Genomic DNA, 44,084 nt, shown 5'->3' on the forward strand with positions numbered 1-44,084 from the left:
TCCGCGACGCGACGCCTGGCTTCGCGGCGGCGACACCGTCTACCTCGTCGGCCCGTACCGCGAGCTGCTGGCCACGCTGCGCAAGGGCCAGCCGCCGCAGCAACCGGAGGTCGAGGAGGAGCGCCGCCTGGCCTAGAGCTGGGCCGCCACGTCCGCGGCGCGGCGCAGCTGGTCGAGGTCCGAACTCGTCGGGATGAGCTGCACCTCGTCGGCGCCGATGCCCTCGAACTTGCGCAGCACCGCCAGCAGCTCGTCCTCGCTGCCGGCCCAGCCGGTCATCGGCGCCATCGCGTCGACGTATTCGGCCGGAATCCAGTTCATGTAGCGCAGCAGGTGCCGATGCACCTGGGCGCGGGCCTGCTCGGGCGCGCCGAACGCGAACCAGAACGACGTCACCAGGTGCGGCGTGGGCCTGCCAGCCCCAGCCCAGGCCTCCCGCGCCACGTCGAACAGCTCGTTCTGCTTGGCGACGTTGAGGTCCAACGTGGTGCCGGCCAGCCCGTCGGCCCAGGCCGCGGCGCTGCGGACGGTCTTCGGCCCGATGCTGCCGACAAACAGCGGCGGCCCACCGGCCTGAACCGGGACCGGCCCCACCGGCAGCACCGACTCGGTGATCTTTTCGCCGGCCCACACCCGCTTCATCACCGCCACCCGTTCGGCCATGCCGCGCATCGTCTGCGTCGCCGGGTCGGCGCCCACGGCGTGATAGTCCTCGTGCCGGCCGCCCACGCCGATGCCCACCGTCAGCCGGCCGCCGCTGAGCATGTCGCCGGTGGCCAGGCCCTTGGCCAGCATGACCGGGTCGTGCAGCTGCGGCACGATCACCGTGGTCATCAGCCGCACCCGGGTGGTCCACGCGGCCAGCGCGCCGAGCAGCGTCAGGTTGTCCGGGTTTTCGAACGCGATGCGCTCGCCCCAGCACAGCGACGAGAACGGGCCCTCGTCGATGGCCCTGGCCCAATTCTCGAGCACCGTCGCGTCCAGGTCCGGCTCCATCACCGGCATGGTCATCGCTATCTGCACAGACGCGATTCTGGCACCATGAAGCAGATGGGTATCACCAGTACCTCCATCGCGCATGTGCGGCTGACCGTCACGGACATCGAGCGGTCACGCCGGTTTTACGAGAGCGTGTTCGGTTGGCCGGTGCTGCTGGAGGTCCCCGAGAACGCCGACGAAGCCATCCGAAACCTGTACGGCTTCCTGTTCGGCGGCGTGATCTACGACCTCGGCGGCACGCTGCTCGGCCTGCGGCCGGTGGCCACGGACCGCTTCAACGAGGACCGCTGCGGACTCGACCACATCGCGTTCCGGCTCGGCAGCAGGGCCGAATTGGACGCCGCGGCAGAGCATCTCGACGAGGTCGGGGTCGTGCACGAGCCCGTCAAGGACATCGGCCCGTCGTACATCCTGGAGTTCCGCGACCCCGACAACATCGCCCTGGAGCTGACGGCGCCCAAGTAGCGATCCGGGGGGTAGACAGGAACTATGCCCATCAGTTTCAACCACACCATCGTCGCCTCGCGGAACAAACGGGAGTCGGCGGAATTCCTCGCCGAACTGTTCGGCCTGCCCAGCCCCAAGCCGTTCGGCCCCTTCATGGCCGTCGCGCTCGAGCACGGCGCCACCCTCGATTACGCCGACGCCCCCGAGGGCGAAGAGATCCGGCGCCAGCACTACGCATTCCTGGTGTCCGAGGACGACTTCGACGCGATCTACGGCAAGATCACGTCGCGCGGGCTGGAGCACTGGGCCGACCCGGGCGCCCGGCGCCCGGGCGAGATCAACACCAGGGACGGCGGCCGCGGCGTGTACTTCTTGGATCCCTCGGGCCATGCCATGGAGATCCTCACGCGCCCCTATGGCTCGGGCCGCTAATCGCCGCTGCGCGGCGATCCGTGCCGCACGTGTTCCTGGTCGCGATAGTCGTCGGCGAGCTGCGCGACGTGCTTGGGCAGGGCTCCGGCCGCGACGTCGGCCACGGTGGTCTGTTCCAGCACCGAGCGCATGCTGGCCCGCAGCGCCCGCCACACGTCGGACAGCGGCGCGGTGGGCCCGGAATAGGGCAGATCGCCGAGCCCGATGTCGCGGACGCTGGCCAGCGGGCCGTCGATGCAGCGCAGCACGTCGGCGATGCTGATCTCGTTTCCGGGGCGGGCCAATTCGTAGCCGCCCTCGCGGCCGCGGTGGCTGCGCACCAGGCGATCGGTGCGCAGGTTGGTGAGGATGTCGACGAGAAACTGCGGCGGGATGCCCTGGGCTTGGGCCAATTCGTCGGTCGTCACCAGCGTGCCGCCGTCGACCGTGGCGAGCTGGACCATCGCCCGCACCGCGTACTCCGCCTTGGCCGACATCCGCATGGTGAGGATTGTGCCACTGGCCTACGGATTGGTTACGGGCGCAACTCCAGCAGGTCGATGACCCTCTGCGCGTGCTCGTCGACGCCGCGATCCGGCGTCAGCCGCAGGTCGGGATTCTCGGGCTGCTGATACGGGCTGTCGATGCCGGTGAAGTTCTCGATCTCACCGGCGCGGACTTTCGCATATAGCCCCTTGGGATCACGCTTCTCGCACTCGTCGAGCGGCGTGTCGCAGAAGACCTCGAAAAATTCCAGGCCGGCGTCGGCGTGGACCCTGCGCGCCAGTTCGCGGTGCTCGGCCAGCGGGCTGATCGCCGGCACCAGCACCACCTGGCCGCTGTCGGCCAGCAGCGCCGCCACATGCGCCAGCCGGCGCAGGTTCTCGGCGCGGTCGGCCATGGAGAAGCCCAGGTCCGCGTTCAGGCCGTGCCGCAGGTTGTCGCCGTCGAGAACGTAAGCGGGAACACCGCTTTCGAGCAGCGTCCGCTCGACCAGCATCGCCACGGACGACTTCCCCGACCCCGACAGGCCGGTGAACCAGACGGTCTTGCCGCGGGTGCGGGCGCCCTCGCCGACGAGCGACTTGTGCCGCACGGTGTTGGGGCTGGACGTCTGCACCGAGACGTCGCGCAACACCATCCCCGCCGCCACCGTGCCGTTGGTGTTCGGGTCGATGAGGATGAACGAGCCGGTGCTGGAGTTGCGGGTGTACTCGTCGAGCAGCAGCGGAACCTGGGTACGCAGCGAAATGCGGCCAAGTTCGTTGAGCTGCAACGCCGTTGCGGCCTTGTCGCGATGCAGGGTGTTGACGTCGAGCCGGTACTCCAGCGCGGTCACGCGCGCGCGGGTGGTCCGGGTGGTGTGCTTGATGAGGTAGTCGCGGCCGGGCTCCAGCGCCGAGTTGTCGGCCATCCAGCACACGGTCGCGTCGAAATCCTGCGTGACGCGGGGCTGGTTGTGGGTGCGGGCGATCATGTCGCCCCGCGAGATGTCGATGTCGTCGGCCAGGCTCACCGAGACGGCCATCGGCGGAAACGCTTCCTCCACAGGACCGTTGGGGCCCTCGATCGCAGTGATCCGGGTGGTCTTGCCGATCGGCAGCACCACCACCTCGTCGCCGGGGCGCATCACCCCGCTGGCCACGGTCCCGGCGTAGCTGCGGTGGTCGCGATGCTCGTGGGTTTGCGGCCGGATGACGTATTGCACCGGGAAGCGCACGTCGACCAGGTTGCGGTCACCGGCGATGTAGACCTCTTCGAGGTGCGACAGCAGCGCCGGACCCTCGTACCATGGCGAGTTGTCCCCCTTGGTCACCACGTTGTCGCCGTTGAGCGCGGAGATCGGGATGGTGGCCACGTCCTGCACGTCGAGCCGGGCCGCGAAGGCGTGGAACTCGTCGCGGATCCACTCGAATCTCTCTCTGTCCCAGTCGATCAGGTCCATCTTGTTGACCGCCAGCACGATGTGCTGGATGCCGAGCAGCGACGCCAGGAAGGCGTGCCGGCGGGACTGCTCCAGCAGGCCGTGGCGGGCGTCGACGAGCACGATCACGAGCTGAGCGGTCGACGCGCCGGTGACCATGTTGCGGGTGTACTGGATGTGCCCCGGCGTGTCGGCGATGATGAATTTCCGCTTCGGAGTAGCGAAATAGCGGTAGGCGACGTCGATGGTGATGCCCTGCTCGCGCTCGGCCCGCAGGCCGTCGGTCACCAGCGCCAGGTCGGTGTAGTCGTGACCGCGCTCCTCCGACGCCCGTTCCACCGACGCCCATTGGTCCTCCATCACGGCCTTGGAGTCGTAGAGCAGACGCCCGATCAGGGTGGACTTGCCGTCGTCGACGGAGCCGGCGGTTGCGAGCCTCAATAACGTTGTCATCAGAAGTAACCCTGCCGTTTGCGGTCTTCCATTCCAGCTTCCGAAATGCGGTCGTCGGCCCGGGTCGCGCCGCGCTCGGTCAACCGCGCCACCGCCGTCTCGGCGATGACCTCGCTCACGGTGGCGGCCTCCGACTCCACGCACCCGGTGCACGTGACGTCGCCGACCGTGCGGAACCGCACCGTGGCCTCGAACACCGGCTCGTCGGCGCGCGGCTGCATGTGCCGGTCCACCGCCAGCAGCATGCCGTCACGCTGAAACACCTTGCGCCGGTGTGCGAAATAGATCGACGGCAGCTTGATCTTCTCGGCGCCGATATACGACCAGATGTCGAACTCGGTCCAGTTGGACAGCGGGAAGACACGGATGTGCTCGCCCTTGTGGTGCCGGCCGTTGTACAGGTTCCACAGCTCGGGCCGCTGGGCCTTGGGGTCCCACTGCCCGAATTCGTCGCGGAAGCTGAACACCCGCTCCTTGGCGCGCGCCTTCTCCTCGTCGCGGCGCGCCCCGCCGAACGCGGCGTCGAACTTGTTCTCCCGGATGGCGCGCAGCAGCGTCACGGTCTGGATCGGGTTGCGCGACGGGATCGTCTCGACCACCCGCCCGGCGTCGATGTCCTCCTGCACCGACGCCACCACCAGCCGCACCCCCGACTCGGCGACCAGCTCGTCGCGGGCGGCGATCACCTCGTCGAAGTTGTGGCCCGTGTCGACGTGCATCACCGGGAACGGCAGCCGCCCGGGCCGGAACGCCTTGAGCGCCAGATGCAGCATCACGATGGAGTCCTTGCCGCCCGAGAACAACAGCACCGGGCGCTCGAACTCCGCGGCCACCTCCCGAATGATGTGGATCGCCTCGGCCTCGAGCGAGCGCAGATGGCTCAGCTCGTACTGGCCCGCGGCGGGGGCCGCGTTGGCAACGCTGGTCATGGTCACCTCGTCGTATCGGTTGCAGATCTATTTGTTGATAAAGGTGGTCGAATTGACCATCTTTATGGTCATTGTCCTATATAGAACCAGCCGGCCCGGCCAGTGTCAATGACCTGCCGGGTATTTGCGGTGGCTCGCCGGTGCGAAAGCATGGACGCATGGCAACTGAAACGCAGAGCGGCCGCGATGTCATCTCGCAATTCCTCCCCCAATCGCCATTCGTCGCGAAGCTGGGGATCGTCGCCGATCAGCTCGGCAACGACGAGGTCAGGCTGCGGCTGCCGTGGGATCCCTCCAACGTCACCGTCGGCGACATGGTGCACGGCGGCGCCATCGCCACGCTCGCCGACCTGACCGTCATGGCCGCGGCGTGGTGCGGCGTGGACGCTCCCCCGTCACTGCGCGGCGTGACGGTGTCGATGGCGCTGGATTACATGGCGCCGGCCCGGGCCACCGACCTGATCGGGGTGGGCCGGGTGCTGCGGCGCGGCCGGTCGCTGGTCAACTGCGAGGCCGAGATCGTGGACCCGTCCGGCACGCTGGTCGCCAAGGCGCTGGCCACGTACAAGGTGGGTTAATACTTCGCCGAGCGTGCACTCAGGGCGAAAATCCGGCGAATTTTTCGCCGTGGCTGCACGCTCGGCGAAAGCGGGTCGCGAAAGGGGCGAGCGCTAGAGGGTGACTTCCTGGAGCTTGCCCGTCGCGACGTCGAAGACGAAGCCGCGCAGCGAGACCTGCTTGGTCACGAACGGGCTGTTCTCGATGCGGCGCAGCGATTGCCGGACGTCCTCGGCGGCGTCCGGGAACGCCTCGGCCGCCCATGGCGGCTTGACCCCGGTCTCGTCCTGGATGCCGCGCTTGAAGTCGTCGTCGGTGAAGGTGAGCATGCCGCAGTCGCTGTGGTGGATCAGGATGATCTCCCGGGTCCCCAGCAGCCGCTGGCTGATGGCCAGCGAGCGGATGACGTCGTCGGTGACGACGCCGCCCGCGTTGCGAATGACGTGGGCCTCCCCCTCGTTGAGGCCGAGCAGGCGATAGACGTCGAGCCGCGCGTCCATGCACGCGACGACCGCGACGTGCTTGCTCGGCGGCATCGGCAGCGGGCCCTTGAAGGTGCTCGCGTATTTGGCGTTGTTGGCCAGGTAGTCATCGGTAACCGTCACGCAAGCCTCCTCTGGGTGTGGCGGCCTGAAAGTAACAACGAGTCACCCGTAATTCACGCATGAAAATCGGCCGGATCACAAGGACGAGCACGGCTGGTTAACCTGTCCCAATGCGGAACGGGCGGCTCGGTCGGGCATGATTCGCTTCCTCGCGCGCCGGTTGCTCAACTACATCGTGCTGCTGGCGCTGGCGTCGTTTCTGACCTACTGCCTGACCTCGGTGGCCTTCTCGCCGCTGGACAGCCTGCTGCAGCGCAACCCGCGCCCGCCGCAGGCCGTCATCGACGCCAAGGCCCACGCGCTCGGCCTGGACAAGCCGATACCGATCCGGTACGCGAACTGGGCCTCGCACGTCGCCCGCGGCGACTTCGGCACCACCATCACCGGACAGCCCGTCGCCGCCACGCTGTGGCGCCGGGTCGGGGTCAGCCTGCGGCTGCTGGTCGTCGGCTCCGTGGTGGGCACCGTGCTGGGCATCGTCGCCGGGGCGTGGGGCGCGATCCGCCAGTACCGGCTGAGCGACCGCGTCGTCACCCTGCTGGCGCTGCTCGTGCTGAGCACCCCCTCGTTCGTCATCGCCAACCTGCTGATCCTGGGTGCGCTGCGGACCAACTGGGCCGTCGGCGTGCATCTCTTCGACTACACCGGCGAGACCTCTCCGGGGGTGCCGGGCGGGTTCTGGCCGCAGCTGGTGGACCGGCTGCGGCACCTGATCCTGCCGACGCTGACGCTGGCGCTGATGGGCGCCGCGGGATACAGCCGCTATCAGCGCAACGCGATGCTCGACGTCCTCGGGCAGGACTTCATTCGCACCGCCCGCGCCAAGGGGCTGACCCGGCGGCGCGCGCTGTTCAAGCACGGGCTGCGCACCGCGCTGATACCGCTGGCCACACTGTTCGCCTACGGGGTGGCCGGGCTGGTCGTCGGGGCCGTGTTCGTCGAGAAGATCTTCGGCTGGCACGGCATGGGCGAATGGCTGGTGCAGGGCATTACGGCCCAGGACACCAACATCATCGCGGCGATCACGCTGTTCTCCGGCACGGTGGTGTTGCTGGCCGGCCTGCTGTCCGACGTCTTCTACGCGGCGCTCGATCCGAGGGTGCGCGTCTCATGACCTCTGAAGTGTCTGCGGCGCAGGGGGTTTCGCGCCCGGAGGGGTTCGCCTCACGCCGGACGTTGGTGCTGCGGCGGTTCGGGCGCAACCGGCTCGCGGTGGCGTCGCTGACGCTGCTGGTGCTGCTGTTCGTCGGCTGCTACGCGCTGCCCTCGCTGCTGCCCTACTCTTACGACGACCTCGATTTCAACGCGCTGCTGCAGCCGCCGAACACCCGGCACTGGCTCGGCACCAACGCGATGGGCCAGGACCTGTTGGCGCAGATCCTGCGGGGCATGCAGAAGTCGATGCTGATCGGCGTCTGCGTGGCGTTCATCTCCACCGGCATCGCCGCGACCGTCGGGTCGGTCGCCGGCTATTTCGGCGGATGGCGAGACCGGGCGCTGATGTGGGTGGTCGACCTGCTGCTGGTCGTGCCCAGCTTCATCCTGATCGCGATCCTCACGCCGCGGGTGAAGAAGTCGTCCAGCGTCCTGCTGCTGGTGCTGCTGCTGGCCGCGTTCGGCTGGATGATCAGCTCGCGCATGGTCCGCGGCATGACCATGAGCCTGCGTGAGCGCGAATTCATCCGCGCCGCACGGTATATGGGGGTCTCCAGCCGCCGGATCATCGTCGGCCACGTGGTGCCCAACGTGGCGTCCATCCTGATCATCGACGCCGCGCTAAACGTCGCGTCGGCCATCCTGGCCGAGACCGGCCTGAGCTTCCTCGGTTTCGGGATCCAGCCGCCCGACGTGTCGCTGGGCACGCTGATCGCCAACGGCACCCAGTCCGCGACCACCTTCCCGTGGGTGTTCCTGTTCCCGGCCGGGGTCCTGGTGCTGATCCTGGTGTGCGCCAACCTGACCGGCGACGGGCTGCGCGACGCGCTCGACCCGGGCAGCGGGATGGGTCGGGGATGAGCCACCTGCTGGAGGTTTCCGACCTGGCCGTCACGTTCCCGACCGAAGGCCAGCCGGTGACCGCGGTGCGCGGCATCAGCTACCGCATCGAGCCGGGCGAAGTCGTGGCCATGGTCGGCGAATCGGGTTCGGGCAAGTCCGTGTCGGCGATGGCGGTGGTGGGGCTGCTGCCGGAGTACGCGCGCGTGCGCGGTTCGGTCCGGTTGCAGGGCACCGAGCTGCTGGGACTCGGCGACGACGCGATGTCACGGTTGCGCGGCAAGACGGTCGGCATGGTGTTCCAGGATCCGATGTCCGCGCTGACGCCGGTGTACACCGTCGGCGACCAGATCGCCGAGGCGATCGAGGTGCACCAGCCGCGCGTCGGCCGTGGCGCCGCCCGCCGGCGCGCGGTCGAACTGCTTGAGCTGGTTGGCATCTCGCAGCCCGAGCGGCGCGCCCGGGCGTTTCCGCACGAGCTGTCCGGCGGCGAGCGGCAGCGCGTCGTCATCGCGATCGCGATCGCCAACGATCCGGACCTGTTGATCTGCGACGAGCCCACCACCGCGCTGGACGTCACCGTGCAGGCGCAGATCCTCGAGGTGCTCAAGACCGCCCGCGACGTCACGGGCGCGGGGGTGCTCATCATCACCCACGACCTAGGCGTCGTCGCCGAGTTCGCCGACCGGGCGCTGGTGATGTACGCCGGCCGGGTGGTGGAATCGGCCGGCGTGAGCGACCTCTACCGCGCCCGCCAGATGCCTTACACGGTTGGGCTGTTGGGTTCGGTCCCCCGACTGGACGCCGCGCAGGGCACCCGGCTGGTGCCCATCCCCGGCGCGCCGCCGTCCCTCGCCGGGCTCGATCCGGGATGCCCGTTCGCGCCGCGCTGCCCGCTGGCCATCGACGAATGCCGCGCCGCCGAACCGGAATTGATCGAGGTCTCTGTCGATCATCGGGCCGCCTGCATCCGCACCGATCAGGTCGGCGATCGCAGCGCCGCGGACATCTACGGGGTCAACACCTCGGCGCGCATCGAGGCGGCTCCCGGTGACTCCTCGGTCGTGGTTCGGGTGCGCGATCTGGTCAAGACCTACCGGCTGACCAAGGGCGTGGTGTTCCGCCGCGCCGTCGGTGAGGTCCGCGCCGTCGACGGCATCAGCTTCGAGCTGCGACAGGGCCGGACGCTGGGCATCGTCGGCGAGTCGGGTTCGGGCAAGTCGACGACCCTGCACGAGATACTGGAACTGGTTGCGCCGCAGTCCGGTTCGATCGAAGTGCTGGGCAACGATGTCGCCTCGTTGAACCCGGCGCGGCGGCGCGAGCTGCGCCGTGACATCCAGGTCGTGTTCCAGGATCCGGTGGCGTCGCTGGATCCGCGGCTGCCCGTCTTCGAGCTGCTCGCCGAGCCGTTGCGGGCCAACGGCTTCGACAAGACCGCCACGTTCGCGCGGGTCGCCGAGCTGCTCGAGATCGTCGGCCTGCGCCGCGCGGACGCGACCCGCTACCCGGCCGAGTTCTCCGGCGGGCAGAAGCAGCGCATCGGCATCGCGCGGGCGCTGGCGCTGCAGCCGAAGATCCTTGCCCTCGACGAGCCGGTGTCCGCCCTCGACGTCTCCATCCAGGCCGGGATCATCAACCTGCTGCTCGACCTGCAGGAGCGGTTCGGGCTGTCGTATCTGTTCGTCTCCCATGACCTTTCGGTGGTCAAACACCTGGCGCACGACGTGGCGGTGATGTACGCCGGCGCCATCGTGGAGCAGGGCGACAGCGAGCAGCTGTTCGCCAATCCGCAGCACGATTACACGCGGCGGCTGCTGGGCGCGGTGCCGCAACCGGATCCGGGGAAATATGTCTAGGGTAGCGGTGCTGCTGCTGGTCGCCGGGTTGGTGCTGACCGGATGCTCGCCGGCCATCGACCTCACACCCACGACGGGCAACAAGGCCTCGATCGGCACCACCAGCGACCTCAACCCGCGCGACCCCGCGACACTGCAGGACGGCGGCAACCTGCGGCTCTCGCTCAGCGACTTTCCGCCGAACTTCAACATCCTCAGCATCGACGGCAACTCGGCCGAGGTCGCCTCGATGATGAAGGCGACGTTGCCGCGGGCGTTCGTCATCGGGCCGGACGGTTCGACCACCGTCGACACCGACTACTTCACCAGCGTCGAGCTCACCGGGACCAACCCGCAGGTGGTCACCTACACCATCAACCCCAAGGCGGTGTGGTCCGACGGTACGCCGATCACCTGGCAGGACATCGCCAGCCAGATCCACGCCCTGTCCGGCGTCGACAAGGCCTTCGAGATCGCGGGATTCAGCGGCGCCGACCGCGTCGCGTCGGTGACGCGGGGGGTCGACGACCGGCAGGCCATCATGACGTTCGCCAAGCCGTACGCCGAGTGGCGCGGCATGTTCGCCGGCAACGGCATGCTGCTGCCGGCGAGCATGACCGCCACGCCGGAGGTGTTCAACAAGGGCCAGCTGGAGGGGCCGGGCCCGACGGCGGGTCCGTTCATCGTGTCCTCGCTGGACCGCACCACGCAGCGAATCGTGTTGACCCGCAACCCGAAATGGTGGGGGGCGCGGCCGCGGCTGGACAGCATCACCTACCTGGTGCTCGACGACGCGGCCCGGATACCGGCGCTGCAGAACAACACGATCGACGCGGCCGGGATCGGCACCGTCGACCAGCTGACGATCGCGCAACGGACCAAGGGCATTTCGATACGGCGCGCCCCCGCGCCGAGCTGGTCACACTTCACCTTCAACGGCGCCCACGGGGCGATCCTGGAAGACAAGGCATTACGGGTCGCCGTGGCCAAGGGCATCGACCGGCAGACCATCGCCAAGGTCGTCCAGTACGGCCTCACCAGCAACCCGGTGGCGCTGGGCAACCACATCTACGTCGCCGGGCAGCAGGGCTACCAGGACAACAGCTCTGTCGTGCCGTACGACCCGGCCGCGGCGAGCCGGGAGCTCGATGCCCTGGGGTGGAAGCTCAACGGACAGTTCCGGGAACGTGACGGCCGCCAGCTGGTCATCCGCGACCTGTTCTACGACGCGCAGGGCAGCAAGGTGTTCGCGCAGATCGCCCAGCACAGCCTCGCGCAGATCGGCGTCAAGCTCGAGCTCGTCGCGCGTTCCGGCAGCGGCTTTTTCACCAACTACGTCAACGTCGGGGCGTTCGACATGGCGCAGTTCGGCTGGCTCGGCGACGCGTTCCCGCTCTCGTCGCTGACGCAGATCTACCAGTCCGACGGGGCGAGCAACTTCGGCAAGATCGGCAGCCCGGAGATCGACGCCGCGATCGAGCGCACGCTGGAAGAGCTCGATCCCGCCAAGGCGCAGGCGCTCGCCAACGACCTCGACAAGCTCATCTGGGCGGAGGGATTCAGCCTGCCGCTCACGCAGTCCCCCGGTGACGTCGCGGTGCGCAGCACGCTGGCGAATTTCGGCGCGGCCGGCCTCGGCGACCTGAACTACACCGCGATCGGGTTCATCCGGACCTGAGCCGCCGCCGCGACATCGTCGGGACCCGCAGCGCCGGAAGCGCTCCCTCGGCGATGGCGGCGAGCTCGATCGCCTTCCACAGCAAGCGAACCGACGGCCGCGGCGGGAGCTCGTCCAGCGCCGGCGCCTGGGCGGCCAGGCCCTCGAATTCACGGCGGCACACTGCGCCGGCGATGGCCAGGGCCGCGGGCTCGCGAAAGTCCAGCGCGCTGTGGGCCATGGTGGGAAGCTTGAGCAGCTGTGCGTTGGGAATCAGGGATGCGACCCGCTGGGCGACCGGGGGCGGCGTGATGAGATCGCGGCCGCCGGAGATCACCGCGGTGGGCCAGCCGAAGCTCGGCATTTCGGCGGGTAGGTCGTAGGGTTCGTCCTCGAAAGTCGCCGTCTGGGTTCGGTTTTCCCGCTCGGCGACGGCGGGGTCGAGCGGCAGGCCGTCGGGCTCGGCGGCGTAGTCGAGTTCGCGGAACGCGATGCGGCTCACCAGGTCTTCCTCGTAGCGGTACGGCAGGTTGGAGAGGGTCGCGAATCGGGATAACGCCCACCACAACACCTTTCGGTCGTCGAGCAGCAGGTCGAGTTGCCGGTCGAGGAGGGCGGCCCCGCCGTGGCCGTAGACCGTGGCGACCACCTGGGTGGCCGCCGCCGTCATGACGCCGGCGTCGACGAGTTTGCGGACTTTCGGTGCGAGCGGGGCGGTTTCGGGGCTGTCCCCTCGGAGCAGCAGCCGGCGGATCGCGCGGCGCACGATCACGATGTCGTGCCGCGACAGCAGCGGCGAATCGAGGACCATCGCCCGCACCCGGCCGGGGTGGCGCACGCCGACCCCGGCGGCGATGTAGGTGCCGTACGACGTTCCGTAGATGACGGCCGTCTCTACGCGGGCATCGTCGAGCACGGCGGCCACGTCGTCGACGACCTGATTGACGGTGAGGGCGTCGGGCGGCAGGTCGGCGCCGGAGTCGTCGTGGCGCGACATCCCAACGCCGCGATGCTCGATCATGATGACGTCGAGGCCCGCAGCGGCGACCCGGCGCCGCAGCCCCCGGTACATCTGGACCGACGCGACGCCCGGTCCTCCCGGGATGATCACCAGCGGGTGGTCGGACTTGCGGCCGCCGCGCACGTAGTAGAGATCGAACTCTTCGGCGCTAGCCGGCGACACCGGCCGGCGCACCGCCCGCACACCGGGCGATGCCGCCAGCTTTTCCTGCTGCCGACGCCGTTTCGAGTTCATGGTCATAGCGCTCCACAAGACAGATACCGTCGAGCGCTACATGCTAAACGTTGAGGTCGATCCGGTGCGCGTCCGGGACACCGTCGTAACGGTCGGGGCTGCACGTCAGCACGATCACCTGGCCGTGCGCGCCGACGGTGTCGAACACCTGCCCCATCTTGGCCAGGCGGTCGGGATCGGTGAAACCCAGCGCGTCGTCGACCACCACGGGGACGCTGTCCTCCTTGGCGACCAGGGCGGCGCCGGCCAGCCTCGCCAGGATGCCGAGCTGCTCCTTGGCGCCGCCGGACAGCGATTCGTAGGGCACCGTGACGCCGTTCAGCGTGCGGCTGCGGATGCACAGGTCGCTGTCGATGTCGACCTCGAAGCTGGGGCCGAACACCGGGCGGCCGAGGCGCTGCAGTTCGGTGCGATAGGGCTCGACGTAGCGCTGCCGGGTGGTGTCGCGGTGGCGTGTCATCACCGAGCGCAACAGCTGGGCTGCCCGTGCCCGGCTGCCGATCCGGGCGTGTTGGCTGGCGGCGTGCTCGCGTTCGGTCTGCGCGGCGTCCAGTTTGCCCTGGCGGCCCTCGCTGCCGAAAACCGAGAGTTCGATGCCGATTTCGCGCATCGCGCGGGCGGCGTCTTCGTATTGGTCGCGCAGCGCGTCCGCTTCCTGGGTGGCGGCGGACAGCTCGGCGGTGACCCCGTCCGGCGCGGCGGCCGCGAGCTCGTCGGCGAGCTCGGTGACGCGCCGCTCGGCGGCTCGGGTTGCGTCGCACGCGGCCTGCGCGGCCGACGCGAGGTCCTCGTCGCTCACCTCCGCGCGCTCCCGGGCCAGCCGGTCGGTGGCGGTGGCCAGCTCGGCGCGGTGACTGTCCAGCTGGTTCTGGGAAACCGTTGCGCGGGTTGACGACTCGGCGAGCGCCGCATCTGCTGTTGATGCGGCGCGGCGGCGTTGTTCGCATTCGGCGGCCGCGGCTTGCCGGGCGGCCTCGGCGGCGTCCAGTTCGGCGCGGGCGGCCTTGGGGTCCTTGGGGTCCGTTGCCAGGCCGGGGTCGGCCGGGTGATCGGCGCGCAGCTGCGCCAGCCGCGACCGCATGTCGTCGACGTCTTCGTCGCCGCACAGCCCGGACACGGTGGCGTCCAATTGGTCGCGGCCGCCCTGCAGTTCGCGGCGGCGCTGGTCGGCGGACCGCGCCGACGCGAGGTCCGGCACATCGGCGTCTTTCAGCGCTTTCGTGAATTCTTCTTGCGCCGCGGCGTATTTGGCTTGGATGTCGAGCGTCGTCGCGCCGGGGGTGACCCGCGCGGTCAGCACGCCGGGCAGCTCGACGGTGGTGGGGCCGGTCGCGGTGATCGACCAGCTCTGGCCGGCGGGCAGTTCTAGACGTTGGTCGCCGATGGCGAGCTCGATGTCGGCGACGGCGGTGAATTCCACCGCGGCCGACGTCAACGCCAGCTGCCCGCCGATGAGGTCGACGGCGGCGGCGGCGTTTTCGATTCGCCGCAGCGACTCCTCGGTGATCTTGACCGCCGCGAGCTCCGCGCAGACGCGGTCGCGGTCGCGCTGGAGGGCGGCGATCTTGGCCAACCGGGCGCCGAGCCGGTCGGCCTCCTCTCGGGCGGCGAGCTGGTCGAGGGCGCGCCGCGCGGATTCGGCGCGGTGTTGCAGGTCGGCCAGGAGTTGGACGGCTCCCTCGACGGCTTCGCGGGCGGCCTGCGCGTCGGCCGCCGCCGTTTCGCGCGCTTGGGCGGCCTGCTGCGCGTCGGCCTCGGCGGCGGCGACGCTCGCGGTGCGGGTTTCGATTGCGGTGAGCAGGCGCGCGCGCCCGTCGTGGGCGGCGGTGGCCGCGGCGCTGGTGGCGGCCGCGGCGTCGGCGATCAGCCCGGCCTCGCGGGCTTGGTTGGTCAGTTCGGCGATCCGCTCGGCGGCGCGCTGCGCGGCGGCGAGGCGGGGGCCGACGGCGGCGCGCCGCTGGGACAGGTCGGCCACCCGCTCGGTCAGGTCCGCGTGGCGACGCACGCGGTCGTCGACCTCGGCCACCGCCGCCGTCCATTCGGCGACGGCGGCCTCGGCGTCGTCGAGGTGTTTGATCGCGGTGGCCCACTCGCCGGTGGGCCGTCCGGTCGGGGTGAAGTAGCGGCCGTATTCGGCGTCGATCCGCTCGATGAGCAGCGGCTCGTGGCCGGACAGCGCCGCGGCGTCACCCGCGGCCACGTCGAGCGCTCGCGACAGCGCGTCGCAGCCGGACAGGTCCACCGCGGCTGTCGACGTGGCCTGCAACACCCGTTGGGCGTGCCAGAGGTCGTTGTCGACCGTCTCGGCCAGCATCGCCCGGACCCGTTCGTGGGCTTCGTCGCCGGTGAGCTGTTCGCGGCGCGGCGTCAGCACCGTCAGCTCCGTCTCGCACTTCTTGTGGAACCGCTTGCGGTAGACGAAACGATAAGGCCCGCAGCTGATTTCGGCGCTCACCTCGGAGCCGACGTCGCTGTGGGTCGGCTTGACCTGCTTGACTTCCTTTTTCGTGGAGCGGTCCCGGGATTCCAGCAGCAGGTCGAGCGCCTCGATCATCGAGGATTTGCCGATCTCGTTGGCGCCGTGGACCACCACGACGCCGTGGTCGGGGAACTCGATGTCGCGGTGGGCGATGCCGCGGTAGTTGGTGAGGACGAGGCGGTGCAGCTTCACGCGGCGCCCCGATCGGCGAGGCGCAGCAACAGGGCCAGCGCCGCCTGCGCGTCGGCGGTCTGCTCGGAGTCGGCGTCGCGCGCCGTGACCACCAGCTCGTCGACGGCCGAGGCGGCGAACCCGCCGATGCCGAGGTCGGTGAACTCGCCGTCGGCGGGGACCACCGCCAGGTCGGTGTGGCTGTCCCAGGTGCGCAGGTGGGCGAACAGCCGCGCGTACCGGTCCAGGCACGCGTCGAGGGCGGCGCGGTCGGTGACCGTCAACGATCCGGTGAGCGCTAACCGCACGACGGTCCGGTCCTTGTCGGTCATGAGGTCGAGGTTCATGTCGAGGTCGGCGATGTCGCGGCTGGTGTCGACCTGGCGGTGCAGGGTGACGAAGCGCCAGCGCCCGACGTGCCGGGGCGCGACAGTGACGTTTTTGCTCTCGTCGACGTCGACGACGAGCACGTGACCGGGGTCCGATTCGACGTCGTCGAAGTTGGTGACCTCCGGCGAGCCGGAGTACCAGACCCGGCCGCTGTCGCCGACCTTGGTGAGCGAGTGCTTGTCCCCCAGCGCCACGTAGTGGACGACGCCTCGCTGGAGCGCGTTCTCAAGTGTTGCGAGCCGGATCAGCGAGGGCTTGTCGCGGTCGGGGTCCAGGACGTCGACGCCGCCGTGCGCGACGAGGATGCGGGTCGTTGGGCTAGGCGTGAGGCCGTCGAGGACCTCGGCGACCAGGTCGGTGGTCGGGGCCTTGGAGCGCCATGGGGCGGCGACGATCTCGAGCCCGGGCCTGATCTCGTGGACGCCGGCCCGATCGAGGACGGTGACGTTGTCGGGGCGTTCGGCGGTGAACAGCGCGCCGGTGTACACCGACGACGCGTCGAGCGGGTCGTGATTGCCGGGGAGCAGGTAGACGGGAATCCCTATGGCGCGCATGGCTTCCAGGGATTGTCCGATCACCCGCGGGTCGAGTTGGTTGTGCTCGAAGACGTCGCCGGCGACGACGACGAACTCGGCGCCAACCTCCGACGCCAGCGCGCCCAGCCCGGCCACCGCGTCGCGGCGCGCGGCCGAATACCGCGGCTGGGCGTCGCCGGCGAGGAAGTGCCGGGTCATGCCCAGTTGCCAGTCGGCGGTGTGCAGGAATCGCATCCGGCGGACCCCCTTTCGAGTCGTGGCTATCAGGGCACCGCGAAGTCTAGGACCGCCGACCGACAAGACGCGGGACCTCGTTCGGCAGGTCTGCCGGTATTGGGACGGCGGGGGTGTCGACGGCGTCGGACGCCGCAACGATTCGTTGAGTGTTGCACCATGGATGCGTTTTCAAAAAACTTGCGCCACTTTGGTTTCAGGCGTCCCAGGGCGGCCGTTTTTGTCGGTGGGCGTGGTTAGTTTCGGGGCATGGCTGACGGTGGTATCGATCGCGAGGGGCGCGCGGCGGCTCTCGATGCCGTGGACGCCGCGTTCGACCGGCTCGGCGAGTTCGACTGTGAAGCCTTGCCGACCCCCGAACACCTTGCCTTGTTGGAACGCTTCGAACGCTGGCGCCGACGCATCCCGGCCTTCGAACACCCGGTGATCAATGCCGTGGCCCGCCAGGCCACCGCCGAGGAGTTGGGCGGCAAGCTCTCCCATGCGATCGCCGAGGCCACGCTGATCACCCGCGCCGAGGCCTCGCGGCGCATCAAGGAGGCCGCCGATCTGGGTCCGCGCCACGGCCTGACCGGTGAGCGGTTGGCGCCGGTGTTGGCCGCGACGGCCGCGGCCCAACGCGACGGCACCCTGGGGACCGGCCAGGTCGCGGTGATCCGCAAGTTCTGGCACGAGCTGCCCGGCTGGATCGACCAGGCCACCCGCGAGCAGGTCGAAGCGAAGTTGGCCCACGAGGGCACCCGGTTTCGTCCCGAACAACTGGGCGCGCTGGCCGACACGGTCGCCGACTGCCTCAACCCCGACGGCAACTACACCGACGCCGACCGGGCGCGGCGGCGCGGGCTGACCTTGGGCAACCAACAATCCGACGGGATGTCAGAGCTACGCGCGCGGATCACCCCCGAACTGCGCGCCACCCTCGAAGCCGTCTTGGCCAAGCTGGCCGCCCCCGGCATGTGCAACCCGAACGACGACACGCCGTGCGTGGACGCAACACCCGCCCAAGAGGCCATCGACAACGACTCCCGCTCGGCCTCCCAACGCAACCACGACGCAATGCTGGCCGCGCTGCGCGCGCTGCTCGCGTCGGGCAAACTGGGCCAGCACAACGGGCTGCCCGCCTCGATCATCCTCACCACCACCCTGGCCGAACTCGAAGCGGCGGCCGGCCGCGCCCTGACCGGCGGCGGAAGCATCTTGCCGATGAGCGACGTCATCCGCCTGGCCCGCCATGCCCGGCATTATTTGGCGATCTTCGACAAAGGCAAAACCCTGGCGCTGTATAGCACCAAACGGCTGGCCTCCCCCGCCCAACGAATCGTCCTGTACGCCAAAGACCGCGGCTGCACCGCACCCGGATGCACCGTGCCCGGCTACTACAGCGAAGTCCACCACGTCACCGACTACGCCCAATGCCACACCACCGACATCAACGACCTCACCTTCGCCTGCGGCGCCCAGCACCGCATGCTCAACCCCGACGGCTGGAGCACCCGCAAAAACACCAAAGGCGAAACCGAATGGATACCGCCGCCGCATTTGGATAGGGGTCAACCCAGAACCAACAACTACTGGCACCCCGAAAAGCTCCTTCGCCGCGAGGAAGGAGGCGAAGACGACGACGACGCGGCGTAGCGATCTTGGTTCCGTGTTGACTAGCGTGAGCCCGTGAGCGAACGGCACACGCTGCTGCTGATGCGGCACGCGAAATCCGACTACCCGGATGGCGTCCCCGATCATGACCGGCCGTTGGCGCCGCGCGGCATCAGGGAGGCCGGGCTGGCCGGGGACTGGTTGCGCGCCAACGTCCCCGCCGTCGACGCCGTGCTGTGCTCAACCGCGACGCGGGCGCGGCAGACGCTGGACAGGACCGGGATCGGCGCCCCGGTTCGCTACAGCGAGCGCCTGTACGGCGCCACCCCGGGGACGATGATCGAGGAGATCAACGGGACGGCCGACGACGTCGGCACGCTGCTGGTCATCGGGCACGAGCCGACGATGTCGGGGCTGGCGCTCGTCCTGGCCGCCGACGCCCCGGCTGACCAAGGCACGGACATCGCTGCGCTGGAACGCATTTCGGCGAAGTTCCCCACGTCGGCGATCGCGGTGCTCGCGGTGCCCGGCGGGTGGCAGGGACTCGAGCCGGGCCGGGCCGCGCTGACCGGGTTCGAAATTCCCCGCTAGCTCACGAGTTGGTGGACAGCGTCAGCTCCATCAGCTTGAGCGCCTGCCCGCAGGCATCGATGCCGGGCACCTGGGGGTTGACCCACCAGCCGACGACGCCCGCCGCATTGCTCGCCACGCCGCACGCGCCGTTCGGATCGTCGGGGCGCATCACGATGGACTCGATGCCCGCGATCGAGCGGTTCTCGACCTTGTACTTGAGGAAGTCGGCGACCTTGCGCTCCTCGCCCAGGCTGCCCTGCTCAAACCAGAACCGGGTGATGTCGATCAGCCCGGCCGGGTTGGCCGCCTGCCACCGGCAGATGGCCCCGACGAACGTGCTTTGAATGTCAAGCGGATCGGCGCCGACGGTCTTGGCCAGGATGTCGGTGGTCAACACCTCGCACTCCTTGAGCAGGTTCGGATACTGCTGCTGAGAGTTGTTGTTGCGCGGCGGGTTGCCGCCCGCCTTGATCGCGTTGCCCCCGATGGACCTCGAGCAGCCGCTCAACACCAACAGCGCGGCGAACACCACCACCACGCAGGCACGCACGGTTCGTCGGCTCATTTGGAGTTCGCAATCGACTGACGGGCCAGTTCCTTCGCGATGTCGCACGGCGGCGGGAACGGCTTCTGGCTGAAGCTCACCGACCATTCGATGAAGTCGTCCTGGAACTGGATGCCCACCTCGCAGAGCGAGTCGCCCAGGTTGGGCTCGTTGCCGACGGCGATGAAGCCGCCGTGGCCGTTGATGTTGATGTCGTCGACGCTGGCGCGCGACAGTTCCTCGGTCTTGCGCTCGCGTCCGATCGGGCTGCCGCGGTACCAGGAAAACGAGAAGTGCGGGCCGAGAATCCCGCCGCCCGCCAGCCATTGGCACCCGACCGAGTTCCGGGCGGTGTTCACCAGCCCGGTCACCTTGGTCAGCTCCGCCACGGTCTGATCGTTGACGCCGCCGCATTGCGGGAACATCGGCCCGTGGTGGCCCTCCCCGTTGCCCGGCGTCGACGACGCCGTCGCTCCCGGCTTGTTGTCGCCGGAACCCGAGCAACCCGCGATCGTCGGGATCAGAATCGCCAAGGCCGACGCCACGAGAGCCAGCGCCCTCGCGCCTCGCCTTCTGCTCGTCACACGATGCACTGTAGCGGCAGCGCGGGGGCCAACCGCTGACGCCGCGCCTGAGCAGGCATTTCAGTGCGGTGGTGACCGACGCGGCGCGCGCCGTATGCGACAGTTACCACATGCTCCTGGCACTGCTGCGCCAGTACATCCGGCCGTACCGGCGGCTGGTTGCGGTGCTGCTGGTGCTGCAACTGACCAGCACCCTGGCATCGCTGTACCTGCCCACGGTCAACGCGGCGATCATCGACGAGGGCGTCGCCAAGGGCGACACCGCCACCATCGTCCGGCTCGGCATGGTGATGCTTTCGGTCACCGGGTTGCAGGTGCTGTGCGCGGTCGGGGCCGTCTACGTCGGCTCGCGGGCGGGCATGGGCTTCGGCCGCGACCTGCGCCGGGCGATCTTCGAACACGTCACCACCTTCTCCGAGCACGAGACCGACCGATTCGGCGCGCCAACCCTGTTGACGCGCAGCACCAACGACGTCCGTCAGATCCAATACCTGGTCCAGATCAGCGGCACCGTGCTGATCACCGCCCCGATCATGTGCGTGGGCGGCATCGCCATGGCCATCCATCAGGAGGCGGCGTTGGCCTGGCTGCTGCTGGTCAGCGTTCCGGTGATGGCCGTGACCAACTACTTCGTGATGTCGCGGATGCTGCCGCTGCTGCGCCGGATGCAGGGCCTGATCGACGGCATCAACCGCGTGGTGCGCGACCAGCTGTCCGGCGTCCGGGTGGTCCGGGCGTTCGCCCGCGAAGGCTACGAGCGCGACCGGTTCGCCCGCGCCAACGCCACGCTGTCGAACACCGCGCTGACCAACGGCAACCTGCAGGCCCTCCTGCTGCCGCTGACCACGCTGACCATCAACGTGTCCAGCGTCGCGCTGATTTGGTTCGGCGGCCTGCGGATCGATCGGGGCCAGATGCAGGTCGGTTCGCTGACCGCCTTCCTGGTGTACTTCACTCAGATCCTGATGGCGGTGCTGATGGCCACGATGACGCTGGTGGTGCTGCCGCGCGCGGCGGTGTGCGCCGAACGGATCACCGAGGTGCTCGACACCCGCGCCGCGGTCGGCGACCCGCCCGATCCCCGGTTCCCGCCGGCCGGGATCACGGGCGTGGTGCGGCTGGAGGGCGCCACCTTCACCTATCCGGGCGCCGATCGCCCGGTGCTGCAAGGCATTTCGTTCACCGCGCTGCCCGGCACCACCACCGCCATCGTCGGCAGCACCGGCTCGGGCAAGTCGACGCTGGTGTCCCTGATCTCCCGGCTCTACGACGTGACCTCGGGGGCCGTCCTGGTCGACGACGTCGACGTCCGCGACTACCGCACCGAGCGGCTCTGGTCGGCGATCGGGCTGGTCCCCCAGCGCGGCTACCTGTTCTCCGGCACGGTCGCCGAGAACCTGCGCTACGGCAAGGCGGCCGCGACCGACGAGGAGATGTGGGAGGCGCTGCGCGTGGCCGACGCCGACGGGTTCGTCCGCGCCCACGACGACGGCCTGGACATGCGAGTCGCCCAGGGCGGCATCAACTTTTCCGGCGGCCAGCGGCAGCGGCTGGCGATCGCGCGGGCCGTCATCCGCCGGCCGGCGATCTACCTGTTCGACGACTCCTTCGCCGCGCTCGACGTGCACACCGACGCGCGGGTGCGCGCGTCGCTGGCACGGGTGTCGGGTGGCGCCACGATAATCGTTGTCACCCAACGTGTTTCCACCGCGGCCCAGGCCGACCAGGTGATCGTCGTCGACGACGGGAAACTGGTGGGCGCGGGCACGCACGAATCGCTGCTGGCCGACTGCGCGACCTACGCGGAGTTCGCCGACTCGCAGTCGGTGGGGGCCGGGGTGGGGGGCGAGCAATGACCGTGGCGCCCGTGGCCCCGGCGGCGGGGCGCTCCCGCGACTTCTGGGGCTCGGCGACCCGGCTGGTGAAACGGCTTGCGCCGCAACGGCGATTGAGCCTCGCGGTGATCGCGCTGGGCGTCACCGGCACGGCGATCGGGGTCGTCGTCCCGCGGATCCTGGGCCACGCCACCGACCTGCTGTTCAACGGGGTCATCGGGCGAGGGCTCCCCGCCGGGATCAGCAAGGCACAGGCCGTCGCCGCGGCGCGCGCCCGGGGCCAGAACGCCTTCGCCGACCTGCTGTCCGGGATGAACGTGGTGCCAGGCCGCGGCGTCGACTTCGCAGCGGTGGGACGCACGCTGGCGCTGGCGCTCGCCCTGTATGCCGTTGCCGCGCTGCTGATCTGGGCGCAGGCCCGGCTGCTCAACGTCACCGTGCAGCGCACCATGGTCGCGCTGCGGTCCGACGTGGAGGACAAGATCCACCGGCTGCCGCTGTCCTACTTCGACGGACGCCAGCGCGGCGAGCTGCTGAGCCGGGTCACCAACGACGTCGACAACGTCCAGTCGTCGCTGTCGATGACGATCAGCCAGCTGTTGACGGCGGTTCTGACGGTGGTGGCCGTGCTGGCGATGATGGTGTCCATCTCGCCGCTTCTGGCGGGCATCACGTTGCTGGCCGTGCCGGTCTCGCTGCTGGCGACGCGGGCGATCGCGCGGCGCTCGCAGCGCCTGTTCGTGGCCCAATGGAGGAGCACCGGACGCCTCAACGCCCACATCGAGGAGACCTACAGCGGCTTCACGGTGGTCCGGACGTTCGGCCACCAGGTCGCCGCGCGCGAGCAGTTCCGCCGCCTCAACGACGACGTCTACCGGGCCAGCTTCGGCGCCCAGTTCTTCTCCGGGCTGGTGGCGCCGGCGACGGGGTTCATCGGCAACGTCGGCTACGCCGCGGTCGCGGTGGTCGGCGGCCTGCAGGTGGCGAGCGGGCAGATCACGCTGGGCAGCATCCAGGCCTTCATCCAATACCTGCGGCAGTTCAACGCGCCGGTCAGCCAGGTGGCGGGGATGTACAACACCCTGCAATCCGGCGTGGCCAGCGCCGAGCGGGTGTTCGACCTCCTCGACGAGCCCGAGGAGCCGCCGGACCCCGAGCGCGCCTTGCCACGATCCGGCGGCGGCCGCGTCGAGTTCCAGCACGTGAACTTCGCCTACCGGCCGGGCACGCCGGTGATCCACGACCTGTCGCTGGTGGCCGAACCGGGCAGCACGGTGGCGATCGTCGGACCGACCGGGGCGGGCAAGACCACGATGGTCAACCTGCTGATGCGGTTCTACGACGTCGACTCGGGCCGGATACTGATCGACGGGGTCGACATCACCGCGGTGAGCAGGCAGTCGCTGCGATCGCGAATCGGCATGGTGCTGCAGGACACCTGGCTGTTCGACGGGACGATCGCGGAGAACATCGCCTACGGACGCCCGGAGGCCACCGAAGCCGAGGTGATCGAGGCCGCCAAGGCGGCGTACGTGGACCGGTTCGTGCGCACCCTGCCGGCCGGCTACCAGACGCGGGTCAGCGGCGGCGGCGGCAACATCAGCGCCGGTGAGCGCCAGCTCATCACCATCGCCCGCGCGTTCCTCGCCCGGCCGCAGCTGCTGATCCTGGACGAGGCCACCAGCTCGGTGGACACCCACACCGAGGTCCTGGTTCAGCGCGCCATGCGCGAGCTTCGCCGGGGCCGGACGAGTTTCATTATCGCGCACCGCCTTTCGACGATCCGCGACGCCGACCGCATCCTGGTGGTGGAGGCGGGCCGAATTGTGGAGCAGGGCAACCACACCCAGCTGCTGGCCCGCCGCGGGGCCTACTACGCGATGACGCAGGCGTAGCTGCCAAGGATTTTTTGAGGAACCCGCAAGGGGTCGGCCGAACTCTGGGCGCCATGTTCGCATCGCGCATCACCGCGGCCATCGGGGCGGCCGTTGCCGGGCTCGGCGCGGTCGGGCTCGCGATGGCCACCGCGGGTGGCGCGTCGGCCAGCAGCGTCGACGACGCCTTCCTCACCGCGATCAGCGGACACGGCATCGGCTTCGACTCGCCGCAGCAGGCGATCATGGACGGCTACCTGGTGTGCCTCGAGCTGAACGCCGGCAACAGCGGGCCCGAGATCGCCCGACAGTTGTTGAGCCAGACCAACCTCGGCGCCAGGCAGGCGGAGCACTTCGTCGTCGACGCCGCCAAGGCCTACTGCCCGCAGTTCGCCCGATAACCGGGTCTTCCAAGAATTCGCAGAGATAACGAGAAGGCCGGCGCCGGAACCTCTTTCTCATGAACGCAGCCAGGACAATCGCATTCGCACTGTTCACCGGGGCCGCCTCGTTGGGGCTGGCGTTGGGGCTGGCCGCACCGGCCGACGCGGCCTCGGAAGCCGTGTACGGCGACCCCGTCGCCGCCGGCCGGTACTGGCAACAGCAGCAGTACGACGACTGCGTCCTCATGTCCAGCGCCGACGTCATCGGCCAGATCACCGGTGCGGCGCCCTCGGAGGCGGCCATCATCGAGAAGGCCCACTCGACTCCGAGCGTCGTGCACGGGGGCCCGATCTACACCAAGCCGGCCAACCCGGACGACCCGAATTCGGGCGCCGGCGCCAGCCTCGAGGACGTTCCCGCGCTGCTGGCCCGCTACCGGGTCACCGCCGTGGTCATCGACCGGGACGACACCGCGGGGAGCGGAATCCGCCCGGGCATCGCGGGCCTGAAGCAGGCGCTGAGCGGCGGCCACAAGGTGATCGTCAGCGTCAACGCCGAGCTCATCTGGCACGAGCCCGTCGACGCGAAGGACAAGAGCGGCAACCCCCAATCCGACCACGCGGTGGTGGTGACCGGTGTCGACGCCACCCGCGGCATCGTTCACCTCAACGACAGCGGCATCGCCGAGGGGCGCGACGAGCAGGTTCCGATGGAGCTTTTCGTTCGCGCGTGGGACACGAGCGACGAGTTGATGGTCGTTACGCTCTAGACAAACGCAACGCCGCGGAAGACGGGAGGGTGTGACGCGCGATGGTGGACAAACGCCTGGAATTCGGTCTACTCGGCCCGCTGGAGATGAGCGTTGACGGCGCGTTGGTGCCGCTGGGCACCCCCAAACAACGCGCCGTGCTGGCCATGCTGCTGATGAACCGCAACAGCCCGGTCGGCGTCGACCGGCTCATCACCGCCCTGTGGGACGACGCGCCGCCGTCGGGGGCGCGGGCCAGCATCCACTCCTACGTGTCCAACCTGCGCAAGCTGCTCAGCGGCGCCGGGATCGACCCGCGGGTGGTGCTGGCGGCGGCGCCCCCGGGCTACCGCCTCACCATCGCCGACAACGCCTGCGACATCGGGCGATTCATCGCCGAGAAGACGGCGGGCGTGCACGCGGCCGCCGCCGCCCGGTTCGAACAGGCCAGCAAGCATCTGTCGGCGGCACTGGCGGAATGGCGCGGGCCGGTGCTCGAGGACCTGCGCGACTTTCAGTTCGTCGAGACCTACGCCACCTCCCTCGTCGAGGAGAAGATTCTGGTCCACACGGCCAAGGCGGAGGCCGAAATCGCTTGCGGACGCGCGTTTGCCGTCATCACCGAGCTCGAGGCCCTGATCGCCGAGCATCCCTACCGCGAGCCGCTGTGGGCCCAGCTGATCACGGCCTACTACCTCACCGAGCGCCAATCCGACGCGCTGGCCGCCTACCGCCGCGTGAAGCAGACGCTCGCCGACGAGCTGGGCATCGACCCGGGGCCCAATCTGCGTGCGCTCAACGACCGGATCCTGCGCCAGGAGCCGTTGGACGTCAAGAAGATCGCCGTGACCACCGCCGCCGTCACGCAGACGGTGATGGACCAGCACACCAGGGTTTCCGAGCGCAACGCCGTCGCGCATCTGCGCGAAACCACGGGGCGCAGCTATCCGCTGCAGGAGGCGGCGACTCGCATCGGGCGCCAAAGCGACAACGACATCGTCCTGGACACCCCCAAGGTCAGCCGCCACCACGCGGTCATCGTCGACACGGGCACCAGTTGGGTCATCAACGATCTGCGGTCCTCGAACGGCGTGCAGGTGCAGCACGAACGCATCCGCTCGGCGACCCCGCTGCACGACGGGGACCACATCCGCATCGGTGAGCACGAGTTCACGTTCGAGGTCACCCAGGGGTAACGGCGGCATCAAGAATTCGTTGAGAATCCTCCAAGGGTTCGGCCCGAAGCTGAACGCACCCAGGGCCGAACCCACAGCAAAGGATCACGAAATGTTCTCTCGCCGCATCACCGCCGCCGTCACCACGGCCATCGGCGCCGCCGCCGCAGGGCTGGCGATCGCCACCGCCGGGGCCGCCGCGGCCAGCACCGCCGACGATGCCTTCATCACCGAGATGAGGGGCCTCGGCGTCACCTTCACCACGCCGCAGGAGGCCATCAAGGAAGGCCACCAGGTGTGCAAGGAGCTGGCCGCCGGCAAGACCGGCACGGACGTCGCCCGCGAGGTGCTGAGCCAGACCGACCTCACCGCCAAACAGGCCGCCTACTTCGTCGTCGACGCGGCCCAGGTGTACTGCCCGCAGCTGTCCAGCCAGCTGACCTAGGCCGCCCCGCCCGGATGGGGGATCCCGATCACCGGGATCCCCCATTCTTCGTTTGGTGCGAAAGATTTTGCCGGACAGTAAATTTCAAGAATTCGTTGAGATAACGAGAAGGCCGACATTGGAACCTTTTCTCAACCAAACCGCAACACAGCGGAACGAGAAGCGGAACGAGAAAAGGACAACGTATGAAGATCATCAAGACCGCCACCCTCGCGGTTCTTGCCGGCGCCGTCGCGCTGGGAGTGGCCGCACCGGCCGGCGCGGCTTCGGGCGCCACCTACGGCGACCCCGACGCCGCGGCCAAGTGGTGGCGATACCAGAAATACGACGACTGCGTGCTGATGGCGGCCGCCGATGTCGTCGGCCAGATGACCGGCAGGGAGCCCTCGGAGGATGCCGTCATCAAGAAAGCGCAGTCAACCCCCAGCACGACCCACCCCGGATCCATATACATCAAGCCCGCCGATTCCCGAAACCCGAATTCGGGCCAGGGCACCATGTTCGCCGATGTCCCGACGCTACTGGCGCAGTACAAGGTCGGCGCCGTCGTCACCGACCGGAAACACGCCGCGGCGGACGGGGTACCCGGCGGCATCCAGGGAATCGAGCAGGAACTGGGCACCGGCCACAAGGTGATCGTCAGCGTCAACGCCGAAATGATCTGGAACGTCCCCGTCGACACGAAGGACGAGAACGGCAACCCGGTCGGCGACCACGCCGTGGTTGTGACCGGCGTCGACACCGCCTACGGCATCGTCCATCTCAACGACAGCGGTAACTCGAAGGGCCGAGACGAGCAGATCCCCATGGCGCTCTTCCTCAAGGCGTGGAACACCAGCGACGACTTGATTGTCGTCAGCACCTGACGCGCCGCGGACGGCCGGCCATGCCGGAGCGGATTGATATGGTCGGCGGGTCGCGGTTGTTGGGAGGAACGATGAGCGGGGCGCCGGGCTCGCGGGTCGGGTCGATGTTCGGACCCTACGAGCTCAAGCGGGCCCTGGGCCACGGCGGAATGGGCGAGGTCTACGAGGCCGAACACACCGTCAAGGGGTGGACCGTCGCGCTCAAGCTGATGTCGGAATCGGTCAGCAGCGACCCGGTGTTCCGCGAGCGGATGAGGCGCGAAGCCCGCATCACGGGCCGTTTGCAGGAACCCCACGTGGTGCCCATCCACGACTATGGCGAGATCGACGGGCAAATGTATTTGGAGATGCGCCTGATCGAGGGCACCGATCTCGGGACTTTGCTCAAAAAGTTCGGTTCGCTGAGCCCGCCCCGCGCGGTGGCCATCATCACCCAGATCGCCTCCGCGCTGGACGCCGCCCACGCCGCCGAGGTGACGCACCGCGACGTCAAGCCGGCCAACATCCTGGTCACCCGCGACGACTTCGCCTACCTGGTCGACTTCGGCATCGCCAGCGCGAAGACCGACGAGAAGCTCACCCAGCTCGGCACCGCGGTGGGCACCTGGAAATACATGGCGCCCGAACGGTTTTCCGAGGACGAGGTGGACTACCGCGCCGACGTCTACTCCCTGGCGTGCGTGTTGTTCGAGTGCCTGACCGGGTCGCCGCCCTACGCATCCGACAGCGCCGGGGTGCTGGTCAACGCCCACCAGATGAAGCCCATCCCCCAGCCCAGCGCCAAGCGTTCGGGCGTTCCCCGGGCCTTCGACGGGGTGATCGCCCGCGGCATGGCCAAGAAGCCCGAGGCCCGCTACCGCAGCGCCGGTGATCTGGCCCGCGCCGCCCACGACGCGCTCACCAACCCCGATCAGACCCAGGCGGTCAACATCCTGCGCCACGGGGAGGAGTCCACGCTGCCGGGGCTGAAGGGGCCTCACGGCGTCGTTCCGCCCGCGCGGCCCGCGCCGGCCCGGAACCCCGCCCCCGACAGCGGACCCATTCCGCGCGCGGCCCCGCCCCCGCCGAATCTTGCGCCCCGCCAGCCCCAGTGGACCGGTCCGCCACCACAGTTCGCCGGCCCGCCAGCCTTCGGCCATGGGCATCCGCCGGAACCACCGCGCAGGCGCAACCCGTGGGTCATCGTCGCCGGCGCGGCCGCCGCCGTCGTCGTCCTCGTCGCCGCGGCGATCGGCATCTCGATGGCCGCCGGCAACGACGACAGCGAAACGCCCAACGCGGCCACCACCACGACCACGACCACGACCACCACGAGGACGACCACCCGCACCACCGTGGCGCCGACGTCGACCCCGCCCCCCGGCGCCGCGACCAAGCTGCTGGGCCTGCTGCCCGCGGGCTATCCGCCCGGCACCTGCAAGCTGGAGGGCCAACCGATGCCGGGCGCCAGCGTCTCGGTCATGTGCGGGCAAAACACCGAACCCAACGGCCCCAACGTCGGCGAATACGGGCTGTTCACGGATCTCAAGGGGCTGCAGGACGCGTTCAACGGCTACATGGAGGCCGCCACGACCGTCAAGTGCCCCGGGGACAAGGCCTCACCGGGCACCTGGTGGCACAACAAGGACCCGAACACCATCCTCGGTCAGATCGGGTGCGCGAACTACAAAGGCAATGAGCCGCAGGTGATGTGGACCAACCAGCAGACCATGGTGATGGCGGTCGTCGGCGGGGACCAGCAGGGCCCGAACCTCGATCAGCTGTACAAGTGGTGGGCCGCCCATTCCTAGTGAAACTCGCCTGGGACCACAACGCGTATTACCAGCGGGTGCTGCTGGACCAGCTGCCGCGGCCGTGCGGGCGGGTGCTCGACGTCGGTTGTGGCGCGGGGGCATTCGCGGCGCGACTGGCCGGCAGCGCCCAGCACGTCGACGCGGTCGACAAGTCGGCGGCGATGATCGAGGCGGCCCGCCGCCGCGCCCCGGCCAACGTCACCCCCATCCTCGCCGACGTGCTGCAGCTGCCCTTGCCGGCGGATCACTACGACGCGATCGTGTCGATCACGACGCTGCATCACCTGCCGCTCGCCGAGGCCCTGCGGCACCTGGCGCCGGCGCTGCGCCCGGGCGGCGTGCTGGCCGCGGTGGTCCTGCCGCGGGTGGACCTGCCCCGCGAGGCACCCACCGAAGTCGTTGCGGCGGCGGCCAATCGGGCGTTGGGCGCGCTCTTCGCCGCGCTCAGGGCGGCGGGCTCCGGCGGCTGGTACGGCGTGGACCCGGTCAACGAGGCGATGCCGAAGGTCCTCGACGCGCCGCTGACGACCCGGCAGGCCCGCGCGGCCGCGGCCGCCACCCTGCCCGGCGCCCGCGTGCGCCGGCTGCTTTTCTGGCGTTACCTCCTGCTGTGGCGGCGCCAGCGGTAACAATCATTGCTGAGCCGCGGCTCGCGGCAGGCCGCTCGGGGCGGACGGTGTTGATATGGTCGGCGGGTCCGGGGTTGGTTTGGAGGGTCAGGGATGAGCGACGCGCAGGCCTCACGGGTGGGCTCGATGTTCGGCCCCTATCACCTGAAACGGCTGCTGGGCCGCGGTGGCATGGGCGAGGTCTACGAGGCCGAGCACACCGTCAAGGAGTGGACGGTCGCCGTCAAGCTGATGTCCGACACGTTCAGCAAGGACCCGGTGTTTCGCGAACGGATGAAGCGCGAAGCCCGCATCGCCGGCCGTTTGCAGGAGCCGCACGTGGTGCCGATCCACGACTACGGCGAAATCGACGGCCAGATGTACATGGAGATGCGCCTGATCGAAGGCGTCGACCTGGACACCCTGCTCAAGAGGTTTGGCCCGCTGACCCCGCCGCGCGCGGTGGCCATCATCACCCAGATCGCCTCCGCCCTGGACGCCGCCCACGCCGCCGGCGTGATGCACCGCGACGTCAAACCGCCCAACATCCTGGTCACCCGCGACGACTTCGCCTACCTGGTCGACTTCGGCATCGCCAGCGCGACCACCGATGAAAAGCTGACCCAGCTGGGCACCGCGGTGGGCACCTGGAAATACATGGCGCCCGAACGGTTTTCCAACGACGAGGTCACCTACCGCGCCGACATCTACGCGCTGGGCTGCGTGCTGCACGAGGCCCTGACGGGGTCGCCGCCCTATCGCGCCGACAGCGCCAGCACCCTGGTGACCGCCCACCTGCTGGATCCCATCCCGAAGCCCAGCGACGTTCGCTCCGGCATCCCCCGGGCGTTCGACGCGGTGATCGCGCGGGGCATGGCGAAGAAACCCGAAGACCGCTACGCCAGCGCCGGCGATCTGGCGCTGGCCGCCCACGAGGCCCTCAGCGACCCCGATCAGGACCACGCCGACAACATCGTGCGCCGCAGCCAGGAAGCCACCCTGCCCGCGACCGCGCAGGCCAGCACCGCGGACGTCCCCGGCCCCACGCTGGCGGCCCCGCCGGTGACCCCGCCGCAACCGCAGGCCTCCACCCCACCGCCGCCGGCCTACCCCACGCCGCCCAGCTCCGGTCCCATTCCGCAGGCCGGCCAAACCCCGCGGCCCTGGGCGCCCGACAGCGGCCCCATGCCCGCCGCGAGTCAACCCGGCGCGCCGTACTACCAGGGCGGCAGCGGCAGCTGGAGCGGCCCGCCCCCGCAATTCACCGGCCCGGCGTCCGCGGGGTGGAATCAGCCGCCGTCCAAGCCCAAACGCAGCCCGTGGCCCATCGTCGCCGCCGTCGCCGCCGTGGTCGTCCTCGCCGTCGGCGCGGTCGGGGTATGGCTGATCATCAAGCCCAAGCCGGCGCCGCCGCCCCCGGATCCCGTGCCGCCCAGCCGGCTCAGCGCGCTGCTGCTGGACCCGTCGGACATCAACAACATCATGGGCGCCTCCGAGATGACGCCGGGTAAGCCCATCACGTCGATGGACACCTCCACGGTCACACTGTCGCTGCCGAACTGCCTGGGCGCGCTCTACACCAGCCAGGACCCCGTGTACGCGGGCACCGGCTACAGCGGAATCAGCGGGCTGGTGTCCTCAGAACCGGGCGACAACAACGACCACTGGGTGAACCAGGCCGCCGTCGCCTTTCCGTCCGCTGACAAGGCCAAGGCGTTCCTGCAGAGCTCGTCCGACAAGTGGAAGGGCTGCGCCGGCAAGACGGTGACCGTGACGAACAAAAGCAAGCAATACCGCTGGACGTTCGCCCAACTCAACGGCGGCCCGCCGAAGATCACCATGATCGACACGCAGGAAGGCGCCGACGGCTGGGAGTGCCAGCGCGCGATGGGCGTGGCGAACAACGTCATCGTCGACGTCAACGCGTGCGGCTATCACATCACCGATCAGGGCGGGCAGATCATCGACAGGATCCTCGCCAAGGTCGGCAACGAATGACCAAGCGGCCGTAGGGCTTACGACTGGAGGTCGGGCCCCTCGGCGCGCAGGTCGTCGACCGCCGACATGGCGTCGCGCAGCTTGGCCAGCCACTCCTCGGTGTGCTCGCCGACCAGCTTGACCGACCACGCGAGCGCGTCGGCGCGGGACCGCGCCACGCCGGCGTCGACCAGCGTGTCGAGCACCTGGCGCTCGGGTTGCTTCAAGCGCGTCATCACCGGTACGGCGATGTGGGTGAACAGGATTCGCTCGCCGTTCACCTCCACGCCCCAGGAAACCTTGCGGCCGTAGCGATCCTGCGCCTCGTCGGCGATGCGCATTCGCTCGGAACGGGTCTCCTCGCGGAACCGGGATACCCGGCCTTCCGCGCGGGCCTCGCTCTGTTCCGTGCCGTCGGCCAGCTTGCCGATGACGGTGATCTCTTCGCGGTCGACGATGACGGTGGGGTCGCCGTCGAACCAGGTTTCCGGCAGGCGTCCGGCGAACCATTCCGCCGCGCCGCTCGCGTCGGGCTGCTGGGCCTGCTGCCAGCCGCCGGGGCGGCCGTAGCGCCTTTGGGTGTGATGCGTCTTCATGATTACATGATTACACCGTTACACCTGTAATGGAATGCCGTTTCACCGGCAGCGAACGCGGGCCGGCCGGCGGGGCGCTTCCGATCTGGAAAAACCGTTGATATGGGCTGTTCGGAGTTGTATTTTTGGTAGCGAAGCAGGCCCGGAAGCGACCGATTCGAAGCGCTGGGAAACGGGGTAGGAAACCAGCCGCGTACGACCTAAGCGTCAAACGCCCCCTAGAGTCGCCCGGGCCTGCCTATGCGCCGCCGCCTATGCGTTGCCGCGGCGAATCCGGAACAGCTTGACCTCGTTCTTGATGCCCTTGAGGCGGCGCGCACCGGCAAACGAGCCCTGCAGATTCCCGCTGTCGCCGATGGCCTCCCAGACCGAGTCCGCGACCAGCACGGTGCCCGGGCGGGCCACGGCGGTGACCCGGCTTGCCACGTTGACCGGGCTGCCGAACCAATCGCCCGCCCGGCTGACCGCCATTCCGGAGGCCACGCCCGCCCGCAGCCGGGGGAAGTCGTTGTCGGTATCGACCGCCTCCACCAGCTTGAGCACGACGTCGAGCATGGGCAGCGGCTCGGGACAGACGAACATCGCCGCATCGCCGATCGTCTTGACGAAGCGCACCGGCGGCACGGTCACGTCCCGGGCGAGGTGGGCCAGCCGGTTGGCCAGGTGCCCCAGCTCCTCGGCCGACACCACCTCGCCCAACCGGGTGAAGCCGACGAGGTCGGCGAACGCGACGGTGATCTGACGCGCGCCGGGAAGCGGCTGGCCCGCGGCCCGCTCGGCGGCGTTGACGGCCTCGGTCTCCATCATGTGCCGCAGCTGCATGAACAGCATGTGCTGGATCATCGGGCCCAGCATCGGCGCGATCTGGCTGACCAATGCCTTTGAGGCCTGGGCGATTTCCAGCTCGGTGGCCCCCGGGCGCATGATCGTCGACAGGGCGGCATACCGCATGACCTCGGCGGCGCGGGACAGGCCCTCGGCGAGCACACGGACCACGAGCACCAATTGCTCGGGATCGAGCCCCAGCTCGACGAACCGCTGGGTGAAGGCGGCGGCCTCGCCGTCGGCGCGCATGTGCACCGCCGCGTCGGGGTCGTCGACCCGCACCAGGCCGATGGCGCGCTGCACTTGCTGCAGCAGCGCCAGGTCGACGCCGTAGGCCTCGCTGATCTCCCGGGTGGACACGTAGGTCCCGTCGTCGCCGATGAGGTGGCGGGTGGCCAGCAGCAGCGGCGGATTGGTGCTGCGGATCTCGTCGCGGGTGATGCCCTGATCCAGCAGCCACCTCACGAGTTCGGCCCGCTCGGCGCGGGCGTCGCCCTCGAGCCCCTCGAGCAGGTCGTCGATGTCGTCGTTCACGAGGCGACCCCTAGGACACCGGCGGTCGCCGGTGGGCCCACGGCCGGGCGGCCTCGATCTGCGCCGACAGCGACAGCAGCGTCGCCTCGTCGTACGGACGGCCGACGAGCTGCACGGCGATCGGCAGGCCGTCGCCGTCGAGGTCCCACGGCACGGCCGCGGCGGGCTGCCCGGTCAGGTTCCAGATGGGGAAGTACGGGACCTGCTGCGCCACCAGCAGCAGCGTCGAGACGGCGCCGCGGCGCCGGTAGGCGCCGATGCGGGAGGGGCCCGTGGCGTTGCCCGGCGTGACGACGACGTCGACGTCGTCGAAGATCGCCTGAATCCGGCCGGCCACCGCCGGCTCCGCGGCGCGGATCGCATCCATCCGGCGGTCGGAGAAGAGGGCGCCGCCGCGCGCCAGGTTGCGGGTCCGCGCTTCGAGGCGTTCGGGGTGGGCCTGCGCGTCCGCGTCGTCGCTGATGCCGCGCAGGAAGCGGGGCAGGTAGCTGGTCAGGACCGCCGCGGGCGGGTACTCGGGGTCGCGCGTGACGACCTCGTGCCCCAGGTCGCGCAGCAACGCGCCGGCCTCCTGCACGGCCGCCAGCTGCGCCTTGCCGACCCGGACGGGCACCGGCATCGGTCCCTTGGTGCTCAACGCAATTCGCAGCCGGCCGGGGTCGCGCCCGGCGGCGGCGACGAACTCGCCCTCGGGACCGGGCACCGTCGACGTCGCGTCCAGGAACGTCGCGGCGTCCCGCACCGAGCGGGCGATCGGGCCGTTGACGCTCAGCCCGTGCCACGCATTGTCGTGCGGCTCCAGCGAGACCCGATCGCGGTGCGGTTTCAGGCCGAACAACCCACACCACGACGACGGGATGCGGATCGAGCCGCCGCCGTCGGATCCCAGCGCCAGCGGCGCCAGCCCGGCGGCCACCGCGGCCGCGCTGCCGCCGCTGCTACCGCCCGGGGTGCGCCTCAGGTCCCACGGGTTGCGGGTCGCGCCGAACGTCAGCGACTCGGTGAAGGGAAAGATCATCAGCTCGGGCACATTGGTTTTGCCGAGGACGACCGCCCCCGCGGCGCGAAGCCGCCGGACCACCTCCGCGTCGGACGTCACCGCGGGCCGGTGCCCGCCGCTGCCGCACGCCGTCACCTCGCCGGCGACGTCGACGTCGTCCTTGATCGCGATCGGCACGCCGAGCAGCGGCAGCCGCTCCCCCGCGTCGAGGCGGTCCTGCGCCAAGGCGGCCTCGTAGCGCGCGGTGTCGGACAGCACCACGCGGTAGCAACGCAGCTCGCTGTCCAGCCGGGCGATCCGGTCCAGGTAGATTTCGAGCAGCTCCGGCGCGGTCAGTTCACCGTCGGCCAGCATCCGGGCCTGTTCGGCCGCGCCGGCGAAGGCGACCTCGCGAGCGTCCACTGCGGCAGCGTATCCCCCGGGTGGCGGCGATCAGTACCGTGGGCGACATGCCCTGTGTGTTCTGCGCGATCGTCGCCGGCGAGGCCCCGGCCCACCGGATCTACGAGGACGACGGATACCTGGCGATCCTCGACCTCCGCCCGTTCACCCGCGGTCACACGCTGGTGATCCCGAAGCGTCACACCGTCGACCTCACCGACACCCCACCGCAGACGCTGGCCGACATGGCGACCATCGGCCAGCGGATCGCGCGCGCCGCCCGCACGACGGAGCTGGCCGACGCGACGAACATCGCGATCAACGACGGCCGCCCCGCGTTCCAGTCGGTAATGCACATCCACCTGCACGTGCTGCCGCGGCGCGAGGGCGACAAGCTCTCCTTCGCCAAGGGCATGCTGCTGCGCCGCGACCCGGACCGCGAGGCCACCGCGCTCATCCTGCGGGAGGCCGTGTCGCGCCTGAACGGGAGTCGGCCAGACTGAACCCATGAGCAATCTGACCCCGCTAGAACAATTCGTGCTCGTGCCGTTCCTGCGCCTGCACGACACGATCTACCGCAAGACCGACGGCCGGGTCGGTCACCAGATCCCGGGGATGCCGCCCAGTCTGCTGCTCCACACGATCGGCGCCAAGACCGGCCAGCAGCGCACCACGACGCTGACCTACGCCAAGGACGGCGACTCGTACGTGATCGTCGCGTCCAAGGGCGGCGACGACCGCAACCCCGGGTGGTACCACAACCTGCAGAAGCGCCCCGACTGCGAGATCAACGTCGGCGCCAAGCGGATACCGGTGACCGCCCGCAAAGTGGGCCCCGACGATGCCGACTACGCGCGGCTGTGGGAACTGGTCAACAAGAACAACGCCAACCGCTACAGCGGCTACCAGACCCGGACGACGCGGCCCATCCCCGTCTTTTTGTTGACTCCGCGCTGAATATTGCCAGCTAGGCCCGGATAGCCGCGCGGCGGTCTATTCTCCTGACACGCGCGGTGAAGCAGTTCGGTCGTTCACCGCAAAGTGCGGGATCGACGGAGCGGCTATGACACGCTGGGCGGGAAATCCGTGGCGGCGGTTCGGGCTGTCCGCGCGCGCGGGTTGGCTGCTCTTCGGGTTTTACGGCACGGCAACGGTGCTGGTCATCACGTCCTCGGTGTACCGGTGGCGCGGCGCGTACGGGACGCGGCCGGTCGACGAGGCTGTGTTCGCGCTATGCCTGCTGGTGACGGCCTCAACCGCCGGCTACGCGGCCACCTTCTCGACCGGGCGCCGCAGATTCGGATGGCTGGCGCTGGTGATCGGCCTGCTGGGCTGGGCCGCGGGTGAGGTCCTGTGGTCCCTGTACGACGTGCGTCCGGAAATCGAGCACGCCACCCACCCCGCCGTGGCCGAGGCCGTGTTCACCTTGTATCCGATCGGCGCCATGATGGCGTTGGCGCTGCTGTCCCATCTGTCGCGCCACAGCCCCCGGCGGCTGGTGCTGGACGGCCTCATCGTGGCGACCTCGCTGTTCGTCATCTCGTGGGTGTTCGTCCTCGACAAGCAGCTGCGCGAGAACAGCGACTCGCGGCTCGCGACGCTCATCGAGGTGTTCGCCGACGTCGTCCTCCTGACGACGGCGATCCTGATGCTGTCCCGGATCCGCTCCAACGACCTGCCGAGCCGCGGCCTGCTGGCGGCCGGGATCGCGACCATCGCGACCGCCGACATCGCGATGGTTTTCCAGACCGGGACGGGCAGCTATCACCTGGGCGACCTGACGGATCTGGGGCGCGTGGCCGGATTCGCACTGCTCTCGCTGGCCGGCCTGGCCAGCGTCCACGAGGTCGGCACGGACCAGGCGCGGACCGACATCATGTCCCCCGCCCTGCTGTGGCTGCCCTACCTGCCGCTGATGCTGGCCGCCGCGGTCGGCATGGGTCAGGCGGTGAGCCTGATGGCGCACGGACCGATGCTGGCCGCGCTGGGGATCCTGGTCGCCGCGGTGCTCGCCCGCCAGTTCATCGTGCTCACGGAAAACCAGGGCCTGCTGGCCGAAGTCGCCCGGGAAGCGTTCCGCGACAGCCTGACCGGCCTGGCCAACCGGGCCCATTTCCTACATCGCCTGGAGCAGGCCGTCGCCCGGCAACGTCTCGAGGGCGGGCCGATCGCGGTGCTCTGCCTCGACCTGGACAACTTCAAAGCGGTCAACGACGCCCTGGGGCATCCCGCCGGCGACGAGCTCCTCGTCCGCGTCGCCGGCCGGCTCACCGCCGCGCTCGGCGACACCGGTATCGTGGCGCGCCTCGGGGGCGACGAGTTCGCCGTCCTCATCGAGGCTTCGGTCGAAGAATCGAAGGCGGCCGCGGACCGGGTTCTCGACGCGTTCGGCACGCCGATCGTGATCGACGGTGTCCCCATCGAGGTCCGGCCAAGCATCGGCTACACGGTTGCCGCGGCCGCGTCGAACTGCACGGTCGACCAGTTCCTGCAGCACGCCGACCTGGCCATGTACGCCGCCAAACGCGAAGGCGGGCAATGTATTCGGGGCTTCCTGCCAGACCTGCCGTTCCCGTACACGTTCCCGCAATTGGCCGAGTCGGCCGAGTCGGCATTGCAAGAAGGGCAAGCGGGTGTGGACCGGGTCGCCGCCGCGGCCCCGGTAGGCGCCTTCGGCAGGGAGACGAAGCTGGCGCGGTCGTTGGCGCCGATCGCCGCGGCCGCGACGGCACCGCGGGAGCGACCGCACGACGTCCCCGACGGCATGCGGTGGCCCCCGACGGCGATCCGGATCGCCTTGGCGGCGTTGGGGATTGGCGTGGCCACCTTCGCCGTGACGAGCCTGGTCGATCCCGCGACCGCGCGCAACGCGTTCTTCGCCAAATGCCTGTATCCGACGTTGAACCTGTCCGCCGCGGCGCTGATCGCGTTCCGCGCCTACCGGGTGCGGGCCGACCGTCTCGCATGGGCGTTGATCGCGACCGGCATGGCCGTGTCGGCGGCGGGTGACATCGTCTACGTGATGTGGGTGCCCGCGGGCCAGTCACCGTCGGCGGCCGATCCGGAGTACCTGGCGTTTTATCCGCTGCTGTACGCCGGGCTCCTGCTGGTCATGCGGTCACGGCTGAAGGTGGTGCCGATTCCGATCCGGCTCGACGCCCTGGTGTGCGCGCTGGCCGCGGCCGCGGTGGGCGTGGCGCTGCGCGCAGGCCCCATGCACGCGGCCGCGGTCCGCGCGCCGGCGACCGTCCTGGTGGGACTCGTCTACCCGTGGGGCGACCTGGTGCTGCTGGCCCTGACCGCCGGCATGCTGCCGATCCTGGGTTGGCGCAAGGGATTCCGTTGGGCCCTGCTCGTCGTGGGGTTCATCGCGTTTGCCGTCGCCGACACGGCGTACCTCTTCGAGACCGCCGACGGCAGCTATCGGGTCGGCACCACGCTGGACGCCCTCTGGCCCGCCGCGTCGCTGCTGGTGGCCATCGCCAGCTGGGCGCCGCGGTCGTCGACGCCGCCGACACCGAAACGCGGGCTCGGTTTCTACGCGGTGCCCGTCGCATGCACCGTCGTCGCGCTCGTGGTCGTCGTGGGCCACAACTCAAGGCTGGCAACGACTCTCGCCGCGCTGAGCCTGGTCGCCGTCGCCGCGCGACTCTCGGCGACGTTCCGCGACGTCAGCATGCTGGCCGAAAGCCACAAGCAGGCGATGACCGACGACCTGACCAGCCTGCCCAACCGGCGGTCGCTGGCGACCGCCCTGACGGGGCTGTCCGACCTGGCGCCCGCCGGACCCCTGTCGGTCCCCGGGGCCCCGTCGCGCCGGGCGCTGCTGCTGCTGCGCCTGTATGAGTTCGACGAGATCAACGACTCCGTCGGCCAGCACTTCGGCGACGAGTTGTTGAGCCAAGTCGCGCACCGGCTCGCACACTGCGTGCGCCACGAGGATCTGCTCGCGCGGGTGGGCGAGGACGAATTCGCGATCCTGCTGGGCGAGGGGTCCGACCTCATCGCCGCCCGCGCCCAGGCCGGCCGGCTGCTCGAGGCCCTGAGCGAGCCGTTCGCGCTCGATCCGATCACCGTGCAGGTCGATGCCCGCATCGCCATCGCGCTGTGCCCCGACCATTGCGATCATCCGCAGGAGCTGCTCACCCGCGCCGAGATCGCGCTTCCCCACGCGAAATCCGCCGTCAGCAAGATCGCGGTGTACGACTCGGCGTACGAGATGTACCGCGACAACGACCCCAACCTCGTCGAGGAACTGCGCGTCGCGCTGTTGGACGACGACCAGCTGACGGTGCACTACCAGCCCAAGATCAACGCGAGCGACGGCAGCGTCCACAGCGTCGAGGCGCTGCTGCGCTGGCGGCATCCCAGCCGCGGCCTGTTGCTCCCGGAGGAGTTCCTGAACGCCGCCGAACGCGCCGGGCTGATGCGCCAGGTGGCCAACCGCGCCATCAACGTCGCGCTGGCGCAGATCCGTTCCTGGCGCGACCGGGGCATGCAGCTGACCGTCGCGGTGAACCTGTCCACCACCAACCTGCTCGACCTCGACCTGGTGAGCACGATCGAGCGGCTGCTGCAGACCCACGGCCTGCCCCCCGACTCGCTGATCGTCGAGATCACCGAAAGCGCCCTGGTCGACTCGGCGCGCTCGCGCAACACCGTCGCCGCGCTGCAGCGCCTCGGCGTCCGGATCTCGCTCGACGACTACGGAACCGGGTGGTCGTCGCTGGCGCGGCTGCAGGACGTTTCGGTCGACGAGCTGAAACTCGACCGGATCTTCGTGGCGCGCCTGGCCCAGGACCCGCGGTCGGTGGCGATCGTGCGGTCCACGGTTGCGTTGGCCCGCAGCCTGGGCGCCGACCTGGTGGCCGAGGGGGTCGAAGACGACGTCACCCTGCGCGCGGTGCGGCGATACGGCTGCACCATCACCCAGGGCTTCGTGCACAGTCCGCCGTTGCCGGCCGACGACCTGCTGCACTGGATCTGCCAGCACGCCCCCTCCACCACGTCTCAGGCGGGCGTGACGGACTGACCGGTCGGCCGATTATCGAGACGCAGACCGGTTCGCCTGGCTAACATTTTTCCGTGCTCGACCATTGGCCCATGATCGGGCGCGATCACCACGTCGGCGAGATCACGCGCGCACTCGCCGACGACGCGGTCCGCGGGGTGGCGCTGGCGGGCAAAGCCGGGGTCGGCAAGTCACGGTTGGCCCGCGAGGCCGTGGCGGCCGCCGCCGCGGACGGCTGGACCGTGCGGACCGTCGCCGCCACCGCCACGAGCCGCCCGATCCCGCTCGGCGCGTTCTGGCAATGGGCCGATCACGTGGAAAGCGCTCCTTTCGCGTTGGCGCGCACGGCCATTCGGGGGTTGACCGACGCCACGCAACCGGGCCGTCTGGTGGTGTTCGTCGACGACGCCCATCTGCTGGACGACCTGTCCGCGCTGGTCCTGCAGCAGCTGGCGCAGTCGCGGGCCGCGGCCGTGATCCTCACGATCCGTACCGGCGAGGCGGCACCGGCCGCGGTGACCGCGCTGTGGAAGGACGGCCTACTGCGCCGGCGTGAGCTGGAACCGTTGACCCGCAGAGAAATTGACCACCTGCTGGCGGCGACCCTCGGGGCGGCCCCGGATCGGCAGTGCGCGGACAAACTGTGGCGCCTCACCCGGGGAAACGTGTTGTTCCTGCGCCAGCTCATCGAACAGGAGCACGGAGCCGGACGGATGGTGGTCAGGCGTGGCGCCGCGCGCTGGATCGGGGACACCGCGATCTCGGGATCCGTTGCCGAGCTGGTGGATTCGCAGATCGGCGCGATCCCCGGCGACGTGCGTGACGTGGTCGACCTGGTGGCCATTTCCGAACCGATCGACTGGCACTGCCTGCGGCTGATCGCCGAGCCGGGCGCCATCGAGTCTGCCGAACAGCGCGAACTGATCCGAACGTCCGGCGGCGAGGTGTACATCGGTCACCCGCTGTACGCCGAGGTCCGCCTGAATCGTTGCGGCGCCTCGCGTTTGCGCCGCCTGCGCGGGCAAATCGCCGCCGCGATGAAGGACGGCGGGGGCGCCGCCAGAGCCGTCAAGCGGGGCCTGCTGTGGTTGGAGTCCGACCTTCCGCCCGAACCGGACGTGCTGTTGTCGGCGGCCACCGCAGCGAACGCGCTGATGGACTACGAGACGGCGGAGCGGCTGTTCACCGCCGCGGCCGCCACCGGTGTGGGCGCACAGGCACGCATACCGCTCGCCTACTCGCTGTTGATGCGGGAAAAAAGCGAGCTTGCGTTGGAAGTCCTCGACGGCGTCGAGCCCGACGAGGCGACGCAATCGGGCTTCATCAACGAAATTGTGATGCGGGCGTCGAATCTGTTGTGGGGCATGCGATCACCGAAGCGCTCCTGGCGGCTCATCGACGATGCCCTCGAGACCGCGAGCGGAGCGGGACGCCAACAGCTGCTGGTGTTCCGCGCCTATCAGCTCGCGCTGGCGGCGCGGCCGGGTGAGGTCGTGGCAACCATGGCGGAGGTCGACGAAGGCGACCTCGACTGGTATGGGGCGACGGTGGGTTACGGCGCCGAGAGCATGGCCTACGGCGAGCTCGGTCGACCCGATCAGGCGGTCGCCAAGATCATCGAGGCCTACTACGCGCTCACGCTGAGCGAACAGGGCAAATTCCTTCGCCAGCCGGCGACCGAGTACCACACGTTCGCCCTGATCGCCGCGGGACGCATCCCCGAGGCCCTGGAGGTCGCCGAACGCAACTGCCGCGCCCAACGCGAAGAGCCGGCAGCCATCCGAGCGTTGGCGAGGGAGATCCTCGGCATGGTCACGCTGGCCGCCGGCGACCTCGACGCCGCGCTGCGGGACCTGCCGAAGGCAATCGACGAGAAGGCTGCGGACAATTTCAACGTGGTGAACAGCTTCCACCGGTTCCACCTGCTGCGGGCGCAGGCGCTGGCCCGGTCCGGCGACGCGGACGCCGCCGGTCGGGCGCTGAACTCCGCCCGCGCGCACCGGCATCCGGCCTACGTCTACGTCATCTCCACCGAGTTGCTGACCGAGGCCTGGCTGGCCTCGGCGCGGTCGCGGCCCACCGAGGCGCGCCGGCTGGCCCGCCGGGCGGCCGAGTTCGCGCGCGAACACGATCAACACGCCCGCGAGGTGTGGTGCCTGCAGACCGCGGTGCAATTCGACGACACCGAAGCCGCCGAGCGGCTCGCTCAGTTGGCCGAGCATGTGGAAGGTCCGCGCGCCGCGGTCGCGGCGCGCTACGCCGCGGCGGTGCGCGCCGACGATGCCGGTGAACTCGATTGGGCCTCGGCCGAATTCGAGCTGATGGGCGACATGCTGGCCGCCGCCGACGCCGCCGGCCAGGCCGCGACCGCACACCGGAGGGCGGGGCGGGGCGGGAGCGCGATGACCGCGGCGGCGCGCGCACACCGGTTGGCCACCGTCTGCGGCGGCGCGACCAGTCCCGCGATCGAGGCGGCGTCCTTCGCGCCGCCGTTTTCCAACCGCGAGCGCGAGATCGCGGTGCTGGTGGCGCAGGGGCTGACCAATCGCGAGATCGCCGAGGCGGTATCGCTGTCGGTACGGACCGTCGAAAGCCACATTTACCGCGCGAGCGGCAAGGCCGGGGTCAGCGGACGTTCCGCGCTGGGCGAGATGATGCGCAGGCGCGGGCCGCTGAGCTCGCGTTTCGGCGGCGACGGGTCGCAATTGCAGTAGTTGCAGTACTCGCCCCCCGAGGGGCGCGAAATTTGCAGTAGTCCCATCCCGGATCGAACGGGCGCTCGGCGGCCTGACAATCGGCTTTCAAAGTGGCGGCGGCACCCGACGCTGCCGCGCGAACGAAAGTATTCGGAAACCGAAATGACGACGAAGTACGTGGCGGCGCGCGCACGGTCTGCCCCGAGACTCTCGCCGTCGTTCACTCGGTTTCTTCCGCCCTAAGGCCGCTGGGAGCCCGCATGTCGTCTTTTCTGATCGCCACACCTGAGACTATGGCCACAGCGTCGCAGGATTTGACCGGGATCGCAGCGACGCTGAAGACGGCTAATGCGGCAGCGGCGGTTTCCACCACGCAGGTGGTGGCGGCGGCTAGTGATGAGGTGTCGGCGGCGATCGCGGCGTTGTTCGGCGACTGCGCACGGGACTTTCAGGCGCTGAGCGCGCAGGCCGCAGCGTTTCATGAGCAGTTTGTGACGGCCATGTCATCGGGTGCGGGGATGTATGCCGCCGCCGAGACCGCCAACGCGCAGGCCGCCCAGAGCATGGCGGCGGGCGAGGGGCCGATTCAGCAGCTCACGGGGCGCCCGTTGTTCGGCAACGGCACCGATGGGGCGGCGGGGACGGGGCAGGCCGGTGGCCCCGGGGGCTGGCTTTTCGGCAATGGCGGCAATGGCGGGTCGGGGGGCGCCGGCCAGGCGGGTGGCGCTGGCGGTAACGCTTTCCTGTTCGGTAGCGGCGGGGCCGGCGGGGCCGGCGGGAACGCGGCGGCGACCGGTGCGACCGGCGGTTCCGGCGGGCACGGTGGTGCCGGTGGGTTGTTGGCCGGCTTCGGCGGGGCCGGCGGGCTCGGCGGGAATGGCGCGGCCGGCACGCCCACCACGGCCGGCGGTCTGGGTGGCGCCGGTGGTGCCGGCGGCGCCGACCGGGCGGCGCTGTTCTACACCGGCGGGACTGGCGGGGCCGGCGGCGTCGGCGGGCTCGGCGCTGCGAATACCACGGTCGCCGCGGCCGGCGCGACCGGCGGTACTGGCTTTGCGGGCGGGCTTGGTGGGGCCGGCGGGGCTGGTGGCGCGGAGTATGCCGCTTCCCCGGAGAGGCAGACCTGGCTGCATGCATTTCTCGACGGAGGGGCTGAGCAGC

The 44,084-nt window shown here is 69.7% G+C and carries 38 protein-coding genes (1 of these 38 running past the window's edge); 25 read left to right on the top strand and 13 right to left on the bottom strand.

The window, feature by feature from the left end:
- Positions 1-136: the end of an NAD-binding protein gene (locus A5655_RS03780; RefSeq protein WP_067005710.1), read on the top strand. It extends 1,580 nt beyond the left edge of the window; 136 of the gene's 1,716 nt are visible here — the last part of the coding sequence; the start codon falls outside the window, past its left edge; it ends in the stop codon at positions 134-136.
- On the opposite strand, the gene A5655_RS03785 is transcribed toward A5655_RS03780, so the two are convergent.
- Positions 133-1,011 carry an LLM class flavin-dependent oxidoreductase gene (locus A5655_RS03785; protein WP_067005712.1) on the bottom strand — a complete coding sequence of 293 codons (879 nt, stop codon included), beginning with the start codon at positions 1,009-1,011 and terminating at the stop codon, positions 133-135. The two genes, A5655_RS03780 and A5655_RS03785, sit on opposite strands and share 4 nt — an antisense overlap.
- 39 nt (positions 1,012-1,050) lie before the next feature.
- Here A5655_RS03785 and A5655_RS03790 point away from each other — a divergent pair, with 39 nt between their 5' ends.
- Complete coding sequence (locus tag A5655_RS03790) at positions 1,051-1,464, top strand: VOC family protein (RefSeq protein WP_067005783.1); 414 nt, start codon at positions 1,051-1,053, stop codon at positions 1,462-1,464.
- A gap of 24 nt (positions 1,465-1,488) precedes the next feature.
- On the top strand, positions 1,489-1,878 hold the full coding sequence (locus tag A5655_RS03795) for a VOC family protein (RefSeq protein WP_067005714.1): 390 nt from the start codon (positions 1,489-1,491) through the stop codon (positions 1,876-1,878).
- Here the strand turns inward: A5655_RS03795 and A5655_RS03800 are convergent.
- The 3 genes from A5655_RS03800 to cysD are packed head-to-tail and all read right to left on the bottom strand — an operon-like array spanning position 1,875 to position 5,163.
- Complete coding sequence (locus A5655_RS03800) at positions 1,875-2,360, bottom strand: RrF2 family transcriptional regulator (RefSeq protein WP_067005716.1); 486 nt, start codon at positions 2,358-2,360, stop codon at positions 1,875-1,877. The genes A5655_RS03795 and A5655_RS03800 overlap by 4 nt on opposite strands.
- A gap of 32 nt (positions 2,361-2,392) precedes the next feature.
- Positions 2,393-4,234: an adenylyl-sulfate kinase gene (gene cysC / locus A5655_RS03805; protein ID WP_067005718.1), complete on the bottom strand. Its 1,842-nt coding sequence runs from the start codon at positions 4,232-4,234 to the stop codon at positions 2,393-2,395.
- The gene (gene cysD, locus A5655_RS03810) at positions 4,234-5,163 is read right to left on the bottom strand and encodes a sulfate adenylyltransferase subunit CysD (protein ID WP_067005720.1); all 930 of its coding nucleotides are present in this window, start codon (positions 5,161-5,163) and stop codon (positions 4,234-4,236) included. The genes cysC and cysD overlap by 1 nt, the downstream gene beginning before the upstream one ends.
- A 158-nt stretch (positions 5,164-5,321) precedes the next feature.
- On the opposite strand from cysD, the gene A5655_RS03815 reads away from it, so the two are divergent.
- Positions 5,322-5,741, top strand: coding sequence for a PaaI family thioesterase (locus A5655_RS03815; protein WP_067005722.1), 420 nt, complete (start codon positions 5,322-5,324; stop codon positions 5,739-5,741).
- 93 nt (positions 5,742-5,834) lie between these two features.
- On the opposite strand, the gene A5655_RS03820 is transcribed toward A5655_RS03815, so the two are convergent.
- Positions 5,835-6,326: a carbonic anhydrase gene (locus A5655_RS03820; RefSeq protein ID WP_067005724.1), complete on the bottom strand. Its 492-nt coding sequence runs from the start codon at positions 6,324-6,326 to the stop codon at positions 5,835-5,837.
- A 136-nt stretch (positions 6,327-6,462) separates the two neighbouring features.
- Between A5655_RS03820 and A5655_RS03825 the strand changes: the two genes are divergently transcribed.
- The 4 genes from A5655_RS03825 to A5655_RS03840 are packed head-to-tail and all read left to right on the top strand — an operon-like array spanning position 6,463 to position 11,837.
- On the top strand, positions 6,463-7,440 hold the full coding sequence (locus A5655_RS03825; RefSeq protein WP_067005726.1) for an ABC transporter permease: 978 nt from the start codon (positions 6,463-6,465) through the stop codon (positions 7,438-7,440).
- Positions 7,437-8,342: an ABC transporter permease gene (locus A5655_RS03830; protein WP_067005728.1), complete on the top strand. Its 906-nt coding sequence runs from the start codon at positions 7,437-7,439 to the stop codon at positions 8,340-8,342. Before A5655_RS03825 ends, A5655_RS03830 begins: the two co-directional genes overlap by 4 nt.
- Positions 8,339-10,180: an ABC transporter ATP-binding protein gene (locus A5655_RS03835; RefSeq protein ID WP_067005731.1), complete on the top strand. Its 1,842-nt coding sequence runs from the start codon at positions 8,339-8,341 to the stop codon at positions 10,178-10,180. The genes A5655_RS03830 and A5655_RS03835 overlap by 4 nt, the downstream gene beginning before the upstream one ends.
- A complete protein-coding gene (locus A5655_RS03840; RefSeq protein WP_067005733.1) occupies positions 10,173-11,837 on the top strand; it encodes an ABC transporter family substrate-binding protein in 1,665 nt (554 codons plus the stop codon). The genes A5655_RS03835 and A5655_RS03840 overlap by 8 nt, the downstream gene beginning before the upstream one ends.
- Here A5655_RS03840 and A5655_RS03845 read toward each other — a convergent pair.
- Genes A5655_RS03845 through A5655_RS03855 form a run of 3 tightly spaced genes read right to left on the bottom strand, consistent with a single transcriptional unit; the run spans position 11,824 to position 16,881 of the window.
- A complete protein-coding gene (locus A5655_RS03845; protein WP_067005735.1) occupies positions 11,824-13,077 on the bottom strand; it encodes an alpha/beta hydrolase in 1,254 nt (417 codons plus the stop codon). The two genes, A5655_RS03840 and A5655_RS03845, sit on opposite strands and share 14 nt — an antisense overlap.
- A gap of 37 nt (positions 13,078-13,114) precedes the next feature.
- On the bottom strand, positions 13,115-15,742 hold the full coding sequence (locus A5655_RS03850) for an ATP-binding protein (RefSeq protein ID WP_067005737.1): 2,628 nt from the start codon (positions 15,740-15,742) through the stop codon (positions 13,115-13,117).
- Positions 15,739-16,881, bottom strand: a complete 1,143-nt coding sequence (locus A5655_RS03855) for an exonuclease SbcCD subunit D (RefSeq protein WP_067005739.1) — start codon at positions 16,879-16,881, stop codon at positions 15,739-15,741. The genes A5655_RS03850 and A5655_RS03855 overlap by 4 nt, the downstream gene beginning before the upstream one ends.
- 249 nt (positions 16,882-17,130) lie before the next feature.
- Between A5655_RS03855 and A5655_RS03860 the strand changes: the two genes are divergently transcribed.
- Positions 17,131-18,516 carry an HNH endonuclease signature motif containing protein gene (locus A5655_RS03860; RefSeq protein ID WP_067005741.1) on the top strand — a complete coding sequence of 462 codons (1,386 nt, stop codon included), beginning with the start codon at positions 17,131-17,133 and terminating at the stop codon, positions 18,514-18,516.
- A 60-nt stretch (positions 18,517-18,576) separates the two neighbouring features.
- Positions 18,577-19,065, top strand: coding sequence for a histidine phosphatase family protein (locus A5655_RS03865; RefSeq protein WP_156764679.1), 489 nt, complete (start codon positions 18,577-18,579; stop codon positions 19,063-19,065).
- A 1-nt stretch (position 19,066) separates the two neighbouring features.
- Here the strand turns inward: A5655_RS03865 and A5655_RS03870 are convergent, their stop codons facing one another.
- Complete coding sequence (locus A5655_RS03870; RefSeq protein WP_067005745.1) at positions 19,067-19,612, bottom strand: DUF3558 domain-containing protein; 546 nt, start codon at positions 19,610-19,612, stop codon at positions 19,067-19,069.
- A complete protein-coding gene (locus A5655_RS03875; RefSeq protein ID WP_369807164.1) occupies positions 19,609-20,175 on the bottom strand; it encodes a DUF3558 domain-containing protein in 567 nt (188 codons plus the stop codon). Before A5655_RS03875 ends, A5655_RS03870 begins: the two co-directional genes overlap by 4 nt.
- A gap of 110 nt (positions 20,176-20,285) precedes the next feature.
- Here A5655_RS03875 and A5655_RS03880 point away from each other — a divergent pair, with 110 nt between their 5' ends.
- The 10 genes from A5655_RS03880 to A5655_RS03925 all read left to right on the top strand — a co-directional run bounded on the left by A5655_RS03880 (position 20,286) and on the right by A5655_RS03925 (position 31,901).
- Complete coding sequence (locus A5655_RS03880) at positions 20,286-22,031, top strand: ABC transporter ATP-binding protein (RefSeq protein WP_067005785.1); 1,746 nt, start codon at positions 20,286-20,288, stop codon at positions 22,029-22,031.
- A complete protein-coding gene (locus tag A5655_RS03885; RefSeq protein ID WP_067005749.1) occupies positions 22,028-23,905 on the top strand; it encodes an ABC transporter ATP-binding protein in 1,878 nt (625 codons plus the stop codon). Before A5655_RS03880 ends, A5655_RS03885 begins: the two co-directional genes overlap by 4 nt.
- Before the next feature lie 53 nt (positions 23,906-23,958).
- A complete protein-coding gene (locus A5655_RS03890) occupies positions 23,959-24,285 on the top strand; it encodes a DUF732 domain-containing protein (RefSeq protein ID WP_067005751.1) in 327 nt (108 codons plus the stop codon).
- 59 nt (positions 24,286-24,344) lie between these two features.
- Entirely contained in the window at positions 24,345-25,037 is a 693-nt protein-coding gene (locus A5655_RS03895; RefSeq protein ID WP_067005753.1) for a hypothetical protein, read from the top strand.
- 41 nt (positions 25,038-25,078) lie between these two features.
- Positions 25,079-26,212, top strand: a complete 1,134-nt coding sequence (locus tag A5655_RS03900) for a BTAD domain-containing putative transcriptional regulator (RefSeq protein WP_067005755.1) — start codon at positions 25,079-25,081, stop codon at positions 26,210-26,212.
- Between the two features lie 91 nt (positions 26,213-26,303).
- Positions 26,304-26,636, top strand: a complete 333-nt coding sequence (locus A5655_RS03905) for a DUF732 domain-containing protein (protein ID WP_067005757.1) — start codon at positions 26,304-26,306, stop codon at positions 26,634-26,636.
- Positions 26,637-26,821: 185 nt separating this feature from the next.
- Positions 26,822-27,502 (top strand): C39 family peptidase, encoded by a 681-nt coding sequence (locus tag A5655_RS03910; protein WP_067005759.1) that lies wholly within the window; start codon positions 26,822-26,824, stop codon positions 27,500-27,502.
- A 71-nt stretch (positions 27,503-27,573) separates the two neighbouring features.
- A complete protein-coding gene (locus A5655_RS03915; protein WP_067005787.1) occupies positions 27,574-29,292 on the top strand; it encodes a serine/threonine-protein kinase in 1,719 nt (572 codons plus the stop codon).
- Positions 29,292-29,924 (top strand): bifunctional 2-polyprenyl-6-hydroxyphenol methylase/3-demethylubiquinol 3-O-methyltransferase UbiG, encoded by a 633-nt coding sequence (locus A5655_RS03920; protein ID WP_067005761.1) that lies wholly within the window; start codon positions 29,292-29,294, stop codon positions 29,922-29,924. The genes A5655_RS03915 and A5655_RS03920 overlap by 1 nt, the downstream gene beginning before the upstream one ends.
- Positions 29,925-30,017: 93 nt before the next feature.
- Positions 30,018-31,901 (top strand): serine/threonine-protein kinase PknH/PknJ, encoded by a 1,884-nt coding sequence (locus A5655_RS03925; RefSeq protein WP_067005763.1) that lies wholly within the window; start codon positions 30,018-30,020, stop codon positions 31,899-31,901.
- A 17-nt stretch (positions 31,902-31,918) separates the two neighbouring features.
- On the opposite strand, the gene A5655_RS03930 is transcribed toward A5655_RS03925, so the two are convergent.
- From A5655_RS03930 to A5655_RS03940, 3 genes are all read right to left on the bottom strand, one after another.
- Positions 31,919-32,476, bottom strand: a complete 558-nt coding sequence (locus A5655_RS03930; RefSeq protein ID WP_067005765.1) for a hypothetical protein — start codon at positions 32,474-32,476, stop codon at positions 31,919-31,921.
- A 252-nt stretch (positions 32,477-32,728) separates the two neighbouring features.
- Complete coding sequence (locus A5655_RS03935) at positions 32,729-33,835, bottom strand: adenylate/guanylate cyclase domain-containing protein (protein WP_067005767.1); 1,107 nt, start codon at positions 33,833-33,835, stop codon at positions 32,729-32,731.
- A 10-nt stretch (positions 33,836-33,845) separates the two neighbouring features.
- Positions 33,846-35,237 carry an amidase gene (locus A5655_RS03940; RefSeq protein ID WP_082978456.1) on the bottom strand — a complete coding sequence of 464 codons (1,392 nt, stop codon included), beginning with the start codon at positions 35,235-35,237 and terminating at the stop codon, positions 33,846-33,848.
- 47 nt (positions 35,238-35,284) lie between these two features.
- Here A5655_RS03940 and A5655_RS03945 point away from each other — a divergent pair, with 47 nt between their 5' ends.
- From A5655_RS03945 to A5655_RS03965, 5 genes are all read left to right on the top strand, one after another.
- Positions 35,285-35,719 (top strand): HIT family protein, encoded by a 435-nt coding sequence (locus A5655_RS03945; RefSeq protein ID WP_067005792.1) that lies wholly within the window; start codon positions 35,285-35,287, stop codon positions 35,717-35,719.
- A gap of 4 nt (positions 35,720-35,723) precedes the next feature.
- Positions 35,724-36,173 carry a nitroreductase family deazaflavin-dependent oxidoreductase gene (locus A5655_RS03950; protein ID WP_067005769.1) on the top strand — a complete coding sequence of 150 codons (450 nt, stop codon included), beginning with the start codon at positions 35,724-35,726 and terminating at the stop codon, positions 36,171-36,173.
- A gap of 106 nt (positions 36,174-36,279) precedes the next feature.
- Positions 36,280-40,248 carry a bifunctional diguanylate cyclase/phosphodiesterase gene (locus tag A5655_RS03955; RefSeq protein ID WP_082978457.1) on the top strand — a complete coding sequence of 1,323 codons (3,969 nt, stop codon included), beginning with the start codon at positions 36,280-36,282 and terminating at the stop codon, positions 40,246-40,248.
- A gap of 53 nt (positions 40,249-40,301) precedes the next feature.
- Positions 40,302-42,941: a LuxR family transcriptional regulator gene (locus tag A5655_RS03960; RefSeq protein WP_082978458.1), complete on the top strand. Its 2,640-nt coding sequence runs from the start codon at positions 40,302-40,304 to the stop codon at positions 42,939-42,941.
- Between the two features lie 242 nt (positions 42,942-43,183).
- Positions 43,184-44,084, top strand: a 901-nt coding sequence (locus tag A5655_RS03965) for a PE family protein (protein ID WP_156764678.1), incomplete at its 3' end; no start/stop codon positions are given.

It is taken from the genome of Mycobacterium sp. 1081908.1, from assembly GCF_001673535.1.
Taxonomy (GTDB): Bacteria; Actinomycetota; Actinomycetes; order Mycobacteriales; family Mycobacteriaceae; genus Mycobacterium.

Bases quoted from the DNA above. Each gene is read 5' to 3' on its own strand.
- A5655_RS03870 (WP_067005745.1), bottom strand. From the start codon at position 19,612: ATGAGCCGACGAACCGTGCGTGCCTGCGTGGTGGTGGTGTTCGCCGCG.
- A5655_RS03950 (WP_067005769.1), top strand. From the start codon at position 35,724: ATGAGCAATCTGACCCCGCTAGAACAATTCGTGCTCGTGCCGTTCCTG.
- A5655_RS03830 (WP_067005728.1), top strand. From the start codon at position 7,437: ATGACCTCTGAAGTGTCTGCGGCGCAGGGGGTTTCGCGCCCGGAGGGG.
- A5655_RS03915 (WP_067005787.1), top strand. From the start codon at position 27,574: ATGAGCGGGGCGCCGGGCTCGCGGGTCGGGTCGATGTTCGGACCCTAC.
- A5655_RS03895 (WP_067005753.1), top strand. From the start codon at position 24,345: ATGAACGCAGCCAGGACAATCGCATTCGCACTGTTCACCGGGGCCGCC.
- A5655_RS03790 (WP_067005783.1), top strand. From the start codon at position 1,051: ATGGGTATCACCAGTACCTCCATCGCGCATGTGCGGCTGACCGTCACG.
- A5655_RS03815 (WP_067005722.1), top strand. From the start codon at position 5,322: ATGGCAACTGAAACGCAGAGCGGCCGCGATGTCATCTCGCAATTCCTC.
- A5655_RS03910 (WP_067005759.1), top strand. From the start codon at position 26,822: ATGAAGATCATCAAGACCGCCACCCTCGCGGTTCTTGCCGGCGCCGTC.
- A5655_RS03845 (WP_067005735.1), bottom strand. From the start codon at position 13,077: ATGACCATGAACTCGAAACGGCGTCGGCAGCAGGAAAAGCTGGCGGCA.
- cysD (WP_067005720.1), bottom strand. From the start codon at position 5,163: ATGACCAGCGTTGCCAACGCGGCCCCCGCCGCGGGCCAGTACGAGCTG.
- A5655_RS03955 (WP_082978457.1), top strand. From the start codon at position 36,280: ATGACACGCTGGGCGGGAAATCCGTGGCGGCGGTTCGGGCTGTCCGCG.
- A5655_RS03855 (WP_067005739.1), bottom strand. From the start codon at position 16,881: ATGCGATTCCTGCACACCGCCGACTGGCAACTGGGCATGACCCGGCAC.
- A5655_RS03905 (WP_067005757.1), top strand. From the start codon at position 26,304: ATGTTCTCTCGCCGCATCACCGCCGCCGTCACCACGGCCATCGGCGCC.
- A5655_RS03945 (WP_067005792.1), top strand. From the start codon at position 35,285: ATGCCCTGTGTGTTCTGCGCGATCGTCGCCGGCGAGGCCCCGGCCCAC.
- A5655_RS03825 (WP_067005726.1), top strand. From the start codon at position 6,463: ATGATTCGCTTCCTCGCGCGCCGGTTGCTCAACTACATCGTGCTGCTG.
- A5655_RS03835 (WP_067005731.1), top strand. From the start codon at position 8,339: ATGAGCCACCTGCTGGAGGTTTCCGACCTGGCCGTCACGTTCCCGACC.
- A5655_RS03890 (WP_067005751.1), top strand. From the start codon at position 23,959: ATGTTCGCATCGCGCATCACCGCGGCCATCGGGGCGGCCGTTGCCGGG.
- A5655_RS03785 (WP_067005712.1), bottom strand. From the start codon at position 1,011: ATGACCATGCCGGTGATGGAGCCGGACCTGGACGCGACGGTGCTCGAG.
- A5655_RS03880 (WP_067005785.1), top strand. From the start codon at position 20,286: ATGCTCCTGGCACTGCTGCGCCAGTACATCCGGCCGTACCGGCGGCTG.
- A5655_RS03930 (WP_067005765.1), bottom strand. From the start codon at position 32,476: ATGAAGACGCATCACACCCAAAGGCGCTACGGCCGCCCCGGCGGCTGG.
- A5655_RS03885 (WP_067005749.1), top strand. From the start codon at position 22,028: ATGACCGTGGCGCCCGTGGCCCCGGCGGCGGGGCGCTCCCGCGACTTC.
- A5655_RS03900 (WP_067005755.1), top strand. From the start codon at position 25,079: ATGGTGGACAAACGCCTGGAATTCGGTCTACTCGGCCCGCTGGAGATG.
- A5655_RS03840 (WP_067005733.1), top strand. From the start codon at position 10,173: ATGTCTAGGGTAGCGGTGCTGCTGCTGGTCGCCGGGTTGGTGCTGACC.
- A5655_RS03925 (WP_067005763.1), top strand. From the start codon at position 30,018: ATGAGCGACGCGCAGGCCTCACGGGTGGGCTCGATGTTCGGCCCCTAT.
- A5655_RS03860 (WP_067005741.1), top strand. From the start codon at position 17,131: ATGGCTGACGGTGGTATCGATCGCGAGGGGCGCGCGGCGGCTCTCGAT.
- A5655_RS03795 (WP_067005714.1), top strand. From the start codon at position 1,489: ATGCCCATCAGTTTCAACCACACCATCGTCGCCTCGCGGAACAAACGG.
- cysC (WP_067005718.1), bottom strand. From the start codon at position 4,234: ATGACAACGTTATTGAGGCTCGCAACCGCCGGCTCCGTCGACGACGGC.
- A5655_RS03800 (WP_067005716.1), bottom strand. From the start codon at position 2,360: ATGCGGATGTCGGCCAAGGCGGAGTACGCGGTGCGGGCGATGGTCCAG.
- A5655_RS03865 (WP_156764679.1), top strand. From the start codon at position 18,577: ATGCGGCACGCGAAATCCGACTACCCGGATGGCGTCCCCGATCATGAC.